This is a genomic window from Cupriavidus sp. CuC1, from assembly GCF_044627735.1.
Lineage (GTDB): Bacteria > Pseudomonadota > Gammaproteobacteria > Burkholderiales > Burkholderiaceae > Cupriavidus > Cupriavidus ulmosensis.
The window spans coordinates 1-51,613 of sequence record NZ_JBIUHC010000073.1 but is presented as its reverse complement, the minus strand read 5'-3'; the positions used below and the strand labels follow the sequence as shown (position 1 = coordinate 51,613).

Here is a 51,613-nt window from a genome sequence, read left to right as displayed (position 1 = left end):
CGGGCGCTGGCCGGCCGCCGGCGCAGCGGCCAGGGCAGGTGCGCGCGCCGGCCTGGCGACGGGCTGGACAGCGGGCTGGGCTGGCGAGGGGGCGGCCTTGGGCGCGGGGCGGCCGGCATCGGTTTTCCGATCCGGCGACAAAGGTTTGGCGGGGCGTTGTGCTGACATTGGCCGGGATTATAATCCGCGGCATGAATGCAAGAACCGACACGCCAGCCGACGCGCCCGCGCCGTCCGAATTGGACGAGCCCCTGCCCGTCACCGACCCTTGCGCGCTCCCCGCGCCTGCCACCAGCGCCGACCCCGTCGAGCGCGGCGCCCCCGACCACCAGCAGTTCGTCGACTGGCTGCGCGCGGTCGCGCCCTATATCCACGCCTTCCGCGGCAAGACCTTCGTGATCGCCTTCGGCGGTGAGCTGGTCAAGGCCAACATCCTCAACGCCCTGGTCAATGACGTGGCCCTGCTGCACGCCATGGGCATGCAGATCGTGCTGGTGCACGGCTCGCGCCCGCAGGTGGAGGAGCAACTGGCGCTGCGCCATGTCGAGTCGCAATTCGCCGACGGCGTGCGCGTGACCGACAACGCGGCGCTGGAGTGCGCCAAGGAAGCCGCCGGCGAACTGCGCCTGGATATCGAGGCCGCCTTCAGCCAGGGCCTGCCCAACACGCCCATGGCGGGCGCGCAGCTGTCGGTGATCTCCGGCAACTTCGTCACCGCCCGCCCGCTCGGGATTGTCGACGGCGTGGATTACCAGCACACCGGGCTGGTGCGCAAGATCGATGGCGAGTCGGTTCGCATGTCGCTGTCGCACGGCAAGATCGTGCTGCTCTCGCCGCTTGGTTTTTCGCCCACCGGCCAGGCCTTCAACCTGTCGATGGAAGACGTGGCCAGCGCCACCGCCATCGCGCTGAAGGCCGACAAGCTGGTATTCATCACCGAGGTCCCCGGCGTGCAGGACCCGGTCGGCAAGCTGATGCCGGAAATGTCGCTGCGCACCGCCATCGAGCGGCTGCAGAACAACCACCTGCCGCCCGACGTCTCCTATTACCTGGAACACCTGGTCAAGGCGCTCAAGGGCGGCGTGCCGCGCGCCCACCTGATCCCCTTCCACCTGGACGGCTCGGTGCTGCTGGAACTGTTCCTGCACGACGGCGTCGGCACCATGATCTCCGACACCGACCTGGAAAGCCTGCGCGAAGCCACGCTGGACGACGTCGGCGGCATCCTGCAGCTGATCGCCCCGCTGGAGCAGGACGGCACGCTGGTGCCACGCGGACGCCACCTGATCGAGCGCGACATCGCCAACTTCTCGGTGATCGAGCACGATGGCGTGCTGTTCGGCTGCGCCGCGCTCTACCCCTACCCGCGCGAAGGCATGGCCGAGATGGCCTGCCTGACGGTGTCGTCCGAAGCCCAGGGCACCGGCGACGGCGAGCGCCTGCTCAAGCGCATCGAGCGCCGCGCCCGCAGCCTCGGCCTTGACCGCCTGTTCGTGCTCACCACCCGCACGGAACACTGGTTCCTCAAGCGCGGCTTTGTCCACGCCACCGTGGACGACCTGCCGGAAGACAAGCGCAAGCTCTACAACTGGCAGCGCAAGTCGATGGTGCTGATGAAGAAACTGTGACGGCGGTGGGGGTAGCCTGAAGGCTGGCCCCCGCTTCGTTACAATAGCGGCATCGCAACGGCCGGCCGCCTCGCCGCGCCGGCTACCTCACACGAAAACAAGGAGTTCCCCATGGCCCGCATGGTTCAATGCGTCAAGCTCAACAAAGAAGCCGAAGGGCTTGACCTGCCGCCGCTGCCGGGCGAACTCGGCAAGAAGATCTGGCAAAGCGTGTCGAAGGAAGCCTGGGCTGGCTGGCTCAAGCACCAGACCATGCTGATCAACGAAAACCGCCTGAACATGGCCGACACCCGGGCCCGCCAGTACCTGCTCAAGCAAACCGAGAAGTACTTCTTCGGCGAAGGCGCCGACCAGGCACAGGGCTACGTGCCGCCGCCGGCTGCCTGATCTGGCTGAGCGCGGCTTTGCGCCGCCCGGTGGAAAACAAAAAGGGTGCCTGTTACGGCACCCTTTTTCATGCATCTACGGTCCTCCAGCGGGACCGGCAGATACTCAATAATCGCTGCGCTTCACGCCATCCGGCGTGCCCAGCAGCAACACATCGGCGCCGCGCAGGGCAAACAGCCCCACCGTGACCACGCCCGGCATGTGATTGATGGCTTCTTCCATCGACTTCGGATTGCTGATCTTCAGGCCAGCCACATCCAGGATCACATTGCCGTTGTCAGTCTTGAAGATGCCGCCTTCCTTGGTCATGCGCAGGCGCGGCTGGCCGCCGAATGCAGCCAGTTGGCGGGCGACCGCAGCGCGTGCCATCGGAATCACCTCCACCGGCAGGGGGAACGCACCCATCACATCCACCAGCTTGCTGCCGTCGGCGATGCAGACAAAGCGCTTCGCCACCGAGGCCACGATCTTCTCGCGTGTCAGCGCGCCGCCGCCGCCTTTGATCATGGCGCCGCTGGCGTCGATCTCGTCCGCGCCGTCGACATACACGGGGATCTCGTCGACCTCGTTCAGGTCCAAAACCTTGAAGCCGTGCTGCTGCAGGCGGCGCGTGGAAGCCTCCGAACTGGAGACCGCGCCGGCAAAGCGTTCCTTGAACGCCGCCACCGCATCGATAAAGAGGTTGGCCGTGGAGCCCGTGCCCACGCCCAGCACCGAGCCCGCCGGCACTACCTCTTTGACATAGTCGGCCGCGGCTTGCGCCACCAGCGCCTTGAGTTCATCCTGTGTCATGACAACAGCCCATCTGCTTTGGGGGAAACCGTATAGTGTACCGGAATGCCGTGACATCCCCGGCGTGGGCGCGAGCCGACGGTACAATGGCCCGAGGCAAGCATCAGCGCGGCGCCCGGGGCCTGCCGTTTTGGTCCTGCGCCATCACCAACCCTTAATAGCAACTCACTGACCATGAACCAGCTCGATCAGCTCAAGCAGTTCACCACCGTGGTGGCGGACACCGGCGATTTCCAGGTGATGAAGCAGTACACGCCGCAGGACGCCACCACCAATCCCTCCCTGATTCTCAAGGCCGTCCAGAAGGCCGAGTACCGTCCCCTGCTGGAAAAGGCCGTGCGCGCCAATGACGGCATCGACGCCGTGATGGACGCCCTGCTGATCGCCTTCGGCTGCGAGATCCTGGCCATCGTGCCGGGCCGCGTGTCGACCGAGGTCGACGCGCGCCTGTCCTTCAACACCGAAGCCACGGTGGCCAAGGCCCGCCACCTGATCTCGCTGTACGAGCAGCGTGGCGTGGCGCGCGAGCGCGTGCTGATCAAGATCGCCTCCACCTGGGAAGGCATCCGCGCAGCCGAAGTGCTGCAGCGCGAAGGCATCAGCTGCAACATGACGCTGCTGTTCTCGCTGGCACAGGCCGTTACCTGCGCCGAGGCCGGCGCGCAACTGATCTCGCCCTTCGTCGGCCGCATCCTGGACTGGCACAAGAAGCAAGCCGGCGACAAATGGGACGCCGCCGCTAATGCCGGCGACAACGATCCCGGCGTACGTTCGGTGCGCCAGATCTATGACTACTACAAGAAGTTCGGCTACACGACCGATGTGATGGGCGCCAGCTTCCGCAGCACCGAGCAGATCCTGGCGCTGGCCGGCTGCGACCTGCTGACCATCAGCCCGGACCTGCTGGAAAAGCTGGCCGCCAGCGAAGGCACGGTCGCGCGCAAGCTGTCGGTCGACCAGGCGCAGGCCGGCAATATCGCCCGCATCGAATGCGATGAGGCGGCCTTCCGCTGGCAGTTGAATGAAGACGCAATGGCGACGGAAAAGCTGGCTGAGGGGATTCGCGCGTTTGCGGCGGATGCCGTGAAGCTGGAGGCGTTGATTACGGCTTGAGGGGGGCGGCACCGGACGGTGCCGCTAAGACAGGACGACATCTCCCTCGACGCAAGACGCCAGCCGCCAGCCGCCTCAAACCTGGATGAACAACTCAAGGCTCGATTGCGCGTGCGTGCCGCTCGACACGGCAGGTCCATGGAAGACGAAGCTCGGGCCATCCTGCGCAGCGCACTTTCGACTGAGCCAGTGCGCGTTCCAACACTGGTCGAGGCCATCCGTAGCCGGATTGCGCCACTAGGCGGAATCGATCTGGACCTCCCTCCCCGCGAAGCCATCCGCGAACCGCAGGAACTCGGCAAATGATTCTCCTGGACACCAATGTCCTGTCGGAACTGCTGAGGGCGGCACCAGAAGGCAGGGTGCTGACATGGATGGCCGCCCAGCCGCGCGCGACGCTCTTCACCACATCGGTGACACGTGGCGAGATGCTTCATGGCATCAAAGTCCTGCCCGACGGTCGACGCCAGCAGGGGTTGCTGGCAGCCATCCTCGCCATATTCAACGAGGAACTGGCAGGACAACTGGCAGGACAAGTGCTGAACTTCGACAGCGACGCTGCCAACGCCTACGCAGAGATCACAGCACTACGCAGGAACCTGGGCAAGCCCATCAGCCAGTTCGATGCCATGATCGCCGCGATAGCCCGTTCGCGAGGGCTCACCTCGCGACGCGAAACGTGAAGGACTTTGTGGAATGCGGAATCGATATCGTCGATCCATGGGGGTGAGAAGACAGATCGGCAAGCCGCCCTGGAATCCAGGCGGCGAGCGGGTTCAGGCTGGCGTCGCAGGCGCGCCGTCCCACAGCAAGGGCAAGATCACGCCGGCCGGGCCGCGCAGCACGATGTCGGCGGTCTGATCCAGCGCCGAGGGCTCGGGATTGACCACGATGACATGCGCGCCATGGTCCTTGGCGACGCCGGGCAGGCCCGCAGCCGGATAGACCAGGCCGGAGGTGCCCACCACGATGCAGAGGTCGCACTGCTCGGCCGCGTGCTCGGCGCGATAGCGCGCCACCCGCGGCAGTTCCTCGCCAAACCACACCACGCCGGGGCGCATCATGGCATTGCAGAGGGAACAGCGCGGCGGCACTCCGGCCACGGCGGTCGCCGGGTCGCAACGGCCGCAGCCGTCCAGCCATTTGTTGGCGAAGAGGTTGCCGTGCAGCTCGATCACATCGGGGCTGCCGGCACGCTGGTGCAGACCATCCACATTTTGCGTGACCAGGGTGACGGTTTTCTGTGCCGCGAGCGCCACCAGGACGATGTGCGCCGGGTTGGGATGCGTGGCCGCCACCAGTTCGCGCCGGTGCAGGTACCACTCCCATACCAGCGCGGGCTGGCGCCGGTAGGCGTCCTCCTGCGCCAGTTCCTCGGGATTGAAGCGCGACCACAGGCCGGTCATGGCGTCGCGGAACGTGGGCACGCCGGACTCGGCCGATACGCCCGCGCCGGTGAGCACCATGATGTTGGTGGCTTCGCCGATCAGGCGGCGCGATGCCGCAAGCGCCTGTGCGTCGATGTCCGCCTTCATGGATTCCGCCCCAGCGCTCAGCGCTTCAGGCGGCGCTGGCGCACCGCCTCATACAGGCACACGCCGCTGGCCACGGAGACGTTCAGGCTTTCCACGCCGCCGGCCATCGGGATGCCGACCAGCTCGTCGCAGGTTTCGCGGGTGAGGCGGCGCATGCCCTCGCCTTCGGCGCCCATCACCAGGGCAACCGGGCCCTTGAAATCGACGTCGTAAAGCGTTTTTTCCGTGCCGTCGGCAGTGCCGATCACCCAGATGCCGCGTTCCTGCAACTCGCGCAGCGTGCGCGCCAGGTTGGTGACGGTGATGTAGGGAATGGTTTCCGCCGCGCCGCTGGCCACCTTGGCCACCGTGGTGTTCAAACCCACGCTGCGGTCCTTCGGGGCGATCACGGCGTGCGCGCCGGCGCCATCGGCCACGCGCAGGCAGGCGCCCAGGTTGTGCGGATCGGTGACGCCGTCGAGCACCAGCAGCAAGGGCGTGCCCTCGATGCCGTCGAGCAGTTCGTCAAGATTGAGGGCCAGCGCCACATCTTCGGCGCGGGCGACCACGCCCTGGTGGCGGTCGGTGCCGGCCATGCCGCGCAGGCGCTCGGCGTCCACCGGGTGCAGGCGGACGTTGAGGCTTTCGGCAAGGCGGATGAAGTCCTGCATGCGGCGGTCACGCCGCGCGGATTCTACGTAGACATCGGTGACGCCAGCGGCGTCCTGGCGCAGGCGCGCGGTGACGGCGTGAAAGCCGATCAGGAGTTTTTGTTTAGCCATGGCGAGATTGTACATTCCCGCCGAGGCTTGCCCCGTGTCCGGAGCCAGGGAGCCGGAGCCGGACAAGCCGGCGCCGGCTCCCTGGCCGTCAGGTGCGTTTGCGCGAGGCGCGGCTGCTCTTGCCGGCCGGCTTGGCGCCACCCTTGTGCGTCGAGCCGAGATGCTGCGGCTTGGGCTTGGCGGCGCGCTTGGCCGGTTTGCCGCCGGCCTTGGCGCCCTGCCCCACGTGCGGCTTGACCGGCGTCATGACAGCCTCGAACACCGGCTGCTCTTCGATCACGCGGTCCAGCGTTTCGTCGAACGACTCTTCCGGCTTGGAGCTGCCACCCAGCAGCGCGGCCAGCTGACGGCCCTTCTTGCGCGCGGGCACGGCATGCGCGGCGGGCACGCGCGGCGCGGCGTCGGCGGTCGGGGCGCGGCCACGCAGGCTCTTGGCCGACGGCTCCTGCACCAGGCGGAAGTCGATCTTGCGTGCATCGAGATCCACGCGCGAAACCTGCACACGGACACGGTCGGTCAGGCGGTAGCGGATGCCGGTACGCTCGCCGCGCAGTTCGTTGCGCGCTTCGTCATACTGGAAATAATCGCTGCCCAGCTCGGTGACATGGACCAGGCCTTCGACGTAGAGCTCATCGAGCTGCACGAAGATGCCGAACGAGGTAACCGAGCTGATGGTGCCCGAATACTCGCTGCCGAGCTTGTCGCGCATGAAGTAGCATTTGAGCCAGGCTTCCACATCGCGCGAGGCCTCATCGGCACGGCGCTCGTTGGCCGAGCAGTGCAGGCCGAGCTCGTCCCAGATGGCCTCGTTGCGCTGGGCGCGCGCGGCGCTGCGCTCGGCCTTCTCGGCGGCGTCCTTGGCCTGCATGCGGCGCGCCTTGGGCGCGATCGCGGTATTCAGCGCAGTGCCCGGGGCAAACGCCGGCCTGTACTTCGTATGCGCCAGCACGGCCTTGATGGCGCGGTGCGTCAGCAAGTCCGGGTAACGGCGGATCGGGCTGGTGAAGTGGGCGTAAGCCTCGTACGACAAGCCGAAGTGGCCCATGTTGTCCGGGCTGTAGACCGCCTGCTGCATCGAGCGCAGCAGCATGGTCTGCAGCATCGGCGCGTCGGGACGGCTCTTGATCTTGTCCATCACATCGGCGTAGTCGCCTGCCTGCGGCTTGTCGCCACCGGCCAGCGAAAGCCCGACGGTGCGCAGGAACTCGCGCAGGTTCTTCAGCTTTTCCTCGCCCGGGCCGGCGTGGATCCGGTACAGCGTGGGATGCTTGAAGCGCTCGAGGAAGTCGGCGGCGCACACGTTGGCGGCCAGCATGCACTCCTCGATCAGGCGGTGGGCGTCGTTGCGGGTGCGCGGCAGGATCTGCTCGATCTTGCCTTGCGCATTACAGACGATATAGGTCTCGGTGGTGTCGAAGTCGATCGCGCCACGTTCGCGCCGCGCCTTGAGCAGGACCTGGAACAACTCGTACAGGTTCTGCAGGTGCGGCACCAGGTCGGCGCGCTTGTGCGCCTCCGGGCCCTTGGTGTTGGACAGCACCGACCAGACCTCGTTATAGGTCAGGCGCGCCGCCGAATGCATCACGGCGGGATAGAACTGATAGCCCTTGAGCTCGCCCTTGGCGGTGATCACGGCGTCGCACACCATGCACAGGCGGTCGACTTGCGGGTTCAGCGAGCACAGGCCGTTGGAGAGCTTTTCCGGCAGCATCGGGATGACGCGGCGCGGGAAGTACACCGAGGTGGCGCGATCCAGCGCATCGGCGTCCAGCGCCGTGCCAGGCCGCACGTAGTGCGATACGTCCGCAATGGCCACCACCAGGCGCCAGCCCTTCGAGCGGCCGATCTTGACGGGCTCGCAGTAAACGGCGTCGTCGAAGTCGCGCGCGTCTTCGCCGTCGATGGTCACCAGCGGCACATCGCGCAGGTCGATGCGGTGCTCCAGGTCGGACTCGCGCACCTCGTCGGGCAGGTCGGCGGCTTCCTTGGCGCAGGCATCCGAGAATTCATGCGGCACGCCGTACTTGCGCACGGCGATTTCGATTTCCATGCCGGGATCATCAAAGTCGCCCAGCACTTCCACCACGCGGCCCACGGGCTGCACGTAGCGATCGGGGTAGTCGATGATCTCGACGCTGACCACCTGGCCGACTTGCGCCTTGCCTTGTGCCTTGGGCGGGATCAGGATGTCCTGGCTGATGCGCTTGTCTTCGGGCGCCACCACCAGCACGCCGCCTTCGCTCAGCAGGCGGCCGATCACGTAGCGGTTGGCGCGCTCGAGGATCTCGACGATCTGGCCTTCGGGCCGGCCGCGCCGGTCGTAGCCGATCACGCGCACCTGGGCGCGGTCGTTGTGCATGGCCTTCTGCAGCTCGCGCTCCGGCAGGAAGATGTCGTCATCGCCATCGTCGCGGATCAGGAAGCCGAAGCCATCGCGGTGGCCCTGCACACGGCCGACCACGAAGTTGGGCTGGTTGGCCAGCTCGTAGCGGCCCTTGCGGTTGAGTTCGATCTGGCCGTCGCGCTCCATGGCGGCGAGGCGTTTCTGGAAGCCGTCGTGTTCTTTGCGCGTGACGGCGAGCGCCTTGGCGATATCGCCGCCCGACAAGGGCGACCCCGACGTCCTCAGGACGCCAAGGATTTCTTCCCGACTAGGGATCGGATAGTTATTCTGATTCAATTTTTTCTAGAATTATTTGACAAACGATTTGCGGTCGCTATAATGAGCGCTTCGGTTGTTTCGACGCCCGCCCAGGTGGCGAAATTGGTAGACGCACTAGGTTCAGGTCCTAGCGGTGGCAACACTGTGGAGGTTCGAGTCCTCTCCTGGGCACCAGATCAAACGGAAAACCCGCAGCGCTTTCGAGCCCTGCGGGTTTTTTGTTTTCCGGCGTCTGATCTTGCAACTTTGCACTCCCGATTCGATATTGGCGCGACTGCGCGACTTAACTAATTAATAAATACCAGTCGCAGCAACGACCGCTCCGGGGCGTGGAGTCCGCTCTTGCCTGCTGGGTTGCCTGCTGAGGCACCCGCTGAGACAGATTCATCCACACGGCCTGACGCTCACACGAACTGCCAGGGCGCGGCCGGAGCAGCAGCCGACTGCTGCGCTGCGGGTGAGTGTATCAGTTTCAGTGGCGCTCCCGGCATTCTTCCGCCATTCGCACGCCGGAATGTCGCGTTTTCCGACGTTTTCCGGCGCAAACCACCCTGTTGCTGCAGGCGCGTACCACGTTGGCGCGCCAGCGTGGCGCGCCCGCCGCTTGACAGCACCCGCCATCTGTAACTAAGATAGTTTCACATTGCCTCGCCAACCATGACCACCAGCAGCCGCTTCGCCGTCGCCGTCCATATCCTGACCTTGCTGGCCAGCGCCGCCGAGCCCTTGCCGTCGTCGCTGATCGCGGGTAGCGTGGGCACCAACCCCGTCTTGATCCGCCGCCTGGTCAGCCAGTTGGCCGAGGCGGGACTGGTGAGCACCATGATGGGCAGCAACGGCGGCGCCTCGCTGGCGCGCGCGGCAGCATCGATCACGCTGCTCGACGTGTTCCGCGCGGTGGAGTCGGCCACGCTGATCGCGCCGCATCACAGCGTGCCCAACCCGGCCTGCATGGTGGGACGGGAAATCACCGGCGCGCTGAAGCACGCAGTGGACCGCGCCCAGGCCGCGATGGATGGCGCGCTGGCGCAGATCACGATTGCCGGCATGCTCGCCGACGTGGAGCGCGCGGCGCGGCAACGCAAGACGTAAAAATTTTTATCCCAATGTGTAACCACCGTGGTTTCATATCGTTATTCAACAGGGCAACAAAGGAGTTCAGCATGAAGATCGCAATCATCGGCGCCACCGGCCGTGTCGGTACCCGCCTCATCGACGAAGCCCTGAGCCGCGGCCACACGGTCACCGCCATCGCGCGCCAGGCCGACAAGCTGCCCGCGCGGCCGGGCCTCGCCACCGTCAATGCGGATGTCGCCAACACCAAGGCCCTGGCAGCCGCCCTTGCCGGCCATGACGTGGCAATCAGCACCGTACGCTTCCTGCAGGCCACGACCGAGCAGATCATCGGCGCGGTCAAGGCCGCCGCCGTGCCCCGCCTGCTGGTAGTGGGCGGCGCAGGCAGCCTCTACGTGGCACCGGAAGTGCAACTGGTCGACACGCCGCAGTTCCCGGAAATCTACAAGGCCGAGGCCCTGGCAGGACGCGACTTCCTCAATGCCCTGCGCAAGGAAACCGCGATCGACTGGACCTTCCTGTCCCCCGCCGCCCTATTCGAGCCGGGCACGCGCACCGGCAAGTTCCGCGTGGGCGAGGAGACGCTGCTCACCGACGCCAGCGGCAAAAGCTGGATCTCGATGGAGGACTACGCCATCGCCATGCTCGATGAAGTGGAAAAGCCGGCGCACTCGCGCCAGCGCTACACGGTCGCTTACTAAGCAGGAAACTGGCGGCAACGGCGGGGGCCGCGGCAAGCCGCCCCCCGCCTTTTCTGTCGGTCAGCGTGGACGGAAAGAGCGGGAAGATTTCGCCCCACCCCAGGAACACCACGCCCGACAGCAACACGAACAGCACCGCGACCAGGCCGTCGCCCTGCAGACGTTGCAGGGCCTCGCGCACCGGGGCGCGCGAGATGCCGAGCCGCTCGGCAACGTCGCTCGCGGTAAAGCGGTCGCCGGGCAGCAGGCGAAAGGCAAAGATATCGTCGCGCAGGCTGTGATAGGCCACCTGTGAACGCGATGCCCGCGCGGCAGCACCCCGCCCGCTCGATTGCGCGCTCATCTGCCCGGGCGGCCCGTGGATCAGGCCTGCGAGCCGCCGGCGGCGTGCTTGCCGCGCTTGAGCCAGGCCGCCAGGTTGTGCGGGCGCAGCGTGTCGTACTCTTCGAACGGCTGGTGAATCCAGGGGTTCGTCGGCAGGAAGGTCACGTGATAGTCCGGTTTGACCTTGGAGCAGGCCTTGTACCACAGCACGGACGAGCGCACTTCCGTCACGGCGGGATAGCGCTCCTGCAGATGGCGGCCCACGCGTTCCAGCGTGACGCCGGAATCCACCAGGTCATCGACCAGCAGGATCTTGCCGGTGAGGTCGCCCTTGGTCATGGTGATGTACTGCGCGATATCGAGGTCGCCCTGCTGGGTGCCCGCCGCCTCGCGATAGCTGCTGGTGGCCAGGATGGCGAGAGGCACGTCGAAGATGCGGGACATCTGGTCGCCAACGCGCAGGCCACCGCGGGCCAGGCAGAGGATCTTGTCGAACTTCCAGCCCGACTCGTGGACGTTAAGCGCCAGGCGCGCGATCAGGCTATGGTAGTCGTCCCACGAGATCCACAGGTTCTCGTCGTCGTTCGATGGCAGGGTCATGATTGTTTTAGCTCTTCGGCTTTAGGCTTATGGTCTGTTGACCGATAAAGTTTCGGCCCGCTTGCGCGGGCCGATTTGCTCTTGTGCTTTTGCGGTCTTTTACCGGCGCGGCATCTTTCAGCCGCGCGGCGCCCTTGCGGGCCAAGACAACATCAGGCCACGTACGGGTGACGCAGCAGGATGGTTTCGTCGCGATCCGGACCGGTCGAGATCATGTCGATCGGGATGCCGACCACTTCCTCGACGCGCTTCAGGTAGGTGCGAGCCTGTTCCGGCAGCGCATCCCAGGCCTTCACGCCAAAGGTGGATTCGTTCCAGCCCGGGAATTCCTCGTACACCGGCACGCAGCGCGCCACGGCATCCGAGCCACGCGGCAGGATGTCGACGGTCTTGCCGTCCAGCTCGTAGCCCACGCAAAGTTTGAGGGTTTCGAGGCCATCCAGCACGTCGAGCTTGGTCATGCAAAGACCAGACACGCCGTTGATCTGCACCGAGCGCTTGAGCGCGGCCGCGTCCAGCCAGCCGGTGCGGCGCGGACGCCCGGTCACCGAGCCGAATTCCTTGCCGACGTTGGCCAGGCGCACGCCCACCGGGTCCTGGCGCTTGGGGTTGTCGTTGTCGTACAGCTCGCTGGGGAACGGGCCTGCGCCCACGCGGGTGCAGTAGGCCTTGGTGATGCCCAGGATGTAGTTCAGGCGGCCCGGGCCAACACCGGCGCCGGCGGCGGCCGCACCGGCCACGCAGTTGCTGGAGGTGACGAAGGGATAGGTGCCGTGGTCGACGTCAAGCAGCGTGCCTTGCGCGCCTTCGAACATCAGATTGCCGCCGGCAGCGTTGACCGCGTACAGCTCGGCCGACACGTCGGCCACCATCGGGGCCAGGCGCGGCGCGTAGGCCAGCATTTCGTCCAGGGTCTTCTGGTAATCGACGGCTTCCGCGCCCAGGTACTGGGTCAGCATGAAGTTATGCAGGTCGAGGTTCTCGCGCAGCTTCTCGGCGAAGCACTTGGGATCGAACAGGTCCTGCACGCGCAGCGCGCGGCGGGCCACCTTGTCTTCGTAGGCCGGGCCGATGCCGCGGCCGGTGGTGCCGATCTTGTCGGCGCCACGGCGCACTTCACGGGCCTTGTCGATGGCAACGTGGTACGGCAGGATCAGCGTGGTCGCTTCGGAAATGCGCAGGCGGTTCTGCACTTGCAGGCCGGCGGCTTCCAGTTCCTCGATCTCACGGAACAGCGCCTCCGGCGACAGCACGACGCCGTTGCCGATGTAGCAGATCGTGCCTTCGCGCATGATGCCCGAGGGGATCAGGCGCAGGATGGTCTTCTTGCCGCCGATGATGAGCGTATGGCCAGCGTTGTGGCCGCCCTGGAACCGCACCACGCCCTTTGCATGATCGGTAAGCCAATCGACGATTTTTCCCTTGCCTTCGTCACCCCATTGGGTGCCGATCACGACGACATTGCGTCCCTGGCTTACTGCAGAAGCGGACATGTTGATTTTGGTCAGTGGGTTAAAAACGTATTTTACTCTCGTTGCTGGTCAACTCCCCGATTTTGGGGAGATCGGCCTGCAACGCGGGGGAATTCCGCGGCCTGGCGCTTGCGCTCAGGCCCCGGCGCTGCGCGGAATCACCGTCCAGCCGCCATCCTGGCGGACCAGTTGGCGGTCGCAGTTGAACTCGTCGAGCTGGTGCGTATGGCCCGGCAGCGACTGGATGACGATCTCGCCGGCGGCGCGCAGCGCGGTAATCGCGGCACGCAGGGCGGGATCCGCATCCCACGGCGCGAAAATGGCAAACGCGCGTACTTCCAGCGGCGAAAGCGAGGCAACCTCGCGCAAATCCAGCGAGAAGCCGGTTGCAGGCCGCGCGCGGCCAAAGGCCTCGCCGACCTTGTCATAGCGGCCACCACGCGCCACATAGTTGGGCAAGCCAGCCACATAGGCCGTGAACATCACGCCGCTGTGATAGTGATAGCCGCGCAGGTCGGACAGATCGATGTTGACGCTCGCCCCGCTCACCTCGGCGGCCAGCGCGGCGAGTTCGTCCAGCGCGCGGCCGATCATCGGGCTCGCCGGCAGGGTCGCGCGGGCGCGCTCGATCACTTCCACACCGCCGTACAGCGTCGGCAGCGCCAGCAGCGCATCGCGCTCGGCCTGCGGCATGCCTTCGGTCAACTCGCGCAGCGCCGAGACATCCTTGGTTTCCAGGGCCGCGAACAGCGCATCCTCGATCTTGCGGCTGGATGGCAGTCCGTCCAGCAAGGCTTCCAGGATGCCCGCATGGCACAGGTCGAGACGAATCTCGGTCAGGCCGGCAACCTGCAACGTGGCCAGCATCAGGGCCTGGATCTCGACATCTGCTTCCAGGCCGGCATGGCCGTAGATCTCCGCGCCAACCTGGATCGGCTCGCGGGTTGCGCGAAAGCCCGCCGGGCGGGCGTGCAGCACATTGCCGGCGTAGCACAGCCGGGTCACGCCGGAGCGGTTCAGCAAGTGGGCATCGATGCGGGCTACCTGTGGCGTGATGTCGGCGCGCAGGCCCATGGTGCGCCCGGAGAGCTGGTCGACCAGCTTGAGGGTGCGCAGGTCGAGGTCGTGCCCGGTCCCGGTGAGCAGCGATTCCAGATATTCCAGCATCGGCGGCATGACCAGCTCATAGCCGTAGGTGCGGAACAAGTCCAGCATGCGGCGGCGCAATTCTTCGATCTTGCGGGCCTCCGACGGCAGCACGTCGGCGATGTTTTCAGGCAGGAGCCAGTGATTGGACATGGTAAATCTCTTCACTTCACACAGTTGCCGGGCGGCCTTGAGCCACCCGTTGAAATTCGATCCCGCCGCGCGCCGTGCCGGGGGCGCCGGCCGCAAGCGGGGAACCAGTCACCTGGCAGGGCGGATGAGACGGCAGCGGCGCCCCTGGATCAGCTTCCGCTGCCACCCCTCCAGCCGGACAAAACCCCGGCAAGCCGGGGTTTTGTCGAAGCGCCTGGCGGACGGAGCCGCCTAGCTTAGCGACGGCTCGCCGGAGGCGCTGCCGCCGGCGCCGCCGCGCCGCCCGACGACCGCATGTAGCGGAAGAAGTCGGAATTGGGTTCCAGCACCAGCACGTCGCGCTTGTCGCGGAACGTATTGCGGTAGGCCTCCATACTGCGCCAGAACTGCGCGAACTGGGGATCGCGGCCAAACGATTCGGCGTAGATCTGCGACGCGCGGGCATCGCCCTCGCCCTTGATCTTCTGCGCATCGCGATAGGCCTCGGCCAGCACGACTTCACGCTGACGGTCCGCATCGGCGCGGATCTTCTCGCCTTCGGCCGCGCCGGTGGAGCGCAGCTCGTTGGCCACGCGCTTGCGCTCGGCTTCCATGCGGCGATACACCGACTCGCTGATCGCGGGCAGCAGGTCGACACGCTTGAGGCGCACGTCGATGATCTCGACGCCCACGGACTGCGCGTAGTCGGCCATCGCGGAGCGGATATTCTGCATCACCTTCTCACGCTCGCCGGCCACCAGCTCCGCCACCGTGCGCTTGCCGAATTCCTCGCGGGCGACGGAGTCGATACGCTGGGTCATGCGGTCCTGTGCGCCGCGGATGTTGCCATTGAAGGCCACGAAGAACTTGCGCGGATCGGTGATGCGCCATTTGACGAACCAGTCCACCACCATGCTCTTCTTCTCGGCCGTCAGGAAGCGCTCCGAAGCGGCCACGTCGATGGTCAGCAGGCGGCGATCCATGAAGATCACGTTCTGCAGCGGGGGCGGCAGCTTGAAGTGCAGGCCGGGCTCACGCACCACCTGCTTGATCTCGCCAAAGGCGAACACCACGGCGTACTGCCGCTGGTCCACCACGAACACCATCGAGGAGCCGATCGCCAGCACGATGAAGAGGCCGATTACTACGGAAATCAGTCGGTTCATGTCGGGGCTCCTCAGCGCGAATCGCGGTCACGGTTGCGCAACAGCTCGCGCGACCGGTTATCGCTGCTGGCATCGGGCGCGGGAGACGTGCCGCCGCCCGCGGCAGGGGCCTGCCCGGTGCCGGCAGCCGGCGCGCGGGCATCCACCTGGGATTGCGACATCAGCTTGTCCAGCGGCAGATAGAGGAGATTGTTGCCCTGGCGTGAATCCACCAGCACCTTGGTCGAATTGGTATAGATCTGCTGCATGGTCTCGATATAGATGCGATCGCGCGTCACCTGCGGGGCCTTGGCATACTCGGCCTGGACCTGGCGGAAACGCGAGGCATCGCCTTCGGCCTGGGCGGTTACCCGCGCCTTGTAGGCTTCGGCTTCTTCGTTCAGGCGCGCGGAGGTACCCTTGGCGCGCGGAATCACGTCATTGGCGTAGGCCTGGCCTTCGCTGATGGCACGTTCACGGTCCTGGCTGGCCTTGTTGACATCGTCAAAGGCGGCCTGCACCTGCTCGGGCGGCTGCACGCTCTGCACGTTGACCGAAATCACGCGGATGCCGGTCTTGTACGCGGTCAGGATCGACTGGATCGACGTGGCCAGGTTCTGGGCAATCTGCTCGCGGTTCTCGTAGAGCACCGCGTCCATCTTGTTGCGCCCGACGATCTCGCGCACCGAGGTCTCGGCAGCCTGGGTCACCAGTTCCTCGTCGCCGCCGCGGTCGGTCTTGTTGTAGAACAGGAATTCGCTCGCGTCCTGGATGTCGTATTGCACCGTGAAGCGCACGTCGATGATGTTCTCGTCCTGCGTCAGCATCGACGCGTCCTTCAGGTTGCTGTCCTTGATCGAGGTGGCACGGCCCACTTCAACCGAGCGCACGCCCGACAGGTTGACGATCTCGGCGGACTGGATCGGGTACGGCAGGCGCCAGTTGATACCCGGGCCCGTGGTGTACTTGAACTTGCCGAACTGGAGGATGACGGCGGTCTGGCCTTCCTGCACCATGAAGAAACCGCTGGCCAGCCAGATGCCGATCGCCGCGATCACCACCACGCCGGCGCCGATCCCCGAGCCCTTGCCCGGCGTGCGCGCACCGCCGCCGAAGCCCTGGTTGCCGCCACTGCCGTTCTCCTTGCGGCCGAGCAGGCCGTTCAGGCGACGGTTGAAATCGCGCCAGAGCTCATCGAGATCGGGGGGACCATCCTGGGGCGGACGCTGGTTTTGCTGGCGATTGTTGTCGCGGCTATCCTTGTCCTTGTCTTTGTCTTCGTCATCCGGGCCGCCCCGACCCCAACGTGGATCGTTCAACGACAGGATCGCGCGCAAACGCTGCCAGGCCGTTCGCGACGGTGCATGGCCGCCGTTGCGGCCACCTGCGCGGCTGCCAAAGGCATGGCTCGATTCAGAATTCCGGGGAAACAGGGGCATGAAGTGCACGGGTCCGGGATAGTTGGAACAAGGGGATTCTAACAGTCATCGACGCCACTTTTGCCCATTTGGGGCAATCTGGCCGCGATTTCCGTCGAACTGGCTCACTGCGTGTCGGGTTCTTCCGGATCCACCCGGGTGTCCTCGCCATCGAAATCGCCGAAGGCATCGCCATCGGCGTCTGCGTCGGGGTAGGACTGCGCATCCGCCAGGCGCGGGTCCAGCGGGGGGCGTTCGGGCGGGCGCTCGGCCAGCCAGCGCGCCACTTCCACCAACGCCTCGCGCAAGGTATCCAGGCCAATGCCGTCGCGCGCGCTGACGAACACGCGGGTCGGCACGCCCTCCTCGTTGCACTCCAACCGGGGGCCCTGCTCGAGCAGTTCCGGCGATGCGTCGATCTTGTTCATCACCACGATCTGCGGGATGTCGTCAGCATTGATTTCGGCCAGCACGCGGTTGACCTGCTCGACCTGCTCATGGCGCACGGGGCTGGAGGCGTCGACCACGTGCAGCAGCAGGTCCGCATGCACGGTTTCCTCCAGCGTGGCGCGGAATGCGGCCACCAGCTGGGTCGGCAGGTCGCGGATGAAGCCCACGGTATCCGACAGGACCACGTTGCCCACGCCGTCCAGGTACAGCCGGCGCGAAGTGGTATCCAGCGTGGCGAACAGCTGGTCGGCGGCATAGGCGCGCGCCTTGGTCAGGGCGTTGAACAGCGTCGACTTGCCGGCGTTGGTATAGCCGACCAGCGAGATGCTCAGGGTGTCGTTGCGCGCGCGCGCGCGCCGCTGGGTGCTGTGCTGGCGCTGCAGCCGCGTCAGGTCAGCCTTTAGCCGCTTGGCGCGCTCGTCCAGCAGGCGGCGGTCCAGCTCGAGCTGGCGCTCCCCCGGGCCGCCGCGCATGCCAATACCGCCCTTCTGCCGCTCCAGGTGGCTCCAGGCGCGGACCAGCCGCGAGGCCTGGTACTGGACCTGGGCGAGCTCGACCTGCACCTTGCCGACGTGGCTCTGCGCCCGCTGGCCGAAGATGTCCAGGATCAGTCCGGTACGGTCGATGACGTGGCGCTGCAGGAAGCGCTCGAGATTGCGTTGCTGGGCCGGGCTGAGCGAGTGATTGAATACCACCACGTCGGCATCGAGTGCATCTGCGGCCTCCTTCAGCTCCTCCGCCTTGCCGGAACCGATGAACAGCGCCGGGTCCGGACGGGACCTGCGCCCGGTCAGCGTGTGCACCGGCGTGGAGCCCGCGGTCGACGTCAGCAACGCCAGCTCGCTCAGGCTTTCCTGGAAATCATGCTTGCCGAAATCGACACCAACGAGGATGGCGCGGGAAGACTCGGAATTGGAGGTGGCTCTAGATTGCAAACGGGAGGATCGCGAAACGCGAGAAAGGAAAACGGGTTGGAGGCTACTGGGAGGCAGTGGCTGGTGCCGTGAGGCAGGAGCCTTGGCCTGGGAAGACGCTTGAAGCGGGGACGCTGTCCGTGGCGGAATGCACCAGGGCGAAGCATGTCCGTGCCCGTGGCCACTTTGCAGCCAGGCCGGGCTGGTGTTTTTGGTGTCGCGCCGGAGCATCTGGCCCCCGCGCGACACCGGCAACTAGCGGCCGTGTCGTGGTACGACTGGCCTGCCGGAAAACTGCGGTGCTATCCGCGAATGATCAGCCTTCGGCCGTTTCGTCCACGCGGAAATTCACGGCGCGGGCCGGTACGACGGTGGAAATCGCATGCTTGTAGACCATCTGCGTCACGGTGTTGCGCAACAGGACGACGTACTGGTCGAACGACTCGATATTGCCTTGCAGCTTGATGCCATTGACGAGGTAGATTGAAACCGGTACGTGCTCTTTGCGCAGCGCGTTCAGGAACGGGTCTTGTAGCAATTGCCCTTTGTTGCTCATGGCACACTCCAAATTTATAGATTTAGTGATAGATGATGGGGACGGTAATCCCCGATTCAAGTCAAACGGCGCAAACCGCGCCAAAAAAAGATCAAAACGGTACCAAGCTAGCATCGCCTCGCAGGGAACCCCCTGCTACCGTGAATTTAGCCTCAGTTCCAAACGAACGCAAACGAAACTTGCCCGCCTGGGCTCCCGCTGCCTGACTCAATCCTTCGATTCTGCATACGGGTTTTTGTTCGTACGAAATTCGATGCGAAGCGGTGTGCCCTTCAGTTTGAAAGCCGAGCGGAAACGGTTTTCGAGATAGCGCCGGTAGGTGTCGGCGATGCCGGAAAGCGAATTGCCGTGCACGATGATAATGGGCGGATTGGAGCCACCCTGGTGCGCGTAGCGCAGCTTGGGCCGGGTCGCGCCGACACGCCGCGGCTGCTGGAACTCGACCGCTTCCTGCAGGATCCGCGTGAGCTGCGGCGTGGGCAGCTTGACCATGGCCGCGGCATACGCGTCATCCACCGAGCGCAGCAGCGCGCTGATGCCCGTGCGCTGCTGCGCGGACACAAAGTGGAAGTTGGCGAAGTCCAGGAACTGCAGCTTGCGCTCCAGATCGTGCTTGATGCGGTCGCGGCTATGGCCGTCGAGGCCGTCCCACTTGTTGACGCCAACCACCAGCGCGCGCCCGGATTCCACGATGAAGCCGGCGATGTGCGCATCCTGCTCCGACACGTCCTGCTGCGCGTCGAGCAGCAGCACCACGACGTTCGCATCGGCGATCGATTGCAGCGTCTTGACCACCGAGAACTTCTCGATGGCCTCGAACACCTTGCCGCGCTTGCGCAGGCCGGCTGTATCGATCAGCGTGTAGGGCTTGCCGCCGCGCTCGAACTCCACGTAGATGGCGTCCCGCGTGGTGCCGGGCATGTCGAACGCGATCACGCGCTCTTCGCCGATCAGGGTGTTGACCAGCGTGGACTTGCCCACGTTCGGCCGGCCCACGATGGCGATCTTGACGCCGCGCTGGGCGCCCTCGTCTTCCTCGGCGAGTTCCGGGCGCTCTTTCACCGCCAGTTCCAGCGCCTCGTCGACGAGCTCGCGCACGCCGTCGCCGTGGGTCGACGAAATGGCATAGGGGTCGCCCATGCCAAGCTCGTAGAACTCCGACACCACAGTGGTGTACTTCATGCCCTCGGCCTTGTTCACGGCCAGCATGACGCGGCGCCCGGTCTTGCGCAGGTAATCGGCGATCACCCGGTCCTGGGGCGCCAGCCCGAGGCGGCCGTCGACGAGGAAGATCACCACGTCGGCCTCGACCACCGCCTGGCGGGTCTGCTTGGCCATCTCGGCAACGATGCCTTCCTTGGCCACCGGCTCGAAGCCGCCGGTATCGATGGCGATGAACGGACGTTCACCGATGCGGCCTTCGCCATAGTGGCGATCACGCGTGAGCCCGGGCAGATCGGCGACAAGCGCGTCGCGCGAACGGGTCATGCGGTTGAATAGCGTCGACTTGCCCACATTGGGACGGCCGACCAGAGCGATAACTGGTTTCATGCAATAAACGGAAATGGGGGCCGGCAGATGCCGCCCCCCAGGAACTCCGGAGTGATATGGGTCCGACGGCCGGGCGTCGCGCGCCTGGCCACTTTTCCTGTCGGGCGGCCGGGTTAGCGTTGCAACCCGACCTCGTTCACCTGCACGACCAGGAGGATCGTGCTACCGGATTGGCGCCGCCCATGCCGACAGGTGCACGAGCAGTCGCCATGATGTTGACCGCCTCAGTCCGGCACGAAGCCGTAGAGGTTGCCGTCGCGCGTCTGCACCACCAGGGACGCACCCGCCACCACCGGCGCAGCGGTAATCTCGCTGCCATCGGTCTTCATGCGGGCCACGAACTGGCCGTCGTCGCGAGAGAGGAAGTGTACATTGCCTTCGAAGTCGCCCATGACAACCGAGCGTCCCAGCGCCAGCGGCGCGCCCAGGCGACGATACAGGAGCTGATCGTTCTTCCAGCGCTCCGTGCCGTTCTGGCGGTCGAAAGCATGCACCACCGAGCGCTCGTCGCTGGCGTACAGCGAGCCGTCATCCTGCGCGGGGCCGGTCGGCGACGAGAATTCCTTGCCCCATTGCGGCTGGCCATTGGCCAGTTCCAGGCAAGCCACGCGGCCCTGGAACGTGGTGGCACAGACCTGGCGCCCGTCGACCATGGGCTGGCCCGTGACGTCGTTGAGCCGCTCGATCTCGGATACGCCCTTGGGATAGGACACCGTGCTTTCCCAGCGCAGCACGCCGTTGCCGGGAGCCAGCACGCCCAGCTTGCCGCCGGGGAAGCCCATCACGATGCCGTCGCCGGCAAACACCATGCCCATCGACGCGCGCAGGTTGAGCGGGGTCTGCGAGCGCTGGTAGATCCAGCGGCGCTCGCCGGTCTGCGCGTCCAGGCCAAGCACGCGGGTGTCGGTCGTGCGCACGACCACCAGGCCGTTGCCGACCAGCGGCGCGGAAAGGACCTCGCCATTGACCTGCTTCTTCCAGATCTGCTTGCCGCTGGCGTCAAAGGCGAACACCGCGCCCTTCTCGCCCGCCACCGCCGTGACGCTGCCGTCGCTGCCGGGGCCGGAGGTCAGGTCCGTGTCGGTCTTGGCCTCCCACAACGTGCGTCCGGTGCCGCCATCGAACGCCATCACCTTGCCGCCGTTCGAGGAGGCATATACGGTGCTGCCGGACACCGCCGGCTGCAGCGAGTACGGGCCGCTCTTGCCGACGCTAGCCTTCCAGGCCTGGCGCACCGACAGCGTCTGGGTGATCGGCTTGAGTTCGACCGGCGTGCGCTTGTCAGCCTTGCTGAACAGCGAGCAGCCGCCAAGGCTGGCGAGGCTGGCCGCACAAGCGGCGGCCACCACCAGGCCGCGGACGAAATTGCCGTGTTGCTGGTTCTGGGCCGTGCCGGAAAACAATGACTTCATGAGGTTCCGATCCTGATTTAAGTTGAGGCGCAAGGGTGCGGGCATGCGGGACATGCATGGCATGCGAATCCCGCGGGCCTGTCGGCGAGCCGGGCCAACCGCCTTCAGGCGGTGCCCAGCGCGTCAAGCTTGAACTGAATGATCTGGCGCATGGCGGCATCGTTGGCGCTCAGCTTGTCGAGCGCCTTCTGGTACGCCGAGCGGGCTTCCGCCCGCTTGTCCTGGGCAGCCAGCAGATCGCCGCGGCGGTCCGCATACAGCGCCACGAACGGTGCCGGCGGCTCGTCCTTGAGCAGTGCCAGGCCCTGGTCGTAGGCCTTCTCGTCAAGCAGCACGCCAGCCAGGCGCACGCGCGCGAGGTGAGCATACTCGCCATCGCCATGGTCGATCGCCCATTGCAGCTGGGCCTTCGTGGCGGCCAGGTCGCCTGCATCGTACAGCACCTTGGCCGACACCAGCGCGGTCATGGGGCCATAGGCGGTCTTGCCGAATTTTTCCTCGAGGTCGCCGGCAGCGCGCTTGACCCGCGCGACATCGCGGCTCTCGGCGGCCTTGACGACCTGCTCGTACAGCAGCGCCGCTTCTCCGGCCTGCTTGCGTTGCCAGTAGTTCCAGCCGCTCCAGGCAGCGAAAGCCAGCAAGCCGGCGATCAGGGCCCAGGTCACGGTATTGCCGTACTGGCGCCACCAGGCCTTGAGGCTCTCAAGCTGTTCCTGTTCTTCTAGATCGTAAGCCATGTCGAGGGATCCACCCGCGTTTGTTTGTATGAAGGACCGCGCTCGCGCTGCCCCTGGTTCCGATGCTGCCTGCTTACCTGCCCGCTTACCAGCCCGCTTATTCGCTGGCGCCAACCATCGCGTCGATGATGTGGTCGACCAGCTTCTCAGCCGCCACCGTCACCTGCGCGCCACCGCCTTCGGCCTGGGCGCCCTGGCGCAGGTCCTTGACCTGTGCCGTGCCCGCCACTACCTCGTCCTCGCCAATGATAACGGCATAGGCCGCACCGCTACCGTCGGCGCGCTTCATCTGCGACTTGAAGCTGCCGCTCTTGCCATCGGGCGTGGCATGCAGCAGCACGTCGAGGCCGGCATCGCGCAGGCGCTCGGCGATGACCATGGCCTGCTGGCCAGCCGCTTCGCCCTGGTGGACGAGGTACACATCGGCGCCTTCCGCCTGCGGCACGAGCTTTTCCTCGCGCAGCAGTTCGATAATGCGCTCGATGCCCATCGCCCAGCCGCAAGCCGGTGCCGCCCTGCCGCCCATCTGCGCGATCAGCGGATCGTAGCGGCCGCCGCCGGCGATGGTGCCCTGCGCGCCGAGCTTGTCGGTGATCCACTCGAACACGGTCAGGTTGTAGTAGTCCAGCCCGCGCACCAGGCGCGGATTGATCTTGAACGGAATGTTGTTGGCCTTGAGCAGGCGCTGCACGCCGTCGAAGTGGGCCAGCGATTCCTCGCCCAGGAAATCGATCAGCTTGGGCGCGTTGCTTGCCATTTCCTGCAGCGCCGGATTCTTGGTATCCAGCACGCGCAGCGGGTTGGTGTACAGGCGGCGCTTGCTGTCTTCGTCAAGAATGTCCTGGAAGCCTTCCAGGTACTTGATCAGTTCTTCGCGGTGCGCGGCGCGCTCATGCGCCTGGCCCAGCGAATTGAGTTCGAGGCGCACGCCGACCAGGCCCAGGTCATCCCACAGGCGCTGGCACATCATGATGATCTCGGCGTCCACGTCCGGGCCGGCAAAGCCGAGGGCCTCGGCGCCAAGCTGGTGGAACTGGCGATAACGCCCGCGCTGGGGACGCTCGTGGCGGAACATCGGGCCGGTGTACCACAGGCGCTTGGGGCCGTCATACAGCAGGTTGTGTTCGATGGTGGCGCGCACCGCGGCCGCCGTGCCCTCGGGGCGCAGCGTCAGTTGCTCGCCGTTGAGCGCATCGGTGAAGGAATACATTTCCTTCTCGACGATGTCGGTGACCTCGCCGATGCCGCGCACGAACAGCTGCGTGTGCTCAACGATGGGCGTGCGCAGCTGCTGGTAGCCATAGGCGCGCAGCATCGCGCGCGCGGCGTTCTCGAAATGCTCCCACAGCGGCGCGTCGGCGGGCAGCATGTCGTTCATGCCCTTGACGCCCTGCAGTGCCTTGGGCAACTTGATCTTGCTGTCGGCCTTGCTATTGTCAGCCTTGGCGCCGTCGCTGGCGACCACCTGATTCACGGGTTGATTCATCTTCTCTTGTCTTTCCCTGCAGCGCCTGGCCTTGTCGGCTCAGGCTGCCACCTCATTGCTGGCGCTCCCGGCCTTGTTGCCGTAATGGGTGCGCACATAGTCATCGACGATCGCCTGGAATTCCTCGGCGATGCGATCGCCGCGCAGCGTCTTGACCTTGACGCCGTCGACAAACACCGGCGCCGCCGGCGATTCGCCCGAGCCCGGCAGCGAGATGCCGATGTTGGCATGCTTGCTTTCGCCCGGCCCGTTCACGATGCAGCCCATCACGGCCACATCCATTTCTTCCACGCCAGGGTAGGCGGTCTTCCAGGTCGGCATCTGCTCGCGCAGGTAGCTCTGGATGCTGGATGCCAGTTCCTGGAAGGTGGTGCTGGTGGTACGGCCGCAGCCCGGGCAAGCAATCACCATCGGGGTGAAGTTGCGCAGGCCCATGGTCTGCAGGATCTCCTGCCCCACATAGACTTCCTTCTCGCGCGCGGCGCCGGGTTCCGGCGTCAGCGAGATGCGGATCGTGTCGCCGATGCCTTCCTGCAGCAGCACGGACAGTGCCGCGGTGGAGGCCACGATGCCCTTGCTGCCCATGCCTGCCTCGGTCAGCCCGAGGTGCAATGCGTAGTCGCAGCGCTTGGTCAGCTCGCGGTACACCGCGATTAGTTCCTGCACCTGCGAGACCTTGCACGACAGGATGATCTGGTCGCCCGAGAGCCCGATTTCCTCGGCCTTCTTCGCCGATTCGATGGCCGAGGTGATCAGCGCCTCGACCATCACGTTCTGCGCCGGCCACGGCTCGGCGCGCAGGGCGTTTTCGTCCATGATGCGTGCCAGCAGCGACTGGTCCAGGCTGCCCCAGTTCACGCCGATGCGAACCGGCTTGTCGTAGCGGCAGGCCATCTCGATCATCTGCGCGAATTGCGTGTCGCGCTTGGCCCCCTGCCCCACGTTGCCGGGGTTGATGCGGTACTTCGACAGCGCCTGGGCGCATTCGGGATAATCGTGCAGCAGCTTGTGGCCGTTGTAGTGGAAGTCGCCCACCAGCGGCACGTTCACGCCCATGCGGTCCAGTTGCTCGCGCAGGGCGGGCACCGCCGCCGCGGCTTCCGGCGTGTTGACCGTGATGCGCACGATCTCGGAACCGGCACGAGCCAGCTCCTTGACCTGGATCGCGGTGCCGATGGCGTCCACCGTGTCGGTATTCGTCATCGACTGCACGCGCACGGGGGCGTCGCCACCGATCGTGACCACGTTGTCGCCCCACACCACGCGCGCCTGGCGCGTTTTGCGGCGGGGCAGCGGGCCGGGCAGTACCGGCATACAAGCCTGTTGGTTCATAGCATTACCACCTTGCAATGCGGCGTTGCGCATGGCTGGAGAAACGATGTTCAGGGCAGCGTCAGGCGCGCCACATTATTGCGGTTGGCCGCCTGCAGGTCGACCGGGGTGCCGTTGCGCGTCAGCGACTCGACGCCCTTGACGTTGCCGATCACGATTTTGTACGGCGGCGTACCGCCGCCACTGAGATCCTGGCCGGCACGCGCGGTACCGCCGAGCACAACCTTGCCGCTACGGTCGCGGACCTCATACCAGGTGTCCGAGGCGAAACGGATGCGCAGCTCGCCCGCGCCAGCTGCTGCTGCGGGCGCAGGCACCGCCGCCGAAGCGGCTACCGCGGGCACGGCGGCTGGAGCCGGCGCTGCCGAAGGTGCAGGTGCCGCCGAAGGTGCCGGCGCCACCGCCACCGGGCCGCTGGCAGGCAGCGACTCGGACGGCGCGGGGGCGTCGGACGCGGCCATCACGGGCGGCAGCGCGGCCGTGACGGTTCCGGGCTCGCTGCCTTGCACCGTGGCTTGCGCCGCCGGGGGCGCCGTGAGGGTTTCCTTGCGCGCCTCGATCCATTGCTTGAAGTGGTCCAGCCCGAACAGCACCCCGCCGCCGATGACGGCGACCACCAGGGCCAGCCAGATCCACCGGCCGCCCGAGCCACCGGAGCCAAAGCGGTTACGGTCGTCGAAACTCTCGTTCAGGCCGCCTTCGCGGCGCATGCCGATTTCCACCACCGGCACGGCCTGCGCGTGGAAACGCGCCAGCAAGGCATCGATGTCGATCTGGAGCATGCGCGCGTAGGCCCGCATCACGCCTTTGGCAAAGGTCACGTCGGGCAGCGCCGCGACGTCGCCCTGCTCGATGGCGGCCAGCTTGTGCGAGGCGACCTTCAGCCGCGCGCTGACATCTTCCAGCGAGAAACGCTGATCCTTGCGCGCTTGCGCCAGGCGTTCGCCAATCTCGCGCGCCACCGCCTCGCGCCCGGCATCCGCGGGGGTACCCCCCGCATGACCCGTCGCTGCAGTCTGGCCTTCGGCGCGCTCGTGCTCACTCATCCCATGCTCCTTGTTCGTATGCGGTCAACTCACGCGAATCGGGGAAACGGCTGCGCAACAGTGCCACCAGGGCATTCTGCGCGGCTACGTCACCCTGACGGCGGGCAATGCGCGCACCCAGCCAGAGGGATTGCGCGCTGACGAAATTGCTGCTGTTGATGCGGCCGACATACTGCTGGGCCCGCTGGTAGTCCCCGCGCTGGTAATACAGCAGCGCCAGGTTGTTGTTGGCTACCGGGTTGTTGCGATCGAAGCGCAGCGCGCCAAACAAGCTCTTCTCGGCTGCCTCGCTGTTGCCATTGCGCAGCTGGCAGGCGCCAAGGCTGGTCAGTGCCTTGCCGGGCCCGCTTGCCGAAGGCGCGTTGACCGCGCGCTCCAGGTAAGGCACGGCCTCGGCATAACGCCCGTTCACGCACAGGAACCAGCCGTAGTTGTTCAGCACGTCGCCATCGTCGGCACGCATGGCCAGCGCGCTACGGAAGCTCTCTTCGGCCAGCGCGCGCTCGTTCATGTTCATGTAGACCAGCGCGCGGATATGGTACGCGTCGACCAGCGTCGGGTCGATCGCGATGGCTTGCTTGGCCTCGTCCAGCGCGACGTTGTACTGCCCGGCTTCAAGGTAGCTGGTAGCCAATTGGAGGCGGATAGTGGCACGCCGGCTCAGCTCGGTCTGGTCGGACGCGGTCTGCAATTCGGGCTTGACCGGCGGCGGCAGCTGGCACGCGGCCAGCAGCACCAGCCCCATCAGGACCGCGACTATCAGACGGGTCATGCAGGCCGGGCCTCTTGCGGCTGGCCGGCCGCGGGCGCCGCCACGATCGGCGTGATTTTGCCGAACTTGCCACGCTGGGCCAGGCGGGTACGGTCCTTGACCTCGCCCGCGAGCTGGCCGCAGGCCGCGTCGATATCGTCGCCGCGCGTCTTGCGGATGGTGGTGACGATGCCGGCGTCCATCAGGACCTGGGCGAAGCGGCGGATCTGCTCGTTGTTCGAGCGCTTGAGCCCCGACTCAGGGAAGGGGTTGAACGGGATCAGGTTGAACTTGCAAGGCACGTCGGCCACAAGCTTCAGCAGTTCCCGGGCATGCTCGACGCCGTCATTGACGCCATCCAGCATGCAGTATTCGAAGGTGATGAAATCGCGCGGGGCAAATTCCAGGTAGCGGCGGCAAGCCGCCATCAGCTCGGCGAGCGGGTACTTCTTGTTGAGCGGCACCAGCATGTCGCGCAACGGATCGTTGGACGCGTGCAGCGATACCGCCAGCGCCACGGGCAAATCCTTGGCCAGTCGGTCCATCATCGGCACCACGCCGGAGGTGGACAGCGTCACGCGCCGGCGCGACAGCCCGTAGGCATGGTCGTCCAGCATCAGGCGCATGGCCGGCACAACCTGGTCATAGTTGAGCAGCGGCTCGCCCATGCCCATCATCACCACGTTGGAGATGACGCGGTCGTCCTTGGCGCCACGGCCCAGTTGGGCACGCATGGCAAACTCGGCCATCCACAACTGGCCGATGATCTCGCCAGTAGTCAGGTTGCGCGAGAAGCCTTGCTTGCCGGTCGAGCAGAACCGGCAATTGACGGCGCACCCCGCCTGCGAAGACACGCACAGCGTGCCGCGCGTCTCCTCAGGGATGTACACCGTCTCCACCGCATCGCCGGCGCCAACGTCCAGCAGCCACTTGCGCGTACCGTCGGCCGACAGGTTGTCGGTGATGACGGCAGGCGAGCGGATCTCGGCGCGCGTGGCGAGCTTTTCGCGCAGCGACTTGGCGAGATCCGACATGGCATCGAAACGGCTGGCGCCGAACTGGTGAATCCAGCGCTGCAACTGCCGCGCACGAAACGGCTTCTCGCCGAGCTCTCCGCAATAGGCGGTAAGCGCGTCCGCATCCAGGTCGAGCAGGTTGACGAGAGTGTTCATGACGGCAGTATCAACTTCAATAGCAGTCTAGTCTTGTGGAATAGACCAGACAATCAGCGGCTGTAAACGTTCATGCCGGGGAAGAAGAAAGCGATTTCGACGGCAGCGGTTTCCGCTGCGTCCGAGCCGTGAACAGCGTTGGCGTCGATGCTGTCAGCGAAGTCTGCACGGATCGTGCCGGCTTCAGCCTTCTTCGGGTCGGTTGCGCCCATCAGGTCGCGGTGCTTGGCAATGGCGTTTTCGCCTTCCAGGGCCTGGATGATGACCGGGCCGGAAACCATGAAGTCCACCAGGTCCTTGAAGAACGGGCGGGCAGCGTGCACTGCGTAGAATTGCTCGGCTTCGCCGCGCGACAGGTGAACCATCTTGGCAGCCACGATCTTCAGGCCGGCGGCCTCGAAACGAGCGTAAATCTGGCCGATGACATTCTTTGCCACGGCATCCGGCTTGATAATCGACAGGGTGCGTTCGATCGCCATAAAAACTCCAAAAAATGAAGGGGTTACAATTCAAGTAAACGTGCAATTCTAGCACGAGACGGTTATGGTTTCGAGAAGGCCCATGGCCGCTGGTTCCCCGGAGCCAGCCAAGGCACAACACACACCGCAAAGAGTCCAAAGAAGCACTTGAGATGGCGGGCCATGTGCAGGGAACGCATGAGGCCGGTTGCGATCAAATCATCACCGTCAGCGCGGGTTTTGCGAAAAAAGTGGCCGATACGTTTCACAACCCTTGCAATTCCCTTACTGCGATGCCACATTGGCGTTGTGCCCGCCTGGGTTACCCCGGCGCCTCACCGTTTTGAGACAGGAGTCACCATGGATAACAAGCTGAACACATACAGTTTCGGCAGCGGCACCGCGACGAGCGACGTCGTGGTGCGCAATCGGGTCATGCGCAACACCTACTGGTTGCTTGCCATTTCGATGATTCCCACCGTCATCGGTGCGTGGATCGGCGTCACCACGGGCTTCAGCCTGATGAAAGGCAGCCCCGGCCTGTCGATGATCCTGTTCCTGGGCATCGCGTTCGGCTTCTTCTATGCCATCGAGAAGACCAAGAACAGCAGCATGGGCGTGGTCCTGCTGCTGGCCTTCACCTTCTTCATGGGCCTGATGCTGTCGCGCCTGATCGGGTCGGTGCTGCAGTTCTCCAATGGTCCGGCACTGATCATGTATGCCTTTGGCGGCACAGCGGCGGTGTTCGGCGCCATGGCCACCATCGCTACCGTCAGCAAGCGCGACTTCTCCGGACTGAGCAAATTCCTGTTCGTCGGCGTGATCCTGCTGATCCTGGCCAGCGTCGCCAACATCTGGCTGCAGCTGCCATCGCTGATGATCACGGTTTCGGTGATCGCCATCGGCATCTTCTCAGCCTACATCCTCTTTGACGTGCAGCGCGTGCTGAACGGCGGCGAGACCAACTACATCACGGCAACGCTGGCGATCTACCTGGACGTGTACAACGTCTTCGCCAACCTGCTGGCGCTGCTGGGTATCTTCGGCGGCAACCGCGACTAAGGCGGGCGGCCCGGCCGCCCTGCTCCAGACTAAAAAGGCCAGCGCATCCGTGCTGGCCTTTTTCATTGCCGCGACCGCTTGGCCGCGCCAACCCTGCGCCGCTCAGCCGCGGTCGAACACTGCGATCGATTCCACGTGCGAGGTGTGCGGGAACATGTTGACCACGCCCGCGCCGGACAGGCGGTAGCCGGCCTCGTGCACCAGCAGGCCGGCATCGCGCGCCAGCGTGGCCGGGTTGCACGAGACATAGACGATGCGCTTGGGCAGCACGTCGCTGCCGGCCTGGGCCAGCTCGCCCAGCGCCTTGCTGACCGCCAGCGCGCCTTCGCGCGGTGGGTCGATCAGCCAGCGGTCGAAACGGCCCAGCGCGGCGATGTCCTCGGCGCCCACCTCGAAGAGGTTGCGGCAGGCGAACTCGGTCTTGTGGTCCAGCCCGTTGATGGCCGCATTGGCCAGCGCCCGGGTGGTCAGGACCTCGCTGCCTTCGATGCCCATCACCGAGCGGCCGCGCGTGGCCAGCGGCAGCGTGAAATTGCCGATGCCGCAGAACAGGTCGAGCAGCCGATCATCCGGCTGCGCGTCCAGCAGGCGAAGCGCGCGGCCGATCAACGCGCGGTTGATCTGGTGGTTGACCTGGGTAAAGTCGGTCGGCTTGAACGGCATGCGGATGTTGAATTCCGGCAGCGTGTAGGCCAGCTCGCGGTCCAGCGGGTAGAACGGCACCACCGTGTCCGGGCCCTTGGGCTGGAGCCAGAACTGCACGCCGTGCTGGTCGGCGAAGGCACGCAGCAGCGCCTCGTCGGCTTCGGTCAGCGGCATCAGGATGCGCAGCACCAGCACGGTCACATCCTGCCCCACCGCCAGCTCGACCTGCGGCAGGCGGTCGCGGATCGACAAACCCGTGATCAGCCCGCGCAGCGGCACCAGCAGAGCCGATACGTGCGGCGGCAGCACTTTGCAGCTCGCCATATCGGCCACATAGCTGCTCTTTCGCTCATGGAAGCCGACCAGCGCCAAGCCCTTCTTCGCCACGTAGCGCACCGTCAGGCGCGCCCGGTAGCGATAACCCCAATTCGGGCCGGCGATCGGGCGGAACACCACGTCCGGGCGCAGCTTCGAAAGGTGCCAGAGATCGTCCTCCAGCACGCGTTGCTTGATAGCCACTTGCGCGCGCGCATCCAGGTGCTGCATCGAACAACCGCCGCATACGCCAAAGTACTCGCAGCCCGGCTTCACGCGCATCGACGAGGCTTTCTTGATCGCGCCCAGGTTTGCCTGCTCGAAACTGGCCTTGCGCTTGAAGCTGCTGTAGCTGACGGTCTCGCCCGGCAGCGCGCCCTCGACGAAAATCACCTTGCCTGGGCTGCCGTCCTCATTGACCAGCCGGCCAACGCCGCGCGCCTCCATGTCGAGGCTGTGGATCTGCACGACGGGCAGCTGCACGGGCGCAGGCTTGACCGATGCGGGCACGGCCGGGGAGGCGGAAGCGCCACCTTCCGGCGCAGAATGGGCTTGCGAGAGAGTCACGGCTTGAGACACCTGGGGAACCTGACGTATTGTTTTGTGAGAGCGCGATTGTAGTCCAGACGCACAGCCGGGCGGCCCTGCGGCGGGCCCGGTGGCACGAAGACCGGGACAAGCGCGCCAGATAAGCGCAACATGGGTGCAGCACGCGCGTGGCAATACCGGCACAGAACACCGGCACCACGCGCCGCGGCAACCAAGCAGGGGGCGACATGGAACTGATTTCCTGGAATATCCAGTGGGGTCGTGGCGCCGACGGGCGCGTCGACCTGGCCCGCACCGTCAGGACGCTGCACGCGATCGCCGATGCCGACGTGCTATGCCTGCAGGAGGTGACGCGCGGCTACTCCGACCTCGCAGGCGACCCTGGCCCCGACCAAGTGGCCGAGCTGGCGGCGCTGTTGCCCGGCTACCGGATCCTCTATGCCCCAGCGGTGGACCGTTTCGCCGCCAACGGCGCGCCGCGCCAGTTCGGTAACCTCATCGCCACCCGCCTTCCCTTGTTCGAAGTATTCCGCCACGCCCTGCCCTGGCCGACCGATCCGACCGTCCCGTCGATGCCTCGCGTGGCGCTGGAAGCGACGGTGCTGACGGGAGACCGGCGCCTGCGCGTGATCTGCACCCATCTGGAGTATTACTCGACACATCAGCGCGCGGCCCAGACCGACGCGTTGCGCGCCTGGCACCGTGAGGCCTGCGAGCACGCCAGCCAGCCCGGCCTGCGCGAGACCGGCCCCGGCCCGTTCACGCCCGAAGCCCGGCCCGCATCCGCCGTGCTGTGCGGTGATTTCAACGGCGCACCGGACGATATCGCTTACCTGCGCATGCTGGCGCCATATGACGGCTGCCACGAAACCGGCATCATCGGCTGGCACGACGCCTGGACGCATACCCACCCCGGCAAGCCCCATGCACCAACTTGCGGCTTGTATGACAAGGACCAATGGCCGCAGGCACCGTTTGCCTGCGATTTCGCCTTCCTGACGGAAGACCTGCTGTCGCGCGTGCTGTGCTGCGAGGTGGATGGTGAAACGCGGGCATCCGACCACCAGCCGATCTATCTGTCGCTGGCGGACGAATAAGGGCCTGTCACGGGGCGCGCCGGGACGCGCTTAGATTTCCGGTTCTTCGTCATCATCGCCGCCGGCGTACACCGGCTTGATGCGGAAGGACTGGAGGTACTGGATCCACTGGGAGCCCGGCAACTCGGCGAGCGACTCCTGCACGAATTCGATTTCGGTATCGAACTGCTTCGGCGTGAGGCCGCCGCGCATCAGCTGGAAGCGGCAGTACACCAGGTAGGTGTTGACGACGTCGGTCTCGCAGTAGTCGCGGATCGCGGGCAGCTGGCCGTCCTGGTAGGCCTGCCAGACCTTGCTGCCGTCCATGCCCATCTTGCCGGGAAAGCCGCACAGCTTGGCCAGATCGTCCAGCGGTGCGCTGGCGCGGGGCTGGTACATCGCCAGCAGGTCCATCAGGTCCAGGTGCCGCATGTGGTAACGACTGATGTAGTTGTTCCACTTGAATTCGCGGCTATCTGACTCGCTGCCTTCGCCCATTTCCCAGTAGCGCGGCGCGACAATGCCATGCACCAGCCCGCGATAATGCAGCACAGGCAGGTCGAAGCCGCCACCGTTCCACGACACCATCTGGGGCGAGTAGCGCGCCACCAGGTCATAGAACTTCTGGATCAGCACCGCCTCGCCGTCTTCCAGCGTGCCAAGCGAGCCCACATGGAAGACCGGGGTGCCGTCGCGCTGGTTACGGCGCAGCACGCAGGAAATGGCCGCGATGCGCTGCAGGTAGTGTGGCAGGAAATCGGTGCCGTTTTTCTCGCGGCGGGCCGCGAAAGCATGTTCGGCGACCTCGGCATCGGTCATGGAATCGGGATGGTCGTGCAGACGACGCAAACCATCGACATCGGGAATCGTCTCGATGTCGAATACCAGCACAGGTGTCATAGAACAGCGTCCTTGCGCACGCCTTGCGAAGCAAAATGGCGTTTGAGCTTGACCAGCGCCTCTTGCTGGATCTGGCGCACACGCTCGCGCGTCAGCCCCATTTCCTCGGCAAGTTCTTCCAGCGTGGCCGGCTCGATGTGATTAAGCCCGAAGCGGCGCTCGACAACATAGCGGTGCTTTTCGGACAAACGCGCCAACCATTGTTTCATCAGGTTTTCCAGCTCGCGGTGCGCGACTTCCTGGTCGGGCGCAGCGTTGTGCTCGTCCGAGAGGAAATCAAGCAGGCTGGATCCGGGATCGAGATCGAATGGCGTGTCGAGCGAGGTGGTGTGCTCGTTGAGCGCGAGCACGTCTTGTATTTCGTCGGGGGTCTTGCCCAGCAAGTGGGCAATGTCTTCCAGGCTGGCATCGCGGCCGTCGGTGCCGCCCTTCTCCAGATGGCGCTTGGCGCGCAGCACCTGGTTGAGTTCGCGGATGACATGGACCGGCAGGCGTACGGTGCGGGCCTGGTTCATGATGGCGCGCTCGATGCTCTGGCGTATCCACCATGTGGCGTAGGTCGAGAAACGGAATCCGCGGGAGGGATCGAATTTCTCGATGGCATGCATCAGGCCGAGATTGCCTTCCTCGATCAGGTCCAGCAGCGGCACGCCGCGATTGAGGTAGCCCTTGGCGATGCTGACCACCAGCCGCAGGTTACGCTCGATCATGACCTGCCGCGCCGAGAAATCGCCGCCCTTGGCCAGGGTGGAAAAATGCAGCTCTTCGGGCGCGGACAGCAGCGGCTTGATGCTGATGCGATTCAGGTAATGCTGGACGGTATCGGCTGCCAGCTCGGTGTGCAGCACGGTGCGGAAGTCGTCGTGATCGGGCGCGGCGGGCTCGGCGGTGGCCTCGCCCTCTTCTTCGTCCTCGGATTCTTCTTCGTCCTCGTCGCGGGCCTGGCGCTCGACTTCCTCGACCATCAGGTCGGCCTCGCGCAGGCCTACCGCCGTACCCGTGGTGATGGGCTCATCGGTAAGCGGAACCAGGTCGGCGGCCGGGTCCTGGCCGTAGGCCTCGGAATCTGCATCGGCATCGGCTTGCGCCACGCCAGTGGACTGCTGCAACTCCGGCTGCTTGGGACGCCGAGCGCGGCTGGTGCTTCCGGTGGAGACAGTTTTCTGGCGTGGCATGAACCCTCACTGTGGCGGCAGATACCGCATCGGATCGACTGGTTTCCCGTTCTTGCGTACCTCGAAATGCAGCTTCACACGATCGGTGTCACTGTTACCCATCTCTGCAATCTTTTGTCCCTTGCGGACCGTTGCCTGCTCCGTCACCAGCACCTTGTCGTTGTGGCCGTACGCAGTGAGATATGTATCGTTGTGTTTGATGATGACAAGATTCCCGTAGCCGCGCAAGGGGCCAACGTGAATCACGCGGCCATCGTCGGCTGCCTGCACCGGATCGCCCTTTTTGCCGGCAATATCGATGCCCTTGTTGCCTTTTTCGTCGAAATGCCCGATCAACTGGCCGGTGACCGGCCATGCCAGCTTGACCGAGCCATCGGCGGCGGGCGCGGAAGCCCCGCCAGCGGTGGCTGTCGACGGAACCGGCGTGGGCACCGGGCGGGCCTGGTCGATCGGCTGGCCCTGCACGCCGCCTGGCGCCACCGGCATGGTGGCGACACCGGTGCCCGCGTTGACGTCGGCACCCGGAGGCGCCACGCGCAACAATTGGCCCACTTCGATCTGGTTGGCGTTGGCCAGCGAATTCCAGGCCGCGACATCGCGGTAGGACTGGCCGTTCTCGAGCGCGATTCGATAAAGCGTATCGCCTCGCTTGACGCGATAGTATCCAGGCGGCGCGGGCTCCAGCGGGACGACACCGGCGACGCCGGCTCCGGAGGTGCGGTCCACCACGGGCGCCGGCATGGGCGAGGAGGCACAGGCGGCCAGCAGGGCCAGCAGCAGGGAGGCGGTAGCGAGCTGCCCGGCGCGGGCGAAACGTTCCGTGTTCACGATATTGTGCATAGTTCGACTCAGATGGTGCCCGATTTTAATGGCACAAAGAAAACGGCTTCAAGCGCGGTCCGGTGAAATCGATGCCGGTTACGCCGCTCGATCAACAACAATTGCTGTGTGACGGTCTGCCCGGGCCCGCCGGCGGGGGGAGCCACCGCCACGGGCGCAATCAGCCGCCCGCCAATGGCAAGCTGCTCCAGCAACGCCTGAGGCACCTCCATGCCGGCCGCCGCCAGGATAATCGACGAAAACGGCGCCGCCTGGGGTAAACCCAGCATGCCATCGCCATAATGCAGGCGCAGGTTTGGCACTCGCAGCGGCCGCAAGTTCGCCTTGGCTTGTTCGTGCAGCGGACGAATCCGCTCGATGGAGAACACTTCACGCGCCACCAGGCTCAGCACCGCCGCCTGGTAGCCGCAGCCGGTGCCGATTTCCAGCACGCGCTCCAGCGGCTCATCCGCGCCGAGGCCATCGCGCAACAGCTCGATCATGCGAGCCACCACCGACGGCTTGGAGATGGTCTGCTGGTGGCCGATCGGCAACGCCGCGTCTTCATACGCTTGCGATGACAGGCCGGGCTCGACAAACAGGTGGCGCGGGATGGTGGCAATCGCGTCAAGCACGCGCTCGTCGCGGATGCCGGCGGCGACGAGCCGCGCCGCCAGCGCGCCGCGCGCCCGCTCCGAGGCCATGCCGCCGCCGCCCGCCGTGGCGGCGCTGGCGCGAGCCTGCACGGCGCTCGCTGCCGGGGTGGGCGCGGCAGGCGCCTTGGCCGCGCGCGATTTGGCGGCCATCGCCGCGCCGCGCGCGCCGCCCACGGCAGGCATGCCGGCGGTACGCGCCGGCGCGGGCTTGCGCTCGACCACCGCGTCCAGCGACAGGGGAAACTTAGGGCGACGCGGGACGGAACTCATGACGGCCGGCTACTGCGCGCGGCAGGGCTTATGCCAGCCACTGGTTGATCTGCTCGAGCTGCCCGCGGTGGGTCAGGTCCAGCTGCAAAGGGGTCAGCGACACGAAGCCTTCGCCCGTGGCGTGGAAATCCGTGCCCTCGCTCGCATCGCGCGCATCGCCGGCGGGCCCGATCCAATAGTTGGTATCGCCGCGCGGGTTGACCTGCGTGATCACCGGCTGGGACGGATGGCGCTTGCCGAGCCGGGTGGCACGGTAGCCCTTGATGTGTTCGAACGGCAGGCTGGGAATATTGACGTTGAGCAGGAACGGCTCGGCCGCGGGCTTGGCGATATAGCGCTCGACGATGTCGCGCGCCACGCGCGCGGCGGCGTCGAGGTGGGTCCAGCCTTTGTCCACCTGCGAAAACGCGATCGAGGGAATGCCAAGCAGGAAGCCCTCGATGGCGGCGGCGACCGTGCCGGAATACAGCACGTCCTCGCCCATGTTCTGGCCCTGGTTGATGCCGGACACCACCAGGTCGGGCTTCTCGTCAAGCAGGCCGGTCAGCGCGATATGCACGCAATCGGTTGGCGTGCCGTTGACGAAGCGGAAACCCTTCTGCACGCCCTCCCGGGCTTCATAGATGGACAGTGGCCGCTGCAATGTCAGCGAGTTGGAAGCACCGCTGTGGTTTTGCTCAGGCGCAATCACCGTGATGCGCGCCAGCGGCGCCAGCGCGGCATGTAGCGCGGCTAGCCCCGGCGCCAGGTAACCGTCATCGTTTGCGAGGAGGATATGCATGGCCGGGATTGTACCTGACAAGGCTGCCGCAAGCGCCCTGTGTGCAGCGCAAATCATGGCGCAAAGCGGCGTCCGCGGCAGGCTCGCCAGCTTGTAACAGAACGACCGTGCTATTTTTGCGCTACACTTGCCCGAGCCTGCCTGGCGCAACTGGCATGGACCTCGCGTGCACCGCGCATGCACCCTTTTGCGCCATCTTCAGCCGGGCATCGAACATATCACTGGAGACATGATGAAAGCCGTACTGTGCAAAGCCTGGGGCCCGCCTGATTCGCTGGTTCTCGAAACCCTGCCCGACCTGGTGCCCGGCGCGGGCGAAGTGGTCATCGACGTAAAGGCAGCCGGCGTGAATTTTCCCGACGTCCTCATCATCCAGAACAAATACCAGGCCAAGCCGCAACTGCCATTCTCGCCAGGCTCGGAGCTGGCCGGCGTGGTCAACGCGGTCGGCGAAGGCGTGACGCACGTCAAGCCCGGCGACAATGTCATCGCCTACCTGGGCAACGGCGCCTTCGCCTCGCAGGCCAAGGCCCCCGCCGCCGCAGTCGTGCCGATGCCGCCGGGCATCGACTTCGAGACCGCCGCGGCGTTCACCCTCACCTATGGCACCTCGCACCACGCGGTGATCGACCGGGGTGAGCTAAAGGCCGGCCAGACCATGCTGGTGCTCGGCGCTGCCGGCGGCGTGGGCCTGGCCGCCATCGAAATCGGCAAGGCCATCGGCGCGCGCGTGATCGCCGCCGCTTCCACCGACGAGAAGCTCACGGTCTGCAAGGACCATGGCGCCGATGCGCTGATCAACTACAGCACCGAAGACCTGCGTGAACGCGTGAAGGCGCTGACCGACGGCCGCGGCCCCGATGTGATCTATGACCCGGTGGGTGGCATCTACGCCGAGCCGGCGTTCCGCTCGATCGGCTGGCGCGGCCGCTACCTGGTGGTGGGCTTTGCCAATGGCGAGATCCCGAAGCTGCCGCTGAACCTGGCGTTGCTCAAGGGCGCCTCGCTGGTGGGCGTGTTCTGGGGCGACTTTGCGCGGCGCGAGCCCAAGGCCAACCAGGCCAACATGGCGCAGATGCTGGGCTGGATGAAGGAAGGCAAGATCCGCCCGCACATCTCCGCGCGCTATGCCCTGGAACAGGCGCCGCAAGCCCTGAAAGACATGGAAGCCCGCAAGGTCACCGGCAAGATCGTCATCGTGCCTTGATGCAGCGCGCCTTTGGCGCCGCGCAAAAGAAAAAAGGCGCCTGGGGCCGTAGCACCAGGCGCTTTTTTTGCTCAGTGGCGCTTCACGCAGCCATAAGGGCGCGCATCAGAAGCGATGCTGCAAGCCGGCGGTCACGCCCACCTGGTTGTTCGCATAGCCGATGAAGTCCCGGGACAAGCTCACGTTCTGCCCGTTGCGCGCCTTGGCATAACCGCCCGACAGGTAGGCCGTGGTGCGCTTGGACAGCGCGTACTGGGCGCGCACCGAGAACAGGATCGGATCGGCATCGCTGCCGCCCTTGATGTTCTGCTTGTAGACCGCGCCATACAACGTGAACGCCGGCGTGAAGTCATACGACGCGCCGCCCCAGTACATGTCGCTGCGGTGAGACGCGGCAGCCGTGGTGAAGGTCCGCTTGTAGTTGCGATAGCCCGCGTAGAGCTTGAGGTCGCCGAAGTCGTAGCTGGCGCCGGCGTGGATGCCCTGGATGTAGTCCGTGACATCGGCGGGCGTGGCGCTCGTGCCCGCGCCGTTCTGGCGATCCCAGGTTGCGGCCGCCGCAAAGCCACCCGAGCTGTAGCCTACGCCGAGATCGTACTTGGACAAGCTCTTGAAGCTGCCGGCCACTTCGCCCAGTGCCACCGTGGCGCCAAGCTTCACGCCGCCAAACGTGCCGTCGTAGCGGATCGCGTTGGAAGCGCGTGAGAACAAGCCGTCCTTGCGATCGCCGGTAGCGGTCGCCGAGGTCGCCCACGAGTAATTCGGCGCGTAGCCCATCGGGTCGAACGGCAGCATGAAATCGTAGGTGGTGGTGAAGGTGCGGCCCAGCACCACTTGCCCGTACTTGCTGGACAAGCCAACGATGGCGCGGCGATCGAACAGCGTGCCGTCGGAATCCAGCCGGCCGGTATCGATGGCGATGCCGCTCTCCAGCTGGAACAGCGCCTTGAGCCCGCCGCCCAGGTCCTCGCTGCCGCGCATGCCCCAGCGCGAGGTGTTCTTGCCGCCCGAGGTCATCTTGAGCACCGAGCCGTTCGGTCCGGCATGGCTGGCGTATTCGATGCCGGCATCCATGATGCCGTACAGGGTCACGCTGGATTGCGCCGCGGCGCCACCGGCCAGGCTCATGGCCATCGCTGCCAGCGCGATCGATTTGAACTTCATGCTGTCTCCTCTTGTGATTTGTGCTTGTTGTGGTGATGTCGGGGCAGGCCCCCCGGGATGGCACGCATGGTATGGCAGGCGCACTTTCAGTTCGCTTTCGAAATTCGACGGATTTCATCGCCGCGCGAGCGATTGGGGTTAGGAGTTTCCCTAGCTTCAAAGTCGTGCCGGATACCTGTATTTCTCAGCGCGGCCCGCCTTTCCGGCCCTCCCCGCTTTCACCGATTTCACCCGGGTGCCCCGCCCCCGCCAAGAGAATGCGAATCCTGCTCGTTGAAGACAATGTGATGCTGGCTAATGCCCTGGTCGAGGCGCTCAGCCAGGCGGGCTTCGCCGTCGACTGCATGCACGATGGCCGCGCGGCGGATCATCTGCTCTCGACCCAGGATTACGCGCTGGTCATCCTCGACCTGGGCCTGCCCAAGCTCGATGGCCTGGAGGTGCTGCGACGCCTGCGGCAGCGGCGCAATGCCATGCCCGTGTTGATCCTGACGGCGCACGGCTCGGTCGAGGACCGCGTGAAGGGACTCAACCTCGGCGCGGACGACTACCTGTCCAAGCCCTTCGACCTGTCGGAGCTGGAAGCCCGCGCACGCGCGCTGATACGCCGCAGCTTTGGCCACGAGAGCACGCAGCTGCAATGCGGCACGCTGTGCTACGACGGCATCAGCCGCGCCTTCGTGCTGGGCGGCGTACCCCTGGCGCTGACCCGGCGCGAGCGCGCCGTGCTCGAGGTGCTGATGCTGCGCGACGGACGCGCCGTCAACAAGGAAGCCATGTCGGAGAAGATTTTCGGCATCGACGAATCGGTCAACCCGGACGCCATCGAAATCTACGTGCACCGCCTGCGCAAGAAGCTCGAAGGCAGCGGCGTGGCCATCGTGACCCTGCGCGGGCTGGGCTACCTGCTGGACGCCTGCACGCAAGCGGGCGCGGCCACGCCTGCCGCCCGATGAAAGTCCCGAGCCTGCGCCTGCAGCTCTCGCTCTGGCTGCTGCTGCCGTTGCTGGCCCTGCTGGCGCTGGACGCATGGATGACCTATCACCGCGCGATGGATGCCGCCGACGTGGCGTTCGACCGCACGCTGGAAGCCTCACTCAAATCGATGCGCGAAGGCATCCGCTTGCATGAAGGCCGCTTCGCCATCGAGGTCCCCTACCTGGCGTTGGAGATCTTCGAATCCGAGGCCGGCAGCCGGATCTACTACGTGATTCGCGACGAGCACGGCGCCACGCTGACCGGCTACGACGACCTGCCGATGCCGGCCACGCCAAAGCAACCGCTCTACAAGACCGTCTTCTACGACGCCGCTTTCCGCGGCGAGCCGGTACGCATGGCAGCGCAGCCGCTACCGGTGCGCGACATGCCGTCGGGGCAGGCGCGGCTGGTCTGGGTGCTGGTCGGCGAGACCATCGAGCCGCGCCAGTCGCTGGCGCACGAGATCCTCGCCGGCTCGCTGCAGCAGGAGATGGTGCTGGTCACGCTGGCGCTGGGCATCGTGTGGTTCGGCGTGCGGCGCGGCCTGCGGCCACTGCACCGGCTCAGCGCCGCGGTGGCCGAGCGTGGCGCCGACGACCTGGCGCCACTGGAGCAGAAAGACCTGCCTGCCGAAATGAAGCCCCTGGTCGAGGCGATCAACCAGTACGTCGCGCGCCTGCACCGCATGTTGCTGGCGCGCAAGCGCTTCTTTGCCGATGCCGCCCACCAGTTGAAGACCCCGCTGGCCATCATGCAGGCGCAATCCGAGCTGGCGCTGCGCGAGCAAGATGGCGAACGCATGCGCCGTCACCTGCGGCCGCTGCACGAGACCGTGCGCCACGCCGCCAAGGGCGTGCAGCAACTGCTGTCGCTATCGCGCCTGGAGCCGGACAGTGGCTACGCGCCGGCATTGCAGCCCTTGCGCCTGGACCTGCTGGCCAGGGAAGCGGCGCTCGAATGGACATCGGTGGCGCTGGCCAGCCAGGTCGATCTTGGCTTTGAAGCGCCGGCGCCGGTGCAGGTCATGGGACAGGCAGAACTGCTGCAGGAACTGATCGGCAACCTGGTGGATAACGCGATCCGATATGCCGGCCCGGGTGCGCAGGTGACGGTGCGCGTGGGCGACCCGGATCACCAGCCATTGCTGCAGGTCATCGATAGCGGCCCCGGTGTTGCCGATGAAGAGCGCGACAAGGTGTTCCACCGCTTCTATCGTGGCGAATCCAACCAGGCGCAGCAAGGCAGCGGCCTGGGCTTGCCAATCGTGCGCGAGATCGCGCGCGCGCATCGTGCCGCCGTGACACTCGAGAAGACGCCCGGCACGGGCCTGACCGTCAGCGTGCGTTTTGCGCCGGCGGCGGGCACCGGCGCGGGACCGGACTCGCTGCACGCCGCCTAAGGCGGGCAATTGGTCGGTACTGCCAGTTCCTGCCGCAGCGGATCGATCTTCAGGCTCGGCCGGAGGAAGATTCCTCCGGCCGTTTTCCTGGCTGATCGCGTGCTCGCCTTACAAGCGTTCGGTCTCGCCGCTGCGCGGCTGCCACTTCATCAGGCGCTTCTCGACCACGCCCACCATGGTGTCCAGCACCAGCGCCGCCGCGGTCAGCACCACGATGCCGGCAAACACGGTGTTGATGTCGAAGGTGCCCTCAGCCTGCAGGATCAGGTAGCCGACGCCGCGCGCCGAGCCCAGGTACTCACCCACCACCGCGCCCACGAAGGCCAGGCCGACGGAGGTGTGCAGCGAGGAAAACACCCAGCTGGTCGCGCTTGGCAGGTAGACATGGCGCAGCAGCTGCTTGTGGCTCGCGCCCAGCATGCGCACATTGGCCAACACCACGGGGCTGACTTCCTTGACGCCCTGGTAGACGTTGAAGAACACGATGAAGAACACCAGCGTCACCGCCAGCGCTACCTTGGACCAGATGCCCAGGCCGAACCAGACGGCAAAGATCGGTGCCAGGATCACGCGCGGCATCGAGTTCATCGCCTTGATATAGGGATCCAGGATGGCTGAGGTGAGCGGGCTGAGCGCCAGCCACAGGCCAACGCCAAGGCCGGCGGCCGTGCCGATGCCAAAGGCCAGCAGCGTCTCGATCAGGGTCACGCCGAGGTGGACGTAGATGTCGCGCTCGACGACAAACCAGTTCCAGATGCGCTGGGCCACCATGAGCGGCTCACCGAAGAAAAAAGCAACCTGCTGCGAGCGCGTGGCGGCATGCCAGGCGCCGAGGATCACAACGAGGACGAGCAACTGCCAGAATCGCAGCATGCCCTTGGAGTCGGGACGGAAAGCCATGGGAATCGAAACTCGAATTGAAATCAGACCGGATTGAATGGGAAGGTAACGCGCCGGGCCATCTCAGGCGACCTTGCGCTGCTGCGCGTAGCCCTTGAGGACTTCCTCGCGCAGCACGTCCCAGATGGCCGCGTGCAGCTCGACGAAGCGCGGATGGTTGCGGATCTCGGCCACGTCGCGCGGGCGCGGCAGGTCGATGGCGAACTCGCCGATCGGGTGCGTGCCGGGACCTGCCGACAGCACCACCACGCGATCGCTCATGGCGATGGCCTCGTCAAGGTCGTGGGTGATGAACAGCACCGCCTTGCGCTTGGCCGCCCACAGCTCCAGCACCTCGTTTTCCATCAGCTGGCGGGTCTGGATGTCGAGCGCGGAGAACGGCTCGTCCATCAGGATGATGTCCGGATCGAGCACCAAGGTCTGGGCCAGGCTCACGCGCTTGCGCATGCCGCCGGAGAGCTGGTGCGGATAGCGGTCGCCGAAGCCGCCCAGGCCAACGCGGCGCAGCCAGGCCTCGCCCTCCTGCTCCGCTTGGGCGCGCGCCATGCCGCGGAACTCAAGCCCGGCGATGACGTTGTCCAGCGCGCTGCGCCACGGCATCAGCGCCTCGGCCTGGAACATGTAGCCGGCACGGGTGTTGATGCCGCGCAGTGGCTCGCCGAACACCCGTACCTCGCCGATCGAAGGCTGCAGCAAGCCGGCCCCCACATTGAGCAAGGTGGACTTGCCGCAGCCGGTCGGCCCCACCACGGAGACGAACTCGCCGGGCTGGATGTCCAGGGTGGTCTCCTTGACGGCGGTATAGCGCTGGCTGCGATCGTCGCGGGAGACGAAGGTGCAGGTGACGTTGTCGAGGGAAAGTGCGGGAGTGCTCATGGCAGGCTCTTGGCGGGTTCGGTGCTGAATGACGCAACGGGTGCGATGGATGCAGGCACCGCGACACCGCGCGATAGTAATGACGTGGAAAGCAGGTTCAGGACGGCGCGCCGGATGCCATGGGTGGCATCGGTGCGCGCCAATGCAAAGGCCCGCTGCACGCAGCGGGCCGCCGGCACCCTGGGCGCAGGCGATGCCTTACTTGTACTTGGCGTTCGCCTTCTGCACGAAGGTGTTGGTGAAGGTGTTCTCCAGCTTGATGGTCTTGCCCTTCAGGTCCGGGTCGAACTGCTGCAGCGTGTTGAGCGCGGTCTTGGGGCCGTCAGCCGGCATGCTGCCGTCCGGCGAGATGGCTTCCTTGACCTTTTCCCAGGCGGACAGGTACAGCGCGCGGTCGCCCAGCAGGTAGCTTTCCGGCACGGTCTTGACGATGTCCGACGGGCCAGCCTTTTGCAGCCACTTGAGCGCGCGCACCATGGCGTTGGTGAGCGCCTGCGTGGTGTTCGGGTTCTGCTGGATAAAGGCGGTGGACGCGTACAGGCAACCCGACGGCATATTGCCGCCAAAGACAGCCTGGGTGTCCTTCAGCGTGCGGGTGTCCGAGGCGATGCGCACTTCATTCTTCTGGGTCAGCATCGACACCACCGGATCGAGGTTGGCCATCGCGTCGATCTGGCCGGAGCGCATGGCCGCCACCGCGCCGGCGCTGGCGCCGACACCGATGAAGGACACGTCCGATGCCTTCAGGCCGGCTTTTGCCAGCACGAAGTTGGCCATCATGTTGGTGGAGGAGCCCGGCGCGGTCACGCCGATCTTCTTGCCCTTCAGGTCGGCCACCGACTTGAAGTTGGGCATGGTCTTGTTGGAGACCACCAGCACGATCTGCGGGGCGCGGCCCTGCAGCACGAATTCCTGGTACTGCTGGCCCTTGGATTGCAGGTTGAGGGTGTGCTCGTAGGCGCCGGACACCACGTCGGCACTGCCGCCCACCACGGCCTGCAGTGCCTTGGCGCCGCCGGCGAAGTCGACGATCTCGACGTCGAGGCCTTCATCCTTGAAGTAGCCGAGGCGCTCGGCAATGGTCAGCGGCAGGTAGTAGAACAGGTTCTTGCCGCCCACGGCGATGGTGATCTTGGTCTTCTCGGGCTTGCCCTGTGCCTGGGCGTAGCCGCCAAAGGTGAACCAGCCCGCCAGGAACAGCGCCAGCGCGAGCAGCGCCTGCTTCCAGAATTTCTTGTTATACATTTCTCTCTCCTACCTGATTACCCGTCGACTGCCGCTCTCGCGCTGATGCATGCCATCGTGTGCCACGTCTTTTCGTGGTGCCGCGTAGCGGCAAGTTGCGATGCTAGCCGATGCCGCGCCAGGCCGCATCGGGATCAACACCTATGCTGCACCGGCATGCACCGGTGAGCGAGCATCGAAGATACAGGTTGCGCCTTTCGGCCGGCTTACTGCCGGCACCGGGGGCACGCATCATTCCGCGTGGATATCGGCCGCCTTGATGACCTTGGCCCAGCGCGCCAGCTCGTTGCGCTGATAGGTGGCGAGCTGCGCCGGGCCCATGAACTTCGCCTCGGCGCCGAGCTCCTCCGCCTTCTTGCGGAAGGCCTCTGTCTGCATGATGCGGTCGATCTCGCCGGCGAGCTTGTCGATGATCGGCTTGGGCGTGCCGGCCGGCGCGTACATGGCGAACCAGGACGACACATCCAGATCGGGGTAGCCCGCTTCCGGCGCGGAGGGCACGTCCTTCAGGCTGGGCAGGCGCTGCTTGCTGGTGACCACCAGCGGGCGCAGCTTGCCGCCCGCGATATGCCCCATCAGCGGCGGCGGCGTGGTGATGGTGAGATCCACCGAGCCACCCAGCAGGTCGGTCATGGCCGGGCCGGTGCCTTTGTATGGGACATGGGTGATCTGGATGCCGGCCATCTGGTTCAGCAACTCAGTGGAGACGTGCTGCAGCGAGCCGTTGCCCGACGACGCGTAGTTGAGCTTGTTGGGGTTGGCCTTGGCATAGGCCACCAGTTCCTTGAGCGTCTTCACCGGCAGGCTCGGCCGCACCACCAGCACCTGCGGCGCCGACAGGATGTTGGCGACCGGCGCGAAGTCCTTCACCGGGTCCCACGCGTTCTTCATCAGCAGCGGCGAGATGACCTGGTAGCCCGAGTACTGCACCATCAGCGTGTAGCCGTCCGGCTTGGCGCGCGCCACCGTCTGCGCGGCGATGCCGCCCGAGCCGCCCGGACGGTTATCCACCACCACCGGCTGGCCGAGGGCCTTGGACAGGGGCTCGGAGATCATGCGCGCGGCCAGGTCAGTCGTGCCGCCGGCTGCGGCGGACACCACCAGCGTGACCGGGCGCGTTGGGTAGGCGCCGTCCTGCGCCCAGGCGGCCGTGCCGGCCAGGCCGGCGGCGGCCAGCGCCACGACGGCGAGCGTCTTGCGGCGCGCAGGCGAGACGGACGTGGAAGATTGGGGACGTGCGGCGGCAGATGCCGGATTGCGAGGCATGGAGTGTCTCCTGCTTGGTGCTTGTTGATCTTGGTTTTTTGTTCAGCGCCCGCCGGCCCTCGCCGTGCGGTGCGCACCCGTCCTTCGGGATTCTTGCCGCGCAGCGGGCGTCAGCCCTGCCCGGCGAAATGCTCGGCCAGCCAGGCCGGCGGCTGATGCGTGCGCAAGCGCGTGCCGGCACGCAGCAACTGGCTGGCGGTGTCGCGCTGGACCAGCGCCGGCAAACCGGCCACCACATCGAGCAGGCGCGCCAGGTCCACCCCGGTGTCCACGCCCATGGCGTCGAACATATGCACCAGTTCCTCGGTGCTGACGTTACCGCTTGCGCCGGGCGCAAAGGGGCAACCGCCCAGGCCGCCGGCGGCGGCATCGAAACGGCTCACGCCCGTTTGCCATGCGGCCAGCGCGTTGGCCAGGCCCATGCCGCGGGTGTTGTGCAGGTGAATGGTGAGGCCCGCCTGCGGCAGGCTTTGCCCGAAGCGCGCGCACAGCGCGGCCACCTGCGTGGGATAGGCCATGCCGGTGGTGTCGCACAACGTGATGCCCGCCGCGCCAGCATGGGCGAAGGACTCGGCCAGCGCCATCACGGCATCGGCGTCGACCTCGCCCTCGAAGGGGCAGCCGAACACGGTGGACAGCGACACATTGACCGGCACGCCGGCCGCGTTGGCCGCCTCGATCATCGCCAGCAGCTGGGCCTGCGACTGGGCGCGCGTCATGCGCAGGTTGGCGCGGTTGTGCGTCTCGCTGGCCGACATCACCAGGTTGAGCTCATCGGGCCGGCACGACAGCGCGCGCTCCAGGCCGCGCAGGTTCGGCACCAGCGCGGTGTAGCGCACGCCCGCGCCGCGCTGCATGCGGTGCATCACCGCTTCGGCATCGGCCAATGCGGGGATGGCCTTGGCCGAGGTAAAGGACGTGGCTTCGATGCGGGCAAAGCCGCAGGCGGACAAGGCGTCCAGGAAGGCCACCTTGGCGTCGGTCGGGACCACGGCCGGCTCGATCTGCAAGCCGTCGCGTGGCGCGACTTCGTTGATCTCGATGCGGGCCGGGCCGCGCGGCATGGATGGCGCGCTCATGCCACCACCCCGCGTGCGCGCATGTCGGCAATGGTGGCGGCGTCGAAGCCGGCCGCCTCCAGCACGCTGTCGGTATGCTCGCCCAGCGTGGGCGCGCGGTCATGGATGGCGCCCGGGCTGCCCGAGAGCTTGGGCATGATGCCAGGCACTTCGACCGTCAGGCCGCTGGCTGCGGTCACGCTTTCGATCACGCCGCGCGCACGGTAGTGCGGGTCCTCCGAGATGTCCTTGACCGTGTAGATGCGCCCGGACGGCACTTCGGCCTGCTTGAGCACCGCCAGCGCATCTTCCACGCTTTGCGTGCGCGTCCACGCGGTGATGGCCGCATCGATCTCGTCGACGCGCTTGACGCGGCCGTCGTTGCGCGCGAGCGCCGGATCGTCACCCAGGTCGGCGCGGCCGATGGCATGCATCAGGCGCTTGAAGATGGCGTCGCCGTTGGCGGCCACCAGCACGTACTCGCCGCTGGCGCAGGGATAGGCGTTGGATGGCGCGATGCCGGGCAAGGCGCCGCCAGCCGGCTGGCGCACGGCGCCAAAGGCCGAGTATTCGGGCAGCAGGCTTTCGCTCAGGTTGAACAGCGACTCGTACAGCGCCACGTCGATCACCTGCCCTTCGCCGCCGCGCGCATCGCGCTCGTACAACGCCAGCAGCACGCCGAGCGCGCCATGCAGGCCGGCAATGGTGTCGCCCAGCGACAGGCCGGCGCGCACCGGGGCACGGCCCGGCTCGCCGGTCAGGTAGCGCAGGCCGCCCATGGCCTCGGCCACCGCGGCAAAGCCCGGCTCGTCCTTCTTCGGACCGGTCTGGCCGTAGCCGGACACGCGCGCCATGATCAGGCCGGGGTTTTCCGCGCGCAGCGCTTCATAGCCCAGGCCCCATTTCTCCATGGTGCCGGGACGGAAGTTCTCGATCAGCACGTCGGCCTCGGCGGCCAGCTTGCGCACCACGGCCTGCCCTTGCGGATTGCGCAGGTCGATGCAGATGGATTGCTTGTTGCGCGATTGCGCTTCCCACCAGACGGAGGTGTCCTCGTAAAGCATGCGCCATTTGCGCAGCGGGTCGCCCTGTCCGGGCGGCTCCACCTTGACCACGTGGGCGCCAAAATCGGCGAGGGTCTTGGCGGCGAAGGGGCCGGCAATCAGTTGCCCGAGTTCGAGTACCCGAATGCCTTCGAGGATCTGTCGCGCCATGGTGGGGGTGTCTCCGTGCGGTGTGGATTACAGCGGGCGTGTGCCAAAAGGATGCGCCGCGGCCAGTGCGGCCAGTGCGGCTGGCAGCACGCCTTGTTTCGACGCAGTGTGCCCCAGCCGGGCGGCTGGCGGAATCGGCATTCGGAGAAGCGGGCCTACTCGGAACGCGAAAGCCCCGGACCAGCCACGAGAACGGCGCAAATCAGCGCTAGGGCTTCAAAACGGCGCGCGATCGCCGCAAAGATGGGTGATGAGCAGCCGCGCCGACACCGTCAGGCCGGCAGGATCGCGCATGCCGATCAGCAGCGTGCGGCGCGCCCAGGCATCCTGCAGCCCCACCAGCGACAGACCCATCGACTGCACATGGGGCTCGGCCGCGATGCGCGGCAACACGCCCACGCCCAGCCCCGCCATCACCATGCGGCACATGGCGTCGAAGCTGCGCACCTGGATGCGCAGGCGGAAAGGCCGGTCGAGCCGGCTGCTTTCCTCCAGCAGGCGGGCCGCCAGCGAGGTGACCTGCGGCAAGCTGACGAAGTCGTATTCCAGCGTGTCCGCATAGCGCACGGGCCCGCGCTCGGACAGCGGATGGCCCGGCGGCGTGACCAGCACCAGTTCGTCCTGCCGGTACTCCACCGTGACCAGGCCCGCGCTGGGCGTGCGGTCGGCAAAGATGCCCACATCCGCGCGGTTCTCCACCAGCGCGGCCACGATCTCGCTGCTGTTCTGCTCCTCGAGCTCGATGCGGATGGTGGGATGCAGCGCCATGAAGGTCGCCAGGTCGTCGGGCAGGAACTGCGTGATGGCCGAGGTGTTGGCGCACACGCGCACCTGGCCGCGCACGCCGCTGGCGTAGTCCGACATCACGCCGGCCATGCGTTCCACGTCCTGCAGGATGGTCAGCGCATGGTGAAAGCACGCCTGCCCGGCCTCGGTCAGCTGCACCCCGGCCGCGTGACGGAAGAACAGCGGCGCGCCAACGGCGGCCTCCAGGTCGGAAATACGCTTGCTGGCCGCCGCCACCGCCAGGTGCGACTGGCGCGCGCCGGCGGAAATGCTGCCCTGGCGGGCCACGGCCACGAACAAGCCAAGCGTGACAAGGTCGAAACGGGCGAGATTCATGCGATCGTGACCCGGCGCACGGACCCATGCATGGCGATACGATCGGGCACGGCTACACCGCGCGCCGGTCCATCACCGCGCGGGCAATGGTGCCGGCATCGACGTATTCGAGCTCGCCGCCCACCGGCACGCCGCGCGCCAGGCGCGACACCTTGAGGCCGCGCGCCTTGAGCATCTCGCCGACGTAGTGCGCCGTGGCCTCGCCTTCGCTGGTGAAATTGGTGGCGACGATCACCTCCGTCACCGGCCCGCCCATGGCGGGATCGGTGGCGCGCGCCAGCAGCCGGTCCAGGTGGATCTCGCGCGGGCCGATGCCGTCGAGCGGCGAGAGCCGGCCCATCAGCACGAAATACTGGCCGCGATAGGTCAGCGTCTGCTCGATCATGATCTGGTCGGACGGCGTCTCCACCACGCACAGCAGCGAGGCGTCGCGCCGCTCATCCAGGCAGGTCGAGCAGATCTCCTGCTCGGTGAAGGTATTGCAGCGCGAGCAATGCTTGATGCCATCGGCCGCGCCGCGCAAGGCGTCGCCCAGCTTGCGGGCGCCTTCGCGGTCGTGCTGCAGCAGGTGGTAAGCCATGCGCTGGGCCGACTTCGGCCCCACGCCGGGCAAGACCCGCAGCGCCTCGATCAGCGCCTGCAGCGAGGTCGGGGGAGCACCCTTCATGCCGGCTCCCCGGGCGCAGCCATGCTCACCACCGGCACGTGATGCAGCACGGTGGGAAACGGCTCGTAGAAATGATGCAGCAAGGCTTTCCACTGCTGGTACTCGGGCGAGCCGCGAAAACCCTCGGTGTGGGCTTCCAGCGTGCGCCAGCGCACCGTCAGCAGGTACGCCGACGGCTGCTCGATGCCGCGATGCAGCTCAAGCCCAAGGAAGCCCGGCATGCCCGCGATGATATGGCGCGCCTGCCCGAAGGCCGCTTCAAAGGCGGCTTCCTGGCCGGGGCGCACCGGCAGCACTGCGGATTCGAGAATCATGCGGGCTCCGTGTCAGGCTCAGAACGGCAGCTTGAAGCCCGGGGGCAACGGCAGGCCGGAGGTCATCGAGCCCATCTTTTCCTGCGAGGTAGCCTCGGCCTTGCGCACGGCGTCGTTGAACGCGGCGGCAACCAGGTCTTCCAGCAGTTCCTTGTCTTCGCCTTCGGCGAGCAGGCTGGGGTCGATGGAGACGCGCTTGACGTCGTTCTTGCAGGTCATCACCACCTTGACCAGGCCGGCGCCGGACTGGCCCTCGACCTCGATCAGGGCAAGCTGCTCCTGCATCTTCTTCATGTTTTCCTGCATCTGCTGGGCTTGCTTCATCAGCCCGGCCAGTTGGCCCTTCATCATGGAGTGCTCCCGATTAGCGATTGGATAGAAGTTACGGGCCGCCGCGCGTCATGGGCGCCGGCGGCCCGGCAAAAATAAGAGGTCAGGCAGCGCGCGGCTGGATCGATCCCTCAAGGATCGTGCCGCCAAACTCGCGCAGCAAGCCCTGCACGAAGGGATCCCCTTCGATGGTGGCCTCGGCTTCGCGCTGGCGCTCGGCGCGGGCCTGGGCATCGGCCGCGGCGGCGGTATCGGCCACCGCGCCAATCTCGCACTGCACCCGCACTTCGGTGCCGAGATGCTCGGCCAGCGTCTGCTGCAGGCGCTCGACAACGCCTGCCTCGGTAATGGGCGCCACCGGCGCGCGCAGGTGGAAGGTACGGCCAACGACCTGGACGAGCTCGCTCTGGTAGGCCAGCTGCTGCGCGAGGCCCTTGAGCGGCAGGCTGGCAGCCAGTGCCGGCCAGGCACCGGTGAACACCGGCGGCGTGCCATCTTCGCCGGCCACCGGCGGCTTCGGCGGCGTGAGCCGTACCGGGGCCACCGGCTCGGCCGGGGCGGCTTGCACGGCAGCGGGAGCCGGCGGCGCAACTCGCGGTGCGGGTTCGCGCCGGGGCGCGGCCTGGCGCGAGGGCATCGGCTCGGGATCGCTGTCGTACGGCCCGATCACGGGCAGATCGGGCGGGAGGTCTTCCCAGGGCGGCACGTCGCTGCTGCCTGCGTGTTCCCAAGGCGGAACGTCATCGCCCGGGCCGCTATCGCGGGCATCGCGGGCATCGCGCGCATCCGTGGCGGCCTGCCGCGGGGGCACAGGCTCCCGGCGCACCGAGGCCGGCGCCGCGGCGGCAGGCATCGGGGCAGCCGGCCTCG

General features: G+C 66.1%; 50 protein-coding genes, 1 tRNA gene and 1 pseudogene. 13 read left to right on the top strand and 39 right to left on the bottom strand.

The features are described 5' to 3' along the window. Nucleotides 1–191: 191 nt before the first annotated feature. Nucleotides 192–1,628, top strand: coding sequence for an amino-acid N-acetyltransferase (gene argA, locus ACGLHR_RS28085; RefSeq protein WP_400097553.1), 1,437 nt, complete (start codon nt 192–194; stop codon nt 1,626–1,628). A 111-nt stretch (nt 1,629–1,739) separates the two neighbouring features. After that, entirely contained in the window at nt 1,740–2,015 is a 276-nt protein-coding gene (locus ACGLHR_RS28080; RefSeq protein WP_006157784.1) for an oxidative damage protection protein, read from the top strand. 105 nt (nt 2,016–2,120) lie between these two features. On the opposite strand, the gene rpiA is transcribed toward ACGLHR_RS28080, so the two are convergent. After that, on the bottom strand, nt 2,121–2,807 hold the full coding sequence (gene rpiA, locus ACGLHR_RS28075) for a ribose-5-phosphate isomerase RpiA (protein WP_267603601.1): 687 nt from the start codon (nt 2,805–2,807) through the stop codon (nt 2,121–2,123). 174 nt (nt 2,808–2,981) lie between these two features. Here rpiA and tal point away from each other — a divergent pair, with 174 nt between their 5' ends. The 3 genes from tal to ACGLHR_RS28060 are packed head-to-tail and all read left to right on the top strand — an operon-like array spanning nt 2,982 to nt 4,603. Beyond that, complete coding sequence (tal, locus tag ACGLHR_RS28070) at nt 2,982–3,920, top strand: transaldolase (protein ID WP_400097551.1); 939 nt, start codon at nt 2,982–2,984, stop codon at nt 3,918–3,920. 18 nt (nt 3,921–3,938) lie between these two features. Continuing rightward, on the top strand, nt 3,939–4,226 hold the full coding sequence (locus ACGLHR_RS28065) for a FitA-like ribbon-helix-helix domain-containing protein (protein ID WP_400097549.1): 288 nt from the start codon (nt 3,939–3,941) through the stop codon (nt 4,224–4,226). After that, the gene (locus ACGLHR_RS28060; protein ID WP_400097547.1) at nt 4,223–4,603 is read left to right on the top strand and encodes a type II toxin-antitoxin system VapC family toxin; all 381 of its coding nucleotides are present in this window, start codon (nt 4,223–4,225) and stop codon (nt 4,601–4,603) included. The genes ACGLHR_RS28065 and ACGLHR_RS28060 overlap by 4 nt, the downstream gene beginning before the upstream one ends. Before the next feature lie 93 nt (nt 4,604–4,696). Here ACGLHR_RS28060 and ACGLHR_RS28055 read toward each other — a convergent pair whose 3' ends face one another. The 3 genes from ACGLHR_RS28055 to rnr all read right to left on the bottom strand — a co-directional run bounded on the left by ACGLHR_RS28055 (nt 4,697) and on the right by rnr (nt 8,896). After that, entirely contained in the window at nt 4,697–5,455 is a 759-nt protein-coding gene (locus tag ACGLHR_RS28055; RefSeq protein ID WP_400097545.1) for an SIR2 family NAD-dependent protein deacylase, read from the bottom strand. Between the two features lie 17 nt (nt 5,456–5,472). Beyond that, nucleotides 5,473–6,216 (bottom strand): 23S rRNA (guanosine(2251)-2'-O)-methyltransferase RlmB, encoded by a 744-nt coding sequence (rlmB, locus tag ACGLHR_RS28050; protein WP_318231089.1) that lies wholly within the window; start codon nt 6,214–6,216, stop codon nt 5,473–5,475. Nucleotides 6,217–6,304: 88 nt separating this feature from the next. Continuing rightward, nucleotides 6,305–8,896 carry a ribonuclease R gene (gene rnr / locus ACGLHR_RS28045; protein ID WP_400097543.1) on the bottom strand — a complete coding sequence of 864 codons (2,592 nt, stop codon included), beginning with the start codon at nt 8,894–8,896 and terminating at the stop codon, nt 6,305–6,307. Nucleotides 8,897–8,965: 69 nt separating this feature from the next. Here rnr and ACGLHR_RS28040 point away from each other — a divergent pair. The 3 genes from ACGLHR_RS28040 to ACGLHR_RS28030 all read left to right on the top strand — a co-directional run bounded on the left by ACGLHR_RS28040 (nt 8,966) and on the right by ACGLHR_RS28030 (nt 10,653). Then, a tRNA-Leu gene (locus ACGLHR_RS28040) sits at nt 8,966–9,052 on the top strand. A 483-nt stretch (nt 9,053–9,535) separates the two neighbouring features. Next, nucleotides 9,536–9,970 carry an Rrf2 family transcriptional regulator gene (locus tag ACGLHR_RS28035; RefSeq protein ID WP_400097542.1) on the top strand — a complete coding sequence of 145 codons (435 nt, stop codon included), beginning with the start codon at nt 9,536–9,538 and terminating at the stop codon, nt 9,968–9,970. A gap of 71 nt (nt 9,971–10,041) precedes the next feature. Then, nucleotides 10,042–10,653, top strand: coding sequence for an NAD(P)-dependent oxidoreductase (locus ACGLHR_RS28030; RefSeq protein ID WP_400097540.1), 612 nt, complete (start codon nt 10,042–10,044; stop codon nt 10,651–10,653). Between the two features lie 139 nt (nt 10,654–10,792). On the opposite strand, the pseudogene ACGLHR_RS28025 reads toward ACGLHR_RS28030, so the two are convergent. The 17 genes and pseudogenes from ACGLHR_RS28025 to ndk all read right to left on the bottom strand — a co-directional run. Further along, nucleotides 10,793–10,996, bottom strand: a pseudogene (locus ACGLHR_RS28025) (GntR family transcriptional regulator); the annotation flags it as partial. Nucleotides 10,997–11,016: 20 nt separating this feature from the next. Continuing rightward, complete coding sequence (locus ACGLHR_RS28020; protein ID WP_400097538.1) at nt 11,017–11,577, bottom strand: phosphoribosyltransferase; 561 nt, start codon at nt 11,575–11,577, stop codon at nt 11,017–11,019. Between the two features lie 152 nt (nt 11,578–11,729). Continuing rightward, nucleotides 11,730–13,070 carry an adenylosuccinate synthase gene (locus tag ACGLHR_RS28015; protein ID WP_400097536.1) on the bottom strand — a complete coding sequence of 447 codons (1,341 nt, stop codon included), beginning with the start codon at nt 13,068–13,070 and terminating at the stop codon, nt 11,730–11,732. A gap of 114 nt (nt 13,071–13,184) precedes the next feature. Continuing rightward, a complete protein-coding gene (locus ACGLHR_RS28010) occupies nt 13,185–14,348 on the bottom strand; it encodes an ATP phosphoribosyltransferase regulatory subunit (RefSeq protein WP_267603614.1) in 1,164 nt (387 codons plus the stop codon). A 236-nt stretch (nt 14,349–14,584) separates the two neighbouring features. Next, nucleotides 14,585–15,493, bottom strand: a complete 909-nt coding sequence (hflC, locus tag ACGLHR_RS28005; protein ID WP_267603615.1) for a protease modulator HflC — start codon at nt 15,491–15,493, stop codon at nt 14,585–14,587. Nucleotides 15,494–15,504: 11 nt separating this feature from the next. Further along, entirely contained in the window at nt 15,505–16,911 is a 1,407-nt protein-coding gene (gene hflK, locus ACGLHR_RS28000; RefSeq protein WP_400097534.1) for an FtsH protease activity modulator HflK, read from the bottom strand. Nucleotides 16,912–17,015: 104 nt separating this feature from the next. Beyond that, a complete protein-coding gene (gene hflX, locus ACGLHR_RS27995; protein WP_400097532.1) occupies nt 17,016–18,275 on the bottom strand; it encodes a GTPase HflX in 1,260 nt (419 codons plus the stop codon). Nucleotides 18,276–18,570: 295 nt separating this feature from the next. Beyond that, on the bottom strand, nt 18,571–18,810 hold the full coding sequence (gene hfq, locus ACGLHR_RS27990; RefSeq protein WP_006157757.1) for an RNA chaperone Hfq: 240 nt from the start codon (nt 18,808–18,810) through the stop codon (nt 18,571–18,573). A 207-nt stretch (nt 18,811–19,017) separates the two neighbouring features. Further along, nucleotides 19,018–20,361 (bottom strand): ribosome biogenesis GTPase Der, encoded by a 1,344-nt coding sequence (gene der, locus ACGLHR_RS27985; protein WP_400097529.1) that lies wholly within the window; start codon nt 20,359–20,361, stop codon nt 19,018–19,020. Between the two features lie 224 nt (nt 20,362–20,585). Continuing rightward, nucleotides 20,586–21,773 (bottom strand): outer membrane protein assembly factor BamB, encoded by a 1,188-nt coding sequence (gene bamB, locus ACGLHR_RS27980; protein ID WP_318231095.1) that lies wholly within the window; start codon nt 21,771–21,773, stop codon nt 20,586–20,588. 104 nt (nt 21,774–21,877) lie between these two features. Next, nucleotides 21,878–22,510, bottom strand: coding sequence for a YfgM family protein (locus tag ACGLHR_RS27975; RefSeq protein WP_400097528.1), 633 nt, complete (start codon nt 22,508–22,510; stop codon nt 21,878–21,880). 97 nt (nt 22,511–22,607) lie between these two features. Then, complete coding sequence (hisS, locus tag ACGLHR_RS27970) at nt 22,608–23,888, bottom strand: histidine--tRNA ligase (RefSeq protein ID WP_400097560.1); 1,281 nt, start codon at nt 23,886–23,888, stop codon at nt 22,608–22,610. 147 nt (nt 23,889–24,035) lie between these two features. Beyond that, the gene (ispG, locus tag ACGLHR_RS27965; protein ID WP_400097526.1) at nt 24,036–25,328 is read right to left on the bottom strand and encodes a flavodoxin-dependent (E)-4-hydroxy-3-methylbut-2-enyl-diphosphate synthase; all 1,293 of its coding nucleotides are present in this window, start codon (nt 25,326–25,328) and stop codon (nt 24,036–24,038) included. A 50-nt stretch (nt 25,329–25,378) separates the two neighbouring features. Continuing rightward, entirely contained in the window at nt 25,379–26,374 is a 996-nt protein-coding gene (locus ACGLHR_RS27960; RefSeq protein WP_400097524.1) for a helix-turn-helix domain-containing protein, read from the bottom strand. Continuing rightward, nucleotides 26,367–27,146 carry a type IV pilus biogenesis/stability protein PilW gene (gene pilW, locus ACGLHR_RS27955; RefSeq protein WP_400097522.1) on the bottom strand — a complete coding sequence of 260 codons (780 nt, stop codon included), beginning with the start codon at nt 27,144–27,146 and terminating at the stop codon, nt 26,367–26,369. The genes ACGLHR_RS27960 and pilW overlap by 8 nt, the downstream gene beginning before the upstream one ends. Beyond that, nucleotides 27,143–28,297, bottom strand: a complete 1,155-nt coding sequence (gene rlmN / locus ACGLHR_RS27950) for a 23S rRNA (adenine(2503)-C(2))-methyltransferase RlmN (RefSeq protein ID WP_267603628.1) — start codon at nt 28,295–28,297, stop codon at nt 27,143–27,145. Before rlmN ends, pilW begins: the two co-directional genes overlap by 4 nt. A gap of 53 nt (nt 28,298–28,350) precedes the next feature. Further along, nucleotides 28,351–28,776, bottom strand: coding sequence for a nucleoside-diphosphate kinase (gene ndk, locus ACGLHR_RS27945; protein ID WP_006157747.1), 426 nt, complete (start codon nt 28,774–28,776; stop codon nt 28,351–28,353). Between the two features lie 339 nt (nt 28,777–29,115). Here ndk and ACGLHR_RS27940 point away from each other — a divergent pair, with 339 nt between their 5' ends. Further along, complete coding sequence (locus tag ACGLHR_RS27940; RefSeq protein WP_006157746.1) at nt 29,116–29,817, top strand: Bax inhibitor-1/YccA family protein; 702 nt, start codon at nt 29,116–29,118, stop codon at nt 29,815–29,817. Between the two features lie 102 nt (nt 29,818–29,919). Here the strand turns inward: ACGLHR_RS27940 and rlmD are convergent, their stop codons facing one another. After that, entirely contained in the window at nt 29,920–31,224 is a 1,305-nt protein-coding gene (rlmD, locus tag ACGLHR_RS27935; RefSeq protein WP_400097558.1) for a 23S rRNA (uracil(1939)-C(5))-methyltransferase RlmD, read from the bottom strand. Nucleotides 31,225–31,553: 329 nt separating this feature from the next. Between rlmD and ACGLHR_RS27930 the strand changes: the two genes are divergently transcribed. Continuing rightward, nucleotides 31,554–32,423 carry an endonuclease/exonuclease/phosphatase family protein gene (locus ACGLHR_RS27930; protein WP_400097520.1) on the top strand — a complete coding sequence of 290 codons (870 nt, stop codon included), beginning with the start codon at nt 31,554–31,556 and terminating at the stop codon, nt 32,421–32,423. A 30-nt stretch (nt 32,424–32,453) separates the two neighbouring features. On the opposite strand, the gene ACGLHR_RS27925 is transcribed toward ACGLHR_RS27930, so the two are convergent. The 5 genes from ACGLHR_RS27925 to surE are packed head-to-tail and all read right to left on the bottom strand — an operon-like array spanning nt 32,454 to nt 37,003. Then, nucleotides 32,454–33,302 carry a 3'-5' exonuclease gene (locus ACGLHR_RS27925; protein ID WP_174423309.1) on the bottom strand — a complete coding sequence of 283 codons (849 nt, stop codon included), beginning with the start codon at nt 33,300–33,302 and terminating at the stop codon, nt 32,454–32,456. Beyond that, nucleotides 33,299–34,477 (bottom strand): RNA polymerase sigma factor RpoS, encoded by a 1,179-nt coding sequence (gene rpoS, locus ACGLHR_RS27920; protein WP_400097517.1) that lies wholly within the window; start codon nt 34,475–34,477, stop codon nt 33,299–33,301. Before rpoS ends, ACGLHR_RS27925 begins: the two co-directional genes overlap by 4 nt. 6 nt (nt 34,478–34,483) lie before the next feature. Then, nucleotides 34,484–35,317, bottom strand: a complete 834-nt coding sequence (locus ACGLHR_RS27915) for a peptidoglycan DD-metalloendopeptidase family protein (protein ID WP_400097515.1) — start codon at nt 35,315–35,317, stop codon at nt 34,484–34,486. A gap of 8 nt (nt 35,318–35,325) precedes the next feature. Continuing rightward, nucleotides 35,326–36,222, bottom strand: a complete 897-nt coding sequence (locus ACGLHR_RS27910; RefSeq protein ID WP_318231103.1) for a protein-L-isoaspartate(D-aspartate) O-methyltransferase — start codon at nt 36,220–36,222, stop codon at nt 35,326–35,328. Between the two features lie 28 nt (nt 36,223–36,250). Beyond that, a complete protein-coding gene (surE, locus tag ACGLHR_RS27905; protein ID WP_006157739.1) occupies nt 36,251–37,003 on the bottom strand; it encodes a 5'/3'-nucleotidase SurE in 753 nt (250 codons plus the stop codon). Nucleotides 37,004–37,235: 232 nt separating this feature from the next. Between surE and ACGLHR_RS27900 the strand changes: the two genes are divergently transcribed. Further along, on the top strand, nt 37,236–38,210 hold the full coding sequence (locus ACGLHR_RS27900) for an NADPH:quinone oxidoreductase family protein (RefSeq protein ID WP_400097555.1): 975 nt from the start codon (nt 37,236–37,238) through the stop codon (nt 38,208–38,210). A gap of 105 nt (nt 38,211–38,315) precedes the next feature. On the opposite strand, the gene ACGLHR_RS27895 is transcribed toward ACGLHR_RS27900, so the two are convergent. Further along, the gene (locus ACGLHR_RS27895; RefSeq protein WP_400097512.1) at nt 38,316–39,374 is read right to left on the bottom strand and encodes a porin; all 1,059 of its coding nucleotides are present in this window, start codon (nt 39,372–39,374) and stop codon (nt 38,316–38,318) included. Nucleotides 39,375–39,631: 257 nt separating this feature from the next. Between ACGLHR_RS27895 and ACGLHR_RS27890 the strand changes: the two genes are divergently transcribed. After that, nucleotides 39,632–40,330: a response regulator gene (locus ACGLHR_RS27890; RefSeq protein WP_267603637.1), complete on the top strand. Its 699-nt coding sequence runs from the start codon at nt 39,632–39,634 to the stop codon at nt 40,328–40,330. Continuing rightward, complete coding sequence (locus tag ACGLHR_RS27885; RefSeq protein WP_400097510.1) at nt 40,327–41,751, top strand: sensor histidine kinase N-terminal domain-containing protein; 1,425 nt, start codon at nt 40,327–40,329, stop codon at nt 41,749–41,751. The genes ACGLHR_RS27890 and ACGLHR_RS27885 overlap by 4 nt, the downstream gene beginning before the upstream one ends. A 108-nt stretch (nt 41,752–41,859) precedes the next feature. Here ACGLHR_RS27885 and ACGLHR_RS27880 read toward each other — a convergent pair whose 3' ends face one another. The 11 genes from ACGLHR_RS27880 to ACGLHR_RS27830 form a co-directional block, all read right to left on the bottom strand. Then, a complete protein-coding gene (locus tag ACGLHR_RS27880) occupies nt 41,860–42,651 on the bottom strand; it encodes an ABC transporter permease (protein WP_400097508.1) in 792 nt (263 codons plus the stop codon). Nucleotides 42,652–42,714: 63 nt separating this feature from the next. Beyond that, nucleotides 42,715–43,527: an ABC transporter ATP-binding protein gene (locus ACGLHR_RS27875; protein ID WP_318231107.1), complete on the bottom strand. Its 813-nt coding sequence runs from the start codon at nt 43,525–43,527 to the stop codon at nt 42,715–42,717. Nucleotides 43,528–43,725: 198 nt separating this feature from the next. Continuing rightward, complete coding sequence (locus ACGLHR_RS27870) at nt 43,726–44,772, bottom strand: ABC transporter substrate-binding protein (RefSeq protein ID WP_400097506.1); 1,047 nt, start codon at nt 44,770–44,772, stop codon at nt 43,726–43,728. 231 nt (nt 44,773–45,003) lie between these two features. Continuing rightward, nucleotides 45,004–46,038 (bottom strand): tripartite tricarboxylate transporter substrate binding protein, encoded by a 1,035-nt coding sequence (locus ACGLHR_RS27865; protein WP_267603643.1) that lies wholly within the window; start codon nt 46,036–46,038, stop codon nt 45,004–45,006. A gap of 110 nt (nt 46,039–46,148) precedes the next feature. Further along, nucleotides 46,149–47,117 carry a hydroxymethylglutaryl-CoA lyase gene (locus ACGLHR_RS27860; RefSeq protein ID WP_400097504.1) on the bottom strand — a complete coding sequence of 323 codons (969 nt, stop codon included), beginning with the start codon at nt 47,115–47,117 and terminating at the stop codon, nt 46,149–46,151. After that, nucleotides 47,114–48,310 carry a CaiB/BaiF CoA transferase family protein gene (locus tag ACGLHR_RS27855; RefSeq protein ID WP_400097502.1) on the bottom strand — a complete coding sequence of 399 codons (1,197 nt, stop codon included), beginning with the start codon at nt 48,308–48,310 and terminating at the stop codon, nt 47,114–47,116. Before ACGLHR_RS27855 ends, ACGLHR_RS27860 begins: the two co-directional genes overlap by 4 nt. Nucleotides 48,311–48,526: 216 nt before the next feature. Beyond that, nucleotides 48,527–49,432, bottom strand: a complete 906-nt coding sequence (locus ACGLHR_RS27850) for a LysR family transcriptional regulator (protein WP_043347514.1) — start codon at nt 49,430–49,432, stop codon at nt 48,527–48,529. A 52-nt stretch (nt 49,433–49,484) separates the two neighbouring features. Beyond that, nucleotides 49,485–50,099, bottom strand: coding sequence for a recombination mediator RecR (recR, locus tag ACGLHR_RS27845; protein WP_150993105.1), 615 nt, complete (start codon nt 50,097–50,099; stop codon nt 49,485–49,487). After that, nucleotides 50,096–50,413: an antibiotic biosynthesis monooxygenase gene (locus ACGLHR_RS27840; protein WP_267603649.1), complete on the bottom strand. Its 318-nt coding sequence runs from the start codon at nt 50,411–50,413 to the stop codon at nt 50,096–50,098. The genes recR and ACGLHR_RS27840 overlap by 4 nt, the downstream gene beginning before the upstream one ends. Nucleotides 50,414–50,431: 18 nt before the next feature. Next, nucleotides 50,432–50,764: a YbaB/EbfC family nucleoid-associated protein gene (locus ACGLHR_RS27835; protein ID WP_006157727.1), complete on the bottom strand. Its 333-nt coding sequence runs from the start codon at nt 50,762–50,764 to the stop codon at nt 50,432–50,434. 82 nt (nt 50,765–50,846) lie between these two features. Continuing rightward, nucleotides 50,847–51,613: DNA polymerase III subunit gamma/tau C-terminal domain-containing protein (locus ACGLHR_RS27830; RefSeq protein WP_400097499.1), on the bottom strand; the 767-nt coding region annotated here is incomplete at its 5' end.

Bases quoted from the DNA above. Each gene is read 5' to 3' on its own strand.
- argA (WP_400097553.1), top strand. From the start codon at position 192: ATGAATGCAAGAACCGACACGCCAGCCGACGCGCCCGCGCCGTCCGAA.
- ACGLHR_RS27930 (WP_400097520.1), top strand. From the start codon at position 31,554: ATGGAACTGATTTCCTGGAATATCCAGTGGGGTCGTGGCGCCGACGGG.
- ACGLHR_RS28010 (WP_267603614.1), bottom strand. From the start codon at position 14,348: ATGTCCAATCACTGGCTCCTGCCTGAAAACATCGCCGACGTGCTGCCG.
- ACGLHR_RS28020 (WP_400097538.1), bottom strand. From the start codon at position 11,577: ATGACCCTGCCATCGAACGACGACGAGAACCTGTGGATCTCGTGGGAC.
- hfq (WP_006157757.1), bottom strand. From the start codon at position 18,810: ATGAGCAACAAAGGGCAATTGCTACAAGACCCGTTCCTGAACGCGCTG.
- ACGLHR_RS27975 (WP_400097528.1), bottom strand. From the start codon at position 22,510: ATGGCTTACGATCTAGAAGAACAGGAACAGCTTGAGAGCCTCAAGGCC.
- ndk (WP_006157747.1), bottom strand. From the start codon at position 28,776: ATGGCGATCGAACGCACCCTGTCGATTATCAAGCCGGATGCCGTGGCA.
- ACGLHR_RS27960 (WP_400097524.1), bottom strand. From the start codon at position 26,374: ATGAGTGAGCACGAGCGCGCCGAAGGCCAGACTGCAGCGACGGGTCAT.
- ACGLHR_RS28030 (WP_400097540.1), top strand. From the start codon at position 10,042: ATGAAGATCGCAATCATCGGCGCCACCGGCCGTGTCGGTACCCGCCTC.
- ACGLHR_RS27900 (WP_400097555.1), top strand. From the start codon at position 37,236: ATGAAAGCCGTACTGTGCAAAGCCTGGGGCCCGCCTGATTCGCTGGTT.
- ACGLHR_RS28015 (WP_400097536.1), bottom strand. From the start codon at position 13,070: ATGTCCGCTTCTGCAGTAAGCCAGGGACGCAATGTCGTCGTGATCGGC.
- ACGLHR_RS27865 (WP_267603643.1), bottom strand. From the start codon at position 46,038: ATGCCTCGCAATCCGGCATCTGCCGCCGCACGTCCCCAATCTTCCACG.
- ACGLHR_RS27885 (WP_400097510.1), top strand. From the start codon at position 40,327: ATGAAAGTCCCGAGCCTGCGCCTGCAGCTCTCGCTCTGGCTGCTGCTG.
- ACGLHR_RS27855 (WP_400097502.1), bottom strand. From the start codon at position 48,310: ATGGCGCGACAGATCCTCGAAGGCATTCGGGTACTCGAACTCGGGCAA.
- ACGLHR_RS27850 (WP_043347514.1), bottom strand. From the start codon at position 49,432: ATGAATCTCGCCCGTTTCGACCTTGTCACGCTTGGCTTGTTCGTGGCC.
- ACGLHR_RS28080 (WP_006157784.1), top strand. From the start codon at position 1,740: ATGGCCCGCATGGTTCAATGCGTCAAGCTCAACAAAGAAGCCGAAGGG.
- ACGLHR_RS27860 (WP_400097504.1), bottom strand. From the start codon at position 47,117: ATGAGCGCGCCATCCATGCCGCGCGGCCCGGCCCGCATCGAGATCAAC.
- ACGLHR_RS28055 (WP_400097545.1), bottom strand. From the start codon at position 5,455: ATGAAGGCGGACATCGACGCACAGGCGCTTGCGGCATCGCGCCGCCTG.
- rlmB (WP_318231089.1), bottom strand. From the start codon at position 6,216: ATGGCTAAACAAAAACTCCTGATCGGCTTTCACGCCGTCACCGCGCGC.
- pilW (WP_400097522.1), bottom strand. From the start codon at position 27,146: ATGACCCGTCTGATAGTCGCGGTCCTGATGGGGCTGGTGCTGCTGGCC.
- ACGLHR_RS27895 (WP_400097512.1), bottom strand. From the start codon at position 39,374: ATGAAGTTCAAATCGATCGCGCTGGCAGCGATGGCCATGAGCCTGGCC.
- hflK (WP_400097534.1), bottom strand. From the start codon at position 16,911: ATGCCCCTGTTTCCCCGGAATTCTGAATCGAGCCATGCCTTTGGCAGC.
- ACGLHR_RS27840 (WP_267603649.1), bottom strand. From the start codon at position 50,413: ATGATTCTCGAATCCGCAGTGCTGCCGGTGCGCCCCGGCCAGGAAGCC.
- rpoS (WP_400097517.1), bottom strand. From the start codon at position 34,477: ATGCCACGCCAGAAAACTGTCTCCACCGGAAGCACCAGCCGCGCTCGG.
- ACGLHR_RS27875 (WP_318231107.1), bottom strand. From the start codon at position 43,527: ATGAGCACTCCCGCACTTTCCCTCGACAACGTCACCTGCACCTTCGTC.
- rlmN (WP_267603628.1), bottom strand. From the start codon at position 28,297: ATGAACACTCTCGTCAACCTGCTCGACCTGGATGCGGACGCGCTTACC.
- bamB (WP_318231095.1), bottom strand. From the start codon at position 21,773: ATGAAGTCATTGTTTTCCGGCACGGCCCAGAACCAGCAACACGGCAAT.
- hflC (WP_267603615.1), bottom strand. From the start codon at position 15,493: ATGAACCGACTGATTTCCGTAGTAATCGGCCTCTTCATCGTGCTGGCG.
- rlmD (WP_400097558.1), bottom strand. From the start codon at position 31,224: ATGGAGGCGCGCGGCGTTGGCCGGCTGGTCAATGAGGACGGCAGCCCA.
- ACGLHR_RS27910 (WP_318231103.1), bottom strand. From the start codon at position 36,222: ATGAGTTCCGTCCCGCGTCGCCCTAAGTTTCCCCTGTCGCTGGACGCG.
- recR (WP_150993105.1), bottom strand. From the start codon at position 50,099: ATGAAGGGTGCTCCCCCGACCTCGCTGCAGGCGCTGATCGAGGCGCTG.
- ACGLHR_RS27880 (WP_400097508.1), bottom strand. From the start codon at position 42,651: ATGGCTTTCCGTCCCGACTCCAAGGGCATGCTGCGATTCTGGCAGTTG.
- ACGLHR_RS27835 (WP_006157727.1), bottom strand. From the start codon at position 50,764: ATGATGAAGGGCCAACTGGCCGGGCTGATGAAGCAAGCCCAGCAGATG.
- ACGLHR_RS28060 (WP_400097547.1), top strand. From the start codon at position 4,223: ATGATTCTCCTGGACACCAATGTCCTGTCGGAACTGCTGAGGGCGGCA.
- rpiA (WP_267603601.1), bottom strand. From the start codon at position 2,807: ATGACACAGGATGAACTCAAGGCGCTGGTGGCGCAAGCCGCGGCCGAC.
- der (WP_400097529.1), bottom strand. From the start codon at position 20,361: ATGAAACCAGTTATCGCTCTGGTCGGCCGTCCCAATGTGGGCAAGTCG.
- ACGLHR_RS27915 (WP_400097515.1), bottom strand. From the start codon at position 35,317: ATGCACAATATCGTGAACACGGAACGTTTCGCCCGCGCCGGGCAGCTC.
- hisS (WP_400097560.1), bottom strand. From the start codon at position 23,888: ATGAACGACATGCTGCCCGCCGACGCGCCGCTGTGGGAGCATTTCGAG.
- ispG (WP_400097526.1), bottom strand. From the start codon at position 25,328: ATGAACCAACAGGCTTGTATGCCGGTACTGCCCGGCCCGCTGCCCCGC.
- ACGLHR_RS27940 (WP_006157746.1), top strand. From the start codon at position 29,116: ATGGATAACAAGCTGAACACATACAGTTTCGGCAGCGGCACCGCGACG.
- ACGLHR_RS27925 (WP_174423309.1), bottom strand. From the start codon at position 33,302: ATGACACCTGTGCTGGTATTCGACATCGAGACGATTCCCGATGTCGAT.
- ACGLHR_RS27890 (WP_267603637.1), top strand. From the start codon at position 39,632: ATGCGAATCCTGCTCGTTGAAGACAATGTGATGCTGGCTAATGCCCTG.
- tal (WP_400097551.1), top strand. From the start codon at position 2,982: ATGAACCAGCTCGATCAGCTCAAGCAGTTCACCACCGTGGTGGCGGAC.
- ACGLHR_RS27870 (WP_400097506.1), bottom strand. From the start codon at position 44,772: ATGTATAACAAGAAATTCTGGAAGCAGGCGCTGCTCGCGCTGGCGCTG.
- surE (WP_006157739.1), bottom strand. From the start codon at position 37,003: ATGCATATCCTCCTCGCAAACGATGACGGTTACCTGGCGCCGGGGCTA.
- ACGLHR_RS28035 (WP_400097542.1), top strand. From the start codon at position 9,536: ATGACCACCAGCAGCCGCTTCGCCGTCGCCGTCCATATCCTGACCTTG.